Origin of the sequence: Henriciella mobilis (assembly GCF_003576285.1) — a bacterium.
GTDB classification, from domain to species: domain Bacteria; phylum Pseudomonadota; class Alphaproteobacteria; order Caulobacterales; family Hyphomonadaceae; genus Henriciella; species Henriciella mobilis.
Map to the genome: position 1 here is coordinate 787,809 of NZ_QWFX01000013.1, position 41,274 is coordinate 829,082.

At 63.4% G+C, this 41,274-nt stretch carries 49 protein-coding genes (1 of these 49 cut by a window edge); 21 read left to right on the top strand and 28 right to left on the bottom strand.

The genetic code is table 11. The features are described 5' to 3' along the window. A protein-coding gene (locus D1223_RS14285) for a long-chain-fatty-acid--CoA ligase (RefSeq protein ID WP_119377078.1) crosses the window boundary here: on the bottom strand, positions 1-190 show its 5' end (the start). 1,436 nt of this gene lie to the left of the window's left edge; only the first 190 of its 1,626 coding nucleotides appear in the window; the start codon lies at positions 188-190; its stop codon lies off the left edge, out of view. A gap of 104 nt (positions 191-294) precedes the next feature. On the opposite strand from D1223_RS14285, the gene D1223_RS14290 reads away from it, so the two are divergent. From D1223_RS14290 to D1223_RS14310, 5 genes are all read left to right on the top strand, one after another. Continuing rightward, the gene (locus D1223_RS14290; protein ID WP_233353178.1) at positions 295-1,275 is read left to right on the top strand and encodes a glycerophosphodiester phosphodiesterase family protein; all 981 of its coding nucleotides are present in this window, start codon (positions 295-297) and stop codon (positions 1,273-1,275) included. 98 nt (positions 1,276-1,373) lie between these two features. Then, entirely contained in the window at positions 1,374-2,384 is a 1,011-nt protein-coding gene (locus tag D1223_RS14295; protein ID WP_233353179.1) for a glycerophosphodiester phosphodiesterase family protein, read from the top strand. A 209-nt stretch (positions 2,385-2,593) separates the two neighbouring features. Then, a complete protein-coding gene (locus tag D1223_RS14300) occupies positions 2,594-3,043 on the top strand; it encodes a glyoxalase superfamily protein (RefSeq protein ID WP_119377080.1) in 450 nt (149 codons plus the stop codon). Positions 3,044-3,229: 186 nt separating this feature from the next. Next, positions 3,230-3,424 carry a hypothetical protein gene (locus D1223_RS14305; RefSeq protein WP_119377160.1) on the top strand — a complete coding sequence of 65 codons (195 nt, stop codon included), beginning with the start codon at positions 3,230-3,232 and terminating at the stop codon, positions 3,422-3,424. After that, a complete protein-coding gene (locus D1223_RS14310; protein WP_119377081.1) occupies positions 3,424-4,296 on the top strand; it encodes a fatty acid desaturase in 873 nt (290 codons plus the stop codon). The genes D1223_RS14305 and D1223_RS14310 overlap by 1 nt, the downstream gene beginning before the upstream one ends. 9 nt (positions 4,297-4,305) lie before the next feature. Here the strand turns inward: D1223_RS14310 and pdxH are convergent, their stop codons facing one another. Both pdxH and D1223_RS14320 read right to left on the bottom strand, forming a co-directional pair. Beyond that, positions 4,306-4,974 (bottom strand): pyridoxamine 5'-phosphate oxidase, encoded by a 669-nt coding sequence (gene pdxH / locus D1223_RS14315; protein WP_119377082.1) that lies wholly within the window; start codon positions 4,972-4,974, stop codon positions 4,306-4,308. A gap of 27 nt (positions 4,975-5,001) precedes the next feature. Beyond that, on the bottom strand, positions 5,002-5,757 hold the full coding sequence (locus D1223_RS14320) for an SDR family NAD(P)-dependent oxidoreductase (RefSeq protein WP_158588496.1): 756 nt from the start codon (positions 5,755-5,757) through the stop codon (positions 5,002-5,004). Positions 5,758-5,873: 116 nt separating this feature from the next. On the opposite strand from D1223_RS14320, the gene aroC reads away from it, so the two are divergent. Together aroC and D1223_RS14330 are read left to right on the top strand one after the other, a co-directional pair. Beyond that, positions 5,874-6,962: a chorismate synthase gene (gene aroC, locus D1223_RS14325; RefSeq protein ID WP_119377084.1), complete on the top strand. Its 1,089-nt coding sequence runs from the start codon at positions 5,874-5,876 to the stop codon at positions 6,960-6,962. Further along, on the top strand, positions 6,959-8,053 hold the full coding sequence (locus D1223_RS14330; protein WP_119377085.1) for a CaiB/BaiF CoA transferase family protein: 1,095 nt from the start codon (positions 6,959-6,961) through the stop codon (positions 8,051-8,053). Before aroC ends, D1223_RS14330 begins: the two co-directional genes overlap by 4 nt. Before the next feature lie 4 nt (positions 8,054-8,057). Here D1223_RS14330 and D1223_RS14335 read toward each other — a convergent pair whose 3' ends face one another. The 6 genes from D1223_RS14335 to D1223_RS14360 form a co-directional block, all read right to left on the bottom strand. Further along, entirely contained in the window at positions 8,058-8,543 is a 486-nt protein-coding gene (locus D1223_RS14335; RefSeq protein ID WP_119377086.1) for a GNAT family N-acetyltransferase, read from the bottom strand. A gap of 29 nt (positions 8,544-8,572) precedes the next feature. Then, positions 8,573-10,210, bottom strand: a complete 1,638-nt coding sequence (locus D1223_RS14340; RefSeq protein ID WP_119377087.1) for a carboxylesterase/lipase family protein — start codon at positions 10,208-10,210, stop codon at positions 8,573-8,575. A gap of 73 nt (positions 10,211-10,283) precedes the next feature. Next, positions 10,284-11,099, bottom strand: a complete 816-nt coding sequence (locus D1223_RS14345; RefSeq protein WP_119377088.1) for a ferredoxin--NADP reductase — start codon at positions 11,097-11,099, stop codon at positions 10,284-10,286. Positions 11,100-11,256: 157 nt separating this feature from the next. After that, positions 11,257-11,802, bottom strand: a complete 546-nt coding sequence (locus tag D1223_RS14350) for a rhodanese-like domain-containing protein (protein WP_119377089.1) — start codon at positions 11,800-11,802, stop codon at positions 11,257-11,259. Positions 11,803-11,942: 140 nt separating this feature from the next. Continuing rightward, positions 11,943-12,533 (bottom strand): thymidine kinase, encoded by a 591-nt coding sequence (locus tag D1223_RS14355; protein WP_119377090.1) that lies wholly within the window; start codon positions 12,531-12,533, stop codon positions 11,943-11,945. A 98-nt stretch (positions 12,534-12,631) separates the two neighbouring features. Further along, complete coding sequence (locus tag D1223_RS14360) at positions 12,632-12,991, bottom strand: DUF1491 family protein (protein WP_233353180.1); 360 nt, start codon at positions 12,989-12,991, stop codon at positions 12,632-12,634. A gap of 95 nt (positions 12,992-13,086) precedes the next feature. Between D1223_RS14360 and D1223_RS14365 the strand changes: the two genes are divergently transcribed. Beyond that, the gene (locus D1223_RS14365) at positions 13,087-13,326 is read left to right on the top strand and encodes a hypothetical protein (protein WP_147372841.1); all 240 of its coding nucleotides are present in this window, start codon (positions 13,087-13,089) and stop codon (positions 13,324-13,326) included. Between the two features lie 23 nt (positions 13,327-13,349). Here D1223_RS14365 and D1223_RS14370 read toward each other — a convergent pair whose 3' ends face one another. Continuing rightward, on the bottom strand, positions 13,350-15,044 hold the full coding sequence (locus tag D1223_RS14370; protein WP_119377092.1) for a sensor histidine kinase: 1,695 nt from the start codon (positions 15,042-15,044) through the stop codon (positions 13,350-13,352). A 153-nt stretch (positions 15,045-15,197) separates the two neighbouring features. On the opposite strand from D1223_RS14370, the gene D1223_RS14375 reads away from it, so the two are divergent. Together D1223_RS14375 and D1223_RS14380 are read left to right on the top strand one after the other, a co-directional pair. After that, positions 15,198-16,220: a hypothetical protein gene (locus tag D1223_RS14375; protein WP_147372843.1), complete on the top strand. Its 1,023-nt coding sequence runs from the start codon at positions 15,198-15,200 to the stop codon at positions 16,218-16,220. A gap of 87 nt (positions 16,221-16,307) precedes the next feature. After that, the gene (locus D1223_RS14380; protein ID WP_119377094.1) at positions 16,308-16,733 is read left to right on the top strand and encodes a SufE family protein; all 426 of its coding nucleotides are present in this window, start codon (positions 16,308-16,310) and stop codon (positions 16,731-16,733) included. On the opposite strand, the gene D1223_RS14385 is transcribed toward D1223_RS14380, so the two are convergent. The 15 genes from D1223_RS14385 to D1223_RS14455 form a co-directional block, all read right to left on the bottom strand. Then, complete coding sequence (locus D1223_RS14385; protein WP_119377095.1) at positions 16,696-17,073, bottom strand: helix-turn-helix domain-containing protein; 378 nt, start codon at positions 17,071-17,073, stop codon at positions 16,696-16,698. The genes D1223_RS14380 and D1223_RS14385 overlap by 38 nt on opposite strands. A gap of 95 nt (positions 17,074-17,168) precedes the next feature. Continuing rightward, entirely contained in the window at positions 17,169-17,660 is a 492-nt protein-coding gene (locus tag D1223_RS14390) for a PAS domain-containing protein (protein WP_158588497.1), read from the bottom strand. A gap of 167 nt (positions 17,661-17,827) precedes the next feature. After that, positions 17,828-18,211, bottom strand: a complete 384-nt coding sequence (locus D1223_RS14395; protein ID WP_119377162.1) for a MucR family transcriptional regulator — start codon at positions 18,209-18,211, stop codon at positions 17,828-17,830. A 227-nt stretch (positions 18,212-18,438) separates the two neighbouring features. Next, entirely contained in the window at positions 18,439-20,187 is a 1,749-nt protein-coding gene (locus tag D1223_RS14400; protein WP_119377097.1) for a Na(+)/H(+) antiporter subunit D, read from the bottom strand. Next, positions 20,184-20,570 (bottom strand): hypothetical protein, encoded by a 387-nt coding sequence (locus D1223_RS14405; RefSeq protein WP_119377098.1) that lies wholly within the window; start codon positions 20,568-20,570, stop codon positions 20,184-20,186. Before D1223_RS14405 ends, D1223_RS14400 begins: the two co-directional genes overlap by 4 nt. Then, positions 20,567-22,048, bottom strand: a complete 1,482-nt coding sequence (locus D1223_RS14410) for a proton-conducting transporter transmembrane domain-containing protein (RefSeq protein ID WP_119377099.1) — start codon at positions 22,046-22,048, stop codon at positions 20,567-20,569. The genes D1223_RS14405 and D1223_RS14410 overlap by 4 nt, the downstream gene beginning before the upstream one ends. Further along, positions 22,045-23,580 carry a monovalent cation/H+ antiporter subunit D family protein gene (locus D1223_RS14415; RefSeq protein ID WP_199288218.1) on the bottom strand — a complete coding sequence of 512 codons (1,536 nt, stop codon included), beginning with the start codon at positions 23,578-23,580 and terminating at the stop codon, positions 22,045-22,047. The genes D1223_RS14410 and D1223_RS14415 overlap by 4 nt, the downstream gene beginning before the upstream one ends. Next, complete coding sequence (locus tag D1223_RS14420) at positions 23,577-24,116, bottom strand: cation:proton antiporter subunit C (RefSeq protein ID WP_119377100.1); 540 nt, start codon at positions 24,114-24,116, stop codon at positions 23,577-23,579. Before D1223_RS14420 ends, D1223_RS14415 begins: the two co-directional genes overlap by 4 nt. Beyond that, on the bottom strand, positions 24,116-24,574 hold the full coding sequence (locus tag D1223_RS14425) for a Na(+)/H(+) antiporter subunit B (protein ID WP_119377101.1): 459 nt from the start codon (positions 24,572-24,574) through the stop codon (positions 24,116-24,118). Before D1223_RS14425 ends, D1223_RS14420 begins: the two co-directional genes overlap by 1 nt. Then, entirely contained in the window at positions 24,571-25,170 is a 600-nt protein-coding gene (locus D1223_RS14430; RefSeq protein WP_119377102.1) for a DUF4040 domain-containing protein, read from the bottom strand. The genes D1223_RS14425 and D1223_RS14430 overlap by 4 nt, the downstream gene beginning before the upstream one ends. Next, complete coding sequence (gene mnhG / locus D1223_RS14435; protein WP_119377103.1) at positions 25,167-25,535, bottom strand: monovalent cation/H(+) antiporter subunit G; 369 nt, start codon at positions 25,533-25,535, stop codon at positions 25,167-25,169. The genes D1223_RS14430 and mnhG overlap by 4 nt, the downstream gene beginning before the upstream one ends. Beyond that, positions 25,528-25,839, bottom strand: a complete 312-nt coding sequence (locus tag D1223_RS14440; RefSeq protein ID WP_119377104.1) for a monovalent cation/H+ antiporter complex subunit F — start codon at positions 25,837-25,839, stop codon at positions 25,528-25,530. Before D1223_RS14440 ends, mnhG begins: the two co-directional genes overlap by 8 nt. Beyond that, the gene (locus D1223_RS14445) at positions 25,836-26,342 is read right to left on the bottom strand and encodes a Na+/H+ antiporter subunit E (RefSeq protein ID WP_119377105.1); all 507 of its coding nucleotides are present in this window, start codon (positions 26,340-26,342) and stop codon (positions 25,836-25,838) included. Before D1223_RS14445 ends, D1223_RS14440 begins: the two co-directional genes overlap by 4 nt. Positions 26,343-26,481: 139 nt before the next feature. Then, positions 26,482-27,684: a DUF2336 domain-containing protein gene (locus D1223_RS14450; protein WP_119377106.1), complete on the bottom strand. Its 1,203-nt coding sequence runs from the start codon at positions 27,682-27,684 to the stop codon at positions 26,482-26,484. An 83-nt stretch (positions 27,685-27,767) separates the two neighbouring features. Beyond that, a complete protein-coding gene (locus tag D1223_RS14455) occupies positions 27,768-28,232 on the bottom strand; it encodes a hypothetical protein (RefSeq protein WP_233353181.1) in 465 nt (154 codons plus the stop codon). A gap of 179 nt (positions 28,233-28,411) precedes the next feature. Between D1223_RS14455 and D1223_RS14460 the strand changes: the two genes are divergently transcribed. Beyond that, a complete protein-coding gene (locus tag D1223_RS14460) occupies positions 28,412-29,875 on the top strand; it encodes an MFS transporter (RefSeq protein WP_119377107.1) in 1,464 nt (487 codons plus the stop codon). 202 nt (positions 29,876-30,077) lie between these two features. Here the strand turns inward: D1223_RS14460 and D1223_RS14465 are convergent, their stop codons facing one another. Then, positions 30,078-30,998, bottom strand: a complete 921-nt coding sequence (locus tag D1223_RS14465; protein WP_119377108.1) for a crotonase/enoyl-CoA hydratase family protein — start codon at positions 30,996-30,998, stop codon at positions 30,078-30,080. Between the two features lie 132 nt (positions 30,999-31,130). Between D1223_RS14465 and D1223_RS14470 the strand changes: the two genes are divergently transcribed. The 4 genes from D1223_RS14470 (at position 31,131) to D1223_RS14485 (ending at position 35,141) form a co-directional block, all read left to right on the top strand. Further along, positions 31,131-31,436, top strand: a complete 306-nt coding sequence (locus D1223_RS14470; protein ID WP_119377109.1) for a hypothetical protein — start codon at positions 31,131-31,133, stop codon at positions 31,434-31,436. After that, complete coding sequence (locus D1223_RS14475) at positions 31,433-32,359, top strand: sterol desaturase family protein (RefSeq protein ID WP_119377110.1); 927 nt, start codon at positions 31,433-31,435, stop codon at positions 32,357-32,359. Before D1223_RS14470 ends, D1223_RS14475 begins: the two co-directional genes overlap by 4 nt. A gap of 103 nt (positions 32,360-32,462) precedes the next feature. Continuing rightward, the gene (locus D1223_RS14480) at positions 32,463-33,431 is read left to right on the top strand and encodes a sterol desaturase family protein (protein ID WP_233353182.1); all 969 of its coding nucleotides are present in this window, start codon (positions 32,463-32,465) and stop codon (positions 33,429-33,431) included. A gap of 159 nt (positions 33,432-33,590) precedes the next feature. Further along, on the top strand, positions 33,591-35,141 hold the full coding sequence (locus D1223_RS14485) for an acyl-CoA synthetase (RefSeq protein ID WP_119377111.1): 1,551 nt from the start codon (positions 33,591-33,593) through the stop codon (positions 35,139-35,141). Positions 35,142-35,161: 20 nt separating this feature from the next. Here D1223_RS14485 and D1223_RS14490 read toward each other — a convergent pair whose 3' ends face one another. Next, positions 35,162-35,563 carry a GFA family protein gene (locus D1223_RS14490; protein WP_158588498.1) on the bottom strand — a complete coding sequence of 134 codons (402 nt, stop codon included), beginning with the start codon at positions 35,561-35,563 and terminating at the stop codon, positions 35,162-35,164. A 73-nt stretch (positions 35,564-35,636) separates the two neighbouring features. Between D1223_RS14490 and D1223_RS14495 the strand changes: the two genes are divergently transcribed. From D1223_RS14495 to D1223_RS14520, 6 genes are all read left to right on the top strand, one after another. Beyond that, positions 35,637-36,224: a TetR/AcrR family transcriptional regulator gene (locus tag D1223_RS14495; protein WP_119377112.1), complete on the top strand. Its 588-nt coding sequence runs from the start codon at positions 35,637-35,639 to the stop codon at positions 36,222-36,224. 90 nt (positions 36,225-36,314) lie between these two features. Then, a complete protein-coding gene (locus D1223_RS14500; RefSeq protein ID WP_119377113.1) occupies positions 36,315-36,770 on the top strand; it encodes a MaoC family dehydratase in 456 nt (151 codons plus the stop codon). 105 nt (positions 36,771-36,875) lie between these two features. Then, a complete protein-coding gene (gene msrB / locus D1223_RS14505) occupies positions 36,876-37,295 on the top strand; it encodes a peptide-methionine (R)-S-oxide reductase MsrB (RefSeq protein ID WP_119377114.1) in 420 nt (139 codons plus the stop codon). Further along, positions 37,292-37,690 carry a hypothetical protein gene (locus D1223_RS14510; RefSeq protein ID WP_119377115.1) on the top strand — a complete coding sequence of 133 codons (399 nt, stop codon included), beginning with the start codon at positions 37,292-37,294 and terminating at the stop codon, positions 37,688-37,690. The genes msrB and D1223_RS14510 overlap by 4 nt, the downstream gene beginning before the upstream one ends. 78 nt (positions 37,691-37,768) lie before the next feature. Then, entirely contained in the window at positions 37,769-38,146 is a 378-nt protein-coding gene (locus D1223_RS14515; protein WP_119377116.1) for a limonene-1,2-epoxide hydrolase family protein, read from the top strand. Positions 38,147-38,241: 95 nt separating this feature from the next. Further along, a complete protein-coding gene (locus D1223_RS14520; RefSeq protein ID WP_233353183.1) occupies positions 38,242-40,512 on the top strand; it encodes a S9 family peptidase in 2,271 nt (756 codons plus the stop codon). 276 nt (positions 40,513-40,788) lie between these two features. Here the strand turns inward: D1223_RS14520 and D1223_RS14525 are convergent. After that, positions 40,789-41,274, bottom strand: a 486-nt coding sequence (locus D1223_RS14525; protein ID WP_147372754.1) for an OmpA family protein, incomplete at its 5' end; no start/stop codon positions are given.

The window sequence follows — 41,274 nt, forward strand, 5'->3', positions numbered from 1 at the left end:
CCAGCTTGATGCCCTCGTCGAGCAGCGCCGTGGAGACCTGTTTGGCCCGCAGGCGAAGTTCCGCGTAAGTGGTCCGCCGGATTCCGCCTTCGACGGCGCGGGTCACGATTTCGCGGTCACCATGATTATGGGCAGCATGATCGAGAACCTTGTCCACGGTCAGTTGCCAGTTTTGCATCAATCCTTGCATAGTCTTCCTCCGGACGCTCTTGCGGCGAGTGCTAATCGCACCGTTTAAATTGGTTGTATGTCCCGTTAGGGTACGCGGCAAGCAATTGAAAGGTGTCTTGCGACATGAAACACGCAAAAACCCTCGCAATATCAATCGCTATGGGCTCTTTGACGCTGTCTGGCTGCCAGCAGGTGACCGGCTCGCAGGCGGTCGGCGCCGACATGGCGGCAGCTCAGGGCCCGGCGGACGTGACGCCGCTGGCCGGGCTGTTCGATTGCGTGCGCGAGGAAGGCGGTATCCTGCTGGCGGCCCATCGCGGCGGCCCGGCGCCCGGCTATCCCGAGAATGCGATCGAGACACTGGACCATGTGCTTTCCAATGCTGCTTTCATCACGGAAGTCGACGTGGCTGAAACCAGCGACGGCGTGCTTTTCCTGATGCATGACGATACGCTGGACCGCACGACAAGCGGCAGCGGCGCAGTCGCCGACACTGACTGGGCGGATATCTCCACGCTCGACCTGGTCGACAACGAAGGCACGGTGACGAACTTCCATCCGCCGCGGCTGACCGCAGCGCTGGACTGGGCCGTGCGCAATGGGGCGATCCTCGAACTCGACCGCAAGGACACGACAAGTTTCGCAGGCATTATCGCGGCGGTCCGCGAGGCCGGCGCCGAAGCCAATGCGGTCCTGATCACTTATGACGATGCCGAGGCCCGGGAGGTCGCCCGGCTCGCGCCCGACCTGATGATGACGGCAGATCCCGGTGACGCGGCGCAGGATTCGGGCCTGCTCGAGGGCACTCTCAATCCGCAGACGCTGATCGCCTGGACGGGAACAAGCTCGCCGGACCCGGCCGTCTGGGCGGCGCTTGCCGAAGCCGATATCGAAAGCGCTTTCGGCACACTCGGCGCAGAGGGCGAACGCCTCGACGACCAGTACTGGGCCGATGGCGACCCTTCCGAATACAGCCAGCTTGCACGCGACGGCCTGACCTTGCTGGCGACCGATGTGCCCTACAGGCTGGCGCGCGCCGATGGATGGATCGGCACCGCTCAGGACATTTCGCGCAAGGAATGCATGTACGGTTTCCGGGACTAGGAACGCCCAGCGGACTGCCGTGACGTGCAGGCTTCCGGAATGGCCGCCTTGCTTTTATGACCCGGTATGGACTGCCGCCAGCCATGGAAGGAAGGCCCATGTTCTCAAAGAGATGTCCCGGCGCATTTGCCGGTCTGGCCTTGCTCACTTTCGGGCTGCTCGCTGCCTGCGATGGATCGAAGGCCGGGTCCTCGGAAAATCCGCGCACAGCACTCGCCGGGCAAATGCAGGAGGCTGGCGAGAATGTCCGGGCCCCGTTCGACCTGCCGGCCGTCTTCGACTGTGTGCGCGAGGAAGGCGGGCTACTGATCGCGGCCCATCGCGGCGGGCCAACGAAGGGCTTCCCGGAGAACACGCTCGAAACCCTCCAGAACGGTTTCGACCATGGCATTCGAGTGTTCGAGGTGGATGTTGCCCAGACGCGCGATGGCACGCTCATCCTCATGCACGACCGCACGCTTGGACGCACGACGACTGGTTCGGGGCCCGTGTCGGACAGCGACTGGGATGAGATCGGCAAGCTCGACACGGTCGACAATGACGGCCTGGTCACGCCCTACGCCGTCCCGACCCTGCATGAGGCTCTCCTATGGGCGATGCGGACAGGCGCGATCCTCGAGCTCGACCGGAAGGAAACCACCAGCTTTCGCAACATCGTGCAGGCCGTCCAGGGCGCCGGGGCGGAAAACAATGTCATCCTGATCACCTATAATGACGTCGAAGCGCTGCACGTCTCCAACATTGCGCCGGAGATGATGATGACCGCCGGGATTGGCGGGCGCGCCCATGAGGCGGACATGCTGGCGCGAGGACTGGATGCCGACCGCCTCATTGCCTGGACCGGGACCGAACGGCCAAGCCCCGGCAAATGGCGCGGGCTTGCCTCCAAGGGGATCGAAAGCGCATTCGGCACACTCGGGCGCGCCGGGGAACGCCTCGACGACCAGTACTGGGCCGATGGCGATCCGTCGGAGTACGAAGCCTTCGTCGAGGATGGCCTCGTCCTGCTGGCAACCGACGCACCTTATCGCCTTTCCAAGGCGGGCGGCATCATTCGCCGGGCAGTAGACGCCGCACGTACGCGCTGCCTTGGTGAGCCTGGACAATAGAGGCATCTTGACCATTGGCGCGGACCGGCGTATTTGCCGCCGCCAGGTGAGAGACGCCTGCCGTTCGCCGGAGCCGATTGCTTCGATGGTGAAGATCTCCGGGGCCTGAAACCCCGACCTGACGAACCTGTCCTTTCTGTCGGACCGGTCTCGCGGCAAGGCGAACGCCCGCATGTCCTGACCGGTCACCGGCTTCGAAAGGCCAGACCATGACGAATACCATCACCACAAGGCGCCAGGCCAAGGCCCGCGCCATGGAATTGCGGGCAGAGGCCCGACAACAAGGCAAGAGCCTGAGCCATGCCCGCGCGCTCGAAGCGGTCGCCCATGAACTCGGCTATCGCGACTGGAACACCGCCTCCGCGCGGCTGTCCAACCAGCCTGAAATTCCACTTCAGGTTGGCGAACGGGTTACAGGACGTTACCTGAAGCAGCCTTTCAATGGCCGTGTCCATGCTGTGCGGGAATTGGCCGGCGGGCTCGGTTTCGAAGTCACGCTACACTTCGACGAGCCTGTCGATGTCGTTGAGTTCGAAAGCTTTTCCGGGCTGAGACAGCGCGTCAGTGCAATGGTTTCCGAGGATGGCGTGTCCTGGGACAAGACCAGCGACGGCATCCCGCACCTGATCGTCCAGCGAGAGGAAACCTTTCTCGTCTAGATCGGCAGGAAGGTCTTAGCTTAAGGCGCATTAACGTTAACCGGCCCGCGGATTTTCTCGCGGAATTTTTCGAAATGGAAACCTGCTGTTTAGGTCTTCTGGCTACACACGCCCCATACAAGACAAGCGGTTGCCGCATGGCAGCCGAAGACCGGGCCTTCAAGGCTCGTGGATGGGGAATGTTGGGTGGCCAGGGGACTTAAGCTCCTTTTCTATTTTGGTCCGCTATTGTTTGCGGCCGGTTTTCTTGCGCCTTTGACGGCACAGGTCATCGCCGCAAGCGGCTGGACGCCGCCATTCGGGCTAAGCCCGCTTGGCTGCGGGTTCATCGTCGCGGCTGCCCTCGGCATCCCCGCCCAGATAAGGGGACGCTGGATCTGATGAGCAATCGTGACCTAAGCCAGCTTAGCGACCGTGACCTCCACAAGCTGGAGACCGACATCGCCCGGCGCCATCTCGATCATTTTCCGTGGCTGGCCGTCATCTGGGCATTTACCAATCTTGCGATCTGGCTGTCACTCTGGCCGCTCGTCTTCATGGGCATCATGCCGGTCTGGCTGGGCCTGATCATCGCCACGGTCAATGCAACCGCCAGCTACCTGCCCTCGCACGAAGCCCAGCACGACATCATCGCCCGGCCCGGCTCGAAACTGCACTGGCTGAATGAACTGGTCGGCCACCTGTCGACCCTCCCGCTGGCCCTGCCCTACCGCGTCGCCAAGCTGACGCACCAGCAGCATCACAAGCATACCAACGACCCCGTCCGCGATCCCGACTATTCGGCCCATGCCAATGGTCCGTGGCATGCCATATGGCGCTCGATCCAGAACCGTCAGCCACGCGGCAAAGGGGCGTTCAATGCCTATGGACGCACGCTGCTGGCAATCAATCGGCGCGACGTGTTGCTGCAAGGTGCTCTCTACCGGGTCGGCTGGTTTACGGCACTGATTGCGCTGGCCTGGTCTGGCCATGCGATCGAGGCGGCCTGCCTGTGGTGGCTACCGCACCATCTGGGCTACACCTATCTTCAGTTCTTCCTGAGCTGGGCGCCCCACCATCCGGGCGATGACAAGAGCCGCTATGGCCGGACACGCGTGTTCCGCTCCATGCTCGGCAATATCGGCTCGCTCGGCATGCAGTATCACATCGTGCACCACCTGCACCCGCGCATCCCGCTTTACCGCACACCGAAGGCCTACTGGGAGATGCGCCCGGTCCTGGAAGCGCGCGGCGTCGACGTCCACGCGCTCTAGGGGGCCCGCTCAGGGATAGAGGCGCTCGTGCGTCCAGATACCCTCCTTGCGGGCGAATTTCAGCCGGTCATGCATGCGGAAAGCCTGGTCCTGCCAGAACTCGATCTCATCGGGCACAAGCCTGAAGCCGCCCCAGTTGGGCGGGCGCGGAATATCGTCCCGGCCCTCATACTGCGCCTGTAGCGCGGCGATGCGATCATCGAACACGGCGCGCGATGGCAGCGGGCGCGACTGGTCTGAGGCGATCGCGCTGATCCGGCTTTCACGGGCCCGCGAGGCGAAATAGATGTCGGCCTCCTCGGCAGAAACTGGCTCGATATGGCCGCGAATGCGGACCTGGCGGCGCAGCGACTTCCAGTGAAAACCGAGCGCGGCGACCGGGTTGGCTTTCAGCTGGTCGCCCTTGGCACTGCCAAAGTTCGTATAGAAGGCGAACCCCTTCTCGGAGACGTCCTTCAACAGGACGATCCGGACATCCGGGCGCCCATGCGCATCGACCGTTGCCAGCGACATGGCATTGGAATCGTTCGGCTCGGCCTCGCGCGCCGCCGCCATCCAGTCCCGGAAGAGCGGTAGCGGATCATCGGTTTCCGGGATCAGCGGCTTTCCGGCACTGTCCTTGTACTCTTCAGCACTGGGGCTTGGTGGGATGATGTCACTCGTTTCTGAATCGCTCATTTGCCTGACCTCTGACTGGCGAACCGATCATGCCATGATGCCCCCATCCACACGCAGCACCTGGCCGGTAATATAGTCTGCCTTGTCTGAGGCAAGGAAGGCGACGGCATCCGCGACATTCTGCGCACTGCCCCAGCGCCCTTCCAGCGCCACGACCTTGCCGATCCGTTCCATTGTCTTCTCGCGGTCGAGCCCGGCATCGAAGGCCGTCTTCCACATGCCATCATCGATGACGCCCGGCGCGACCGCGTTCACCCGAACGCCCGAGCGGCCAAGGTCCAGCGACAGGTTCCGCGTCATCGAGTTCACAGCCCCCTTCGAGGCCGAATAGGCGATCTGGCCGATACTGCCGGAGAAGGCCGACACCGAAGAGATGCTGACGATATTGCCCTTGCGCGACTTCAGGCTGTCGCTCAGCGCATCGGTCAGCAGGATCAGGTTGCGGACATTGACGGTCAGCGTCGTGTCCAGCCCTTCCTCGGTCACCTTGCCGGCCGGCTCCTGAACCGCGACACCGGCATTGTTGACGAGAATGTCGACCGGGCCGAGCTGTTCGAGGATCGCCTCGGCCAGCGGCTTCCAGCCTTCCGGTGAAGACAGGTCGGCATGCAGCACGACCGGATCGTTCGGCAGCTGCTTGGCCAGTTTCTCCAGCGCCTCGGTATTGCGCGCCACCAGGGCGACACGCGCACCGCCCTCGGCCAGCGTTCGTGCAATTGCCTCGCCGATACCCCGGCTCGCACCGGTCACGACGGCATTCTTGCCGGAAAAGTCGTAGGTCAATGTCAATCCTCCGCTTATGATTGGGGCCGACAGTATTGTGTTTGCAGCGCGAGGCAAACGCCTGGCGGTCATCAGGGGACTGTTCAAACCCGGAAAATTGCGCTTGAAGGCGGGCCATGTCGCATAACACGTTCGGCCATCTTTTCCGTGTCACCACCTGGGGCGAGAGCCATGGGCGCGCCCTTGGCTGTGTCGTCGATGGCTGCCCGCCCGGCCTGAAGCTCGACGAGGCCTACGTCCAGGCCTTCCTCGACAAGCGCAAGCCGGGTACCAGCCGGTTCGTCACCCAGCGCAAGGAACCCGACCAGGTGAAGATCCTGTCCGGCGTCTTCGAGGATGACCGCACGGATGGCCAGGTCACGACCGGCACGCCGATCTCGATGATGATCGAGAATGTCGACCAGCGCTCGAAGGATTATTCGGAAATCCGCGACCGCTACCGCCCCGGCCATGCCGATTATGCCTATGACCAGAAATACGGCGTACGCGACTATCGCGGCGGCGGGCGCAGCTCGGCGCGGGAAACCGCCGCGCGTGTCGCCGCTGGCGCCGTCGCGCGGCGCGTGCTTGGCGACGATATCCTGATCCGCGGCGCCGTCGTGCAGATCGGCCCGCATGCCATCGACCGCGAGGCGTGGGACTGGGACGAAACAGCGAAGAACCCGTTCTGGTGCCCGGACGCTACGGCGGCGGCCAGGTGGGAAGACTTTCTCGACGAGACCCGCAAGGCCGGCTCCAGCGCAGGCGCCGTGATCGAGGTCCAGGCCTCTGGCGTCCCGGCCGGATGGGGCGCACCGGTCTATGGCAAGCTCGACGCCGAACTCGCCGGCGCGATGATGAGCATCAATGCCGCCAAGGGCGTCGAGATCGGTGCCGGCTTCGCGGCGGCTGCCTTCTCCGGTGAGCAGAATGCCGACGAGATGCGTATGGGCAATGAAGGCGTTCGCTTCCTGTCGAACAATAATGGCGGCGTGGCCGGCGGCATCTCAACTGGCCAGGATGTGGTCGTCCGCATCGCCATCAAGCCGACCTCCTCGATCCTGACGGCGACCCAGTCGGTCACGCGCACCGGCGAAGAGGTCGATGTGCGCACCAAGGGGCGCCATGACCCCTGCGTCGGCATCCGCGGCGTGCCGGTCGCCGAAGCGATGCTGGCCTGCGTCCTCGCCGATGCGAAGCTCAGGCACCGGGGCCAGGTCGGATGAGCGGACCACTTTCCGGCGTCCGTGTCGTCGAGTTCGCCAGCATCGGCCCCGGGCCGTTCTGCACCATGCTGCTGTCTGACATGGGCGCTGACATCATCCGCATCGACCGGCCGAGCGGCGTGGGCGGCACCGGCCCGAACCCGGTCCTGCAACGCGGACGGCCCTCCATCACGCTCGACCTGAAGGCCGAGGCCGACGTCGCCCTCGCCAAACGCATGGCCGCGGCAGCCGATGTCGTGATCGAGGGCAATCGTCCCGGCGTCATGGAACGGCTCGGCCTCGGCCCCGACGACCTGATGGCTGCCAATCCGCGCCTCATCTATGCCCGCATGACAGGCTATGGCCAGGACGGCCCGATGGCGAAAACGGCCGGGCATGACATCAACTATCTCGCCCAGGCCGGGGCGCTCGATGCCATTGCAAAGCCCGGCGAGGAACCGCGTGCCCCGCTCAACCTGCTCGGTGATTTCGGCGGCGGCGCGCTCTATCTTGCTTTCGGGATCGCCGCGGCGCTGCATGAGCGCAACACCTCCGGCAAGGGGCAGGTCGTCGATGCCGCCATTGTCGAGGGGACGGCCTCGCTGATGGGCATGGTGGCCGGCGCCTACCAGTCCGGCTCGCTGAAACGCGGCTATGAAAACAATGTCCTGTCGGGCGCTGCGCCCTTCTACCGGACCTATGAATGCGCCGATGGCCGCCATATCGCGATCGGTTCGCTGGAGCCGCAATTCTATGCCCGCTTCATCGAGGCGATGGACATGCAGCATTATGCCGACCGCGAGCAGCGTGACCCGGCGCACTGGCCCGCCATGTCGGCTGAGCTTGAGGATAAATTCCGGACCCGCCCACTGGCCGACTGGCTCGCCCTGCTGGAGCCGCTCGATGCCTGCATCAATGCGGTCCTGACGCTCGAAGAGGCGACCGGCGATGCACACAATGCTTCGCGCGGGGTTTATGTCGAGGCTGACGGCTTCTTCCAGCCCGCGCCCGCGCCGCGTTTCTCGCGTACGCCTGGTGCGTTGCAGGGCAAGGCCGCAGCCCCCGGCGAGGGCGGACAAGAGGCCCTGATACGCTGGGGCATCGACAGCTAGCGGCTTATAGCGTCAGCACCATCTGGATGTCGCAACGGCTATACGGGCTGGACGCCATCTCATCGCAGGTCAGTTCGCGAAAGCCCGAAGCCCGGTAAAGGCCGAGCGCCGCATCCAGCTTGCGGTTGGATTCGAGCCAGATCCTCGCAGCCCCCATCTCACGCGCCGCTTGAATGCAGCCAGCGATCAGGGCTTTTCCGATTCCCAGACCGCGAAGGTCTTCGCGGGCGCTCATCTTCACAAGCTCGAGCGTAGCCGGCTCATGCCCGACGAGGAGCCCGGCCGTGCCGACCGGAACGCCGTCCAGATCGGCAATCAGGACACGTCCGCCCCGGTCGATAATCTGTCCCTGAGGATTCTCAAGCTGGGCAAGGTCCGATGGCTCGATTTCAAAGAGTTGCTCAATCCAGGCCAGGTTCAATGCCTTGAAGGCCGGGCCGTCATCCGGCTGGAAATCGCGCACACGAACGCTTGAGGATGCACCACTCATGAAGCCGTCTTAAGCCGCGCCCCGCCCGCTCAGTCAAGCGCTGACAGGACCGCTTTCTCGCCCTCGAAATAGCCGGTTTCCACCGCGGGCTCGAGCGTGAACCGCATGAAGGCGCGCGCCTCGTCGTCAAAGGCCGGCCAGTCCGGCAGGCTGCCGGTGTTCGGATCGCCATCGCGGGCGAAGCTGATCCAGGCATCGGCCATCGTGTCGGCGAGCGGCTGGGCCGCTTCGACATCACCGACCATCGAGCTGGAATTGGCGAGCTGGTCGAAAGCGAACCCGACTTCCAGCGCATGCATCGCACCCGGCCAGCCATCCATTTTCGGCGTGTCCCAGTCGAACAGGTAGACATAGGCTGGTGCACCGCCCTGCGCGGCCTTGCGCTCGGCCTGCTCCACGGCATTGGCCGTGAACAACTGGTCGGAGAAGATGGTGATGTAGATCTCCTTGGGCGACTGATCGGGATAGAGCGCGCGATAGCCATCGACCAGCGCCTGCGCCCCGTCCTGCGGCATCGTCGCGGCCATGCGGGCGACGACATCCTCATAGCTCATCGCATCAATGGCCTCGCGGTCATACATCACGAAGATCGAGGCTTCATCATCCACCGTGCCGATCAGCATCGGGATATCCCTGGCTGTCTCCGGCGCGTCCGGGCTGAACGGATCACGCGGCAGCGAGCGGCCATCGACGACCGGCATGAACCCCAGCCCTCCGGCCGGGCTCCACTTGCCAACGGCGGCCCTGATCTCACTGGCTGGCAGCGCCTTCAACGCGGCGATCGGATCGGCGTCATCAATACCGATGGCGGCGAGGAAGTCATTCGTGTTCTGCGCCGCCGCATCGGGGGTGAGGCCGCTAATCATCGAACCGCTCTGCACGATCGCCTTGTCGAACAGCCCCTCGGCCATGGGCATGGCGAGCAGTGCGGAGACTTTCATGCCCCCGCCGGACTCCCCAAAGATGGTGACATTGTCGGGGTCGCCGCCAAAACTTGCGATATTGTCGCGCACCCATTCGAGCGCCATGACCATGTCGAGCGTACCGACATTGCCGCTATCGGGATAGGCGTCACCGCCCGGCAAGCCGCCGAGATAGAGATAGCCCAGCATGTTGAGGCGGTGATTTATCGTCACGACAACGACATCCCCGCGTTTCGCAAGGCGGGTGCCCTGATAGACTTTCGAAGAGCCTGAGCCATTGGTGAAACCGCCGCCATGCAGCCACACCATGACCGGGCGCTTTGCGTCGTCGGTGCCGGGCGTCCAGACATTCAGACCCAGCATGTCCTCGCTCTCGGGCAGCGGCGGATCATGGTCCCAGCTGGCAAACAATTCTCCGTCCATCACCGTCTGCGGGGAGGAATGAGGCCAGTCCGTCGTCTCGCGCACGCCATCCCAGCTTGCGGGCGGTTCGGCCGGGAGGAAACGGCGGTCTGCCGTGTCTCCGCCATAGGGGATGCCGAGGAAGACGGAAATGCCGTCCTCGACCGTTCCCATGACGTCACCGTATTGCGTCCCGGCAATCGGTCGCACCACTACGGCGCCGGTATCGGCTTCAATGATGGTGTCATTCGCAGCCGCACCGGCATCCGGCGCAGGCGAGCAGGCGGCAAGCGCCATCCCAAACATCGCAACCAGTGCGGCAATCCGGCATTTGCGGCTCATGAGCTCCCCCGTTCAAGACAGGAGGGGACCCTAGAAGCGCCTTCGGCGTGCGGCCAAGCATATTCTGCGGTGGCTAGCCGACAAATGCCTTTTCGATTACGAATTCAGCAGGCGCTGCATTGGACCCTTCCGTCAGGCCGGCCTCCAGCATCAGCTGCTTCAGTTCGAGCGTCATCGGCATCGAGCCGCAGATCATCGCCCGGTCGACAGCCGGGTCGAGCGGCGGCACGCCGAGATCCTCGAACAGCTTGCCCGAACGGATGAGGTCCGTCGGCCGGCCGGAAAACTCGTACGCCTCACGCGTGCAGGTCGCATAGCGGCGCAGCTTGCCCTGAGCCAGTTCGCCAAGGAATTCGTGATTGAGCGTCTCGTCCACCACCTCGCGCGAATAGGCGAGTTCCGCCACATCCCGGCAGGTATGGGTGACGATCACTTCCTCGAATTTCTCATAGGTCTCCGGATCGCGCACAATGCTGGCAAAAGGCGCAAAGCCCGTCCCGGTCGAGAAACACCAGAGCCGCTTGCCTGGCACCAGCGCGTCATGCACCAGCGTGCCGGTCGGCTTCTTGCCGAGCAGCACCTTGTCGCCCGGCTGGATCTTCTGCAGGCGCGAGGTCAGCGGGCCGTCCTGCACCTTGATCGAGTAGAACTCCAGTTCCTCGTCCCAGCTGGGCGAGGCGACGGAATAGGCACGAAGGATCGGTTTTCCGTCATCGCGCGGCAGGCCGATCATGATGAACTCGCCCGAGCGGAAGCGGAAGCTCGCCGGACGGGTCAGGCGGAACTTGAACAGCCGGTCGGTATAGTGGTGCACCGACAGGACGGTTTCCTCTGTCGGGGCATTCGGATTGACGCGCGGCGCCGTTGTCTCTGTGCTGGCAGATGTCATGCTCTGATCTCGAAACAGTTAAGTCGCGACCGTCAGATGACGGCGCCCACACGATTGTGCAAGGCAACAAATGATCGCATTAGCAGAACTAAATGCGAGAAACGGGCGCGAGGTTCAACCTCACGCCCGTTCCCAGGGTAGACGCTGCAAGGGGGGGTCAGGGCGTCTGCAGCGTGCTTACCCAGTTCACATCCTCATCGGTCGTGGTGACGAGTTCGCCCAGTTCGTAGACGTTCTCATAGCCGTAGCCATAGAGGTTGATGAAGGTCGGGATGTTGAGGGCCAGCGGCGCGCGTTTCAGCACGATCGGCTCGACATCATCCTCGAAATTGTTGTTGCAGTAGATCAGGATACGCGTGTCCTTCGACGGGATCACATCGGCCAGCTTCTCGTCTGTGAAGTCCGAGAAGTTGAGGTGGATCGCGCCATCGATATGGCCCATCTCGAACGCCATGGCGCTGCGCGTGTCGAGGATGATCGTGTCCGGCTCATCCTTCATGGCGTTGAAATCATCGAGGCTGACCAGGCGGGTGTCGCGATACGCCATGACGTCATCCGTCATCGCGGCGAATCCCGGATAGTCGATCTCTGCTGATCCAGGCGCGCCACCGCGCTCCTGTGCACCGGCATTGGCAAGCAGGCCTGTCGCGACGAAAGCGGCGATCGTGGCCAGTCCAAGTATCGTGTTACGGCGGGCACCCATGGGTCAATCTCCTCTTTCCCATGAGGCGACTGTCCGGGGCAATTGGGGCAAAAAGCGGACCGCGCAGAGGCAATGACGAGAAAATATTGCGCGCAGGCGGGCCTCAATTTGTCAGCGCAGAATCATTTTGCGCTGCAGCATCATTCCGGATGAATGTGCGTTGCCTCTTCCCAATGCTGGCGGCACAGCGACACATAGTGGGATTTCTCGACCTCGACTTGCCGGCCCTCCGTGATCGCCCTGCCCTCTGCATCCACGCGCGCCGTCATCGTCGCCTTGCTCCCGCAATGGCAAATGGTACGCACTTCGCGCAGCTGGTCGGATATGGCGAGAAGCTCCGCCGAGCCGGGAAACAGCTTGCCCTGGAAATCGGTGCGTAGCCCATAACACATGACAGGGACATGCAGCCGGTCGGCGGCGCGCGCCAGCTGCCAGACCTGCTCGGCTTCGAGGAATTGCGCCTCATCCACGAAAACCGCATCCAGCGGGCCCTGATTCTTGCGCGCGGCGATAGCCTCGAAGAGGTCGATGTCCGGACGGTAGAGCCGGGCTTCGGCATTGAGGCCGATCCGCGAGGTAATCTCGACCGTGTCCGTCTCACCATCGCGATAGTGGCCGGAGGTCCACAGCATGACCTGCATGCCCCGCTCGCGATAGTTGTAGGCCGACTGGAGCAGGATGGTCGACTTGCCGGCATTCATGGCCGAGTAGATGAAGTAGAGCTTTGCCATGAGCGCGCCTCTTTATCCCTGACGGGCCTCAACAGCCCGCCACCGGTCTTCCTATGCGAAGACGAAGCGCCGGTGCCAAGCCCGTTTCTGCGGATCGGTCATTCGCCGTCCGGGCTTTCCACGGGTTCTGTCAGGAAATGACGGCCTTCGCGATCCTCGATCTCCAGCACCCAGAGGTCGCTGTCGCGTGAGCGGGCCCGCCGGATGTAGTCCTCGACATCGCTGTCGCTCTCGCCAACACCCTGCAGGCGGACATCGGAAAAGACGCGCTCATTCTCCATGCTGGTTCGCGGGACATAGGCGCGCGCGCCGCCATGCAGGTCGGACACCTTGATCAGGACATCGCCCCGCTCCCGGTCGCCTTTCTGCACCACAAAGCAGGCCGCACCGGCCACTTGCGCGCGCCGGATCAGCGCGTCCACCCAGAGCCATGTCGGAAGCTGTTCTTCATGCATCATGATCGGGATTTTTCCCCTCAGCGGGGCATCCGGCACGGGGATTGCACCGCCTGTTTCAGATTAAATTCTCGGTAACCAAAGGCGAGGCTCGCACCATGACCCCGTTCCTTATGCTTCTCAACTCCATGGCCGCTGCAACGGCAAGCGCAGCGCCGCAGGAACCTGCGAGTGTCCCATCGGCCAGTACCGAAGCCCTCGCCGCCCGCGCCCATGAAACCGCCATGTCCGGTCTCTTCCCGCTGGAAGTCGCCTTCGTGGTGCTGGGCTGCCTGATGGTGACCGGCTTCGTACTGATGGCGCGGGAATCGCGCATCGAGAACAACACCTCCCTTTAGGCAGCGGGCTCTCGGCCTCGCGCTTACTCGGCAGCGTCGTTAATCGCCGAGACATCATCCGCATTGGCCTTTGGCAGGACCACCCGCACGCGCGTGCCCTGACCCGGTGCGGTATCGATCACGACGCGCCCCTTCATGGCATCGGCAAAGGATTTCACAACGGCCAGGCCGAGGCCTGTGCCCGCCCGCCCGCGTGAATTACTGCCCTGCTGGAACGGCCGGGCAATGCGGTCGAGGTCTTCCTTGTCCATACCGGCACCCTCGTCACGCACAGATAGCGCGACAGCGGTCTTGCCGGTCTTCGCATCGAGCGTCACCGTCCCGCCCTTGTCGGAATACTTGATCGCGTTGGACAGCAGGTTCTGCCAGATCTGGCGCACGGCGCGCGGATCGGCCTGCGCCCACACCTCGCCCTTCGCCAGCAGTTTGACCTCCACATCGGCCCGCTGCGCCTGGCCGGACAGCTGCGCGATGACGGACTCGCCGCTCGCGACAAGGTCGACCGGCTCGCTGTCGAAGCGGCTGTGGCCGGCTTCGGTCTTGGCATAGTCGAGAATGTCCTCGACCATGAGCAGCAGGTCCTGGCCGCTATCGTGGATCAACGATGAATAGTCCTTGTAAGCCTCCGGCATCGGGCCGCGCAGCTCCGACTGCATGATGTCGGCAAAGCCGAGGATCGCATTGAGCGGGGTTTTCAGCTCATGGCTGAGCCCGGCGAAGAAGGCCGTCCGTTCGGCCAGTTCGGCCCGGGCGCCAGCGGCATCCGCGCTTTCCTGCGCGCCCGACGGCCCGGCCTCATTGTCATTATTGGCTTCCGCCTCAGCCATGAAGACCCGCACGCCGAGATCGTGCCGGTCGACGGTGAAGGATATGGCCCGCCCGTCGCCGAGCGCCTGCACGAAGCTTCCGCCCTGATTGAGGCCGGTCGCGACGGGCTGCTGCATGGCGGGCGGAAAGCTGTCGACGAACACACGCCCGACCCGGAACTGAAGCCCGCGCGGCACCGCGCCTGATACCGACCGGATACGCCCTTCCCGCGTGACGTCGATGATTGCCTCGCCATCCGGCTCGCCAGCGCCCGGCCCGTCGATCGGATCAAGTCCGGCCGCTGGGCCTTCCGAAGGTACGTTCTCGACCACCGGCCTAGCGGATGACGGGTTTGCGCGCGGCATGGTCAGGTGCGAAACGGGTGATGCTGCGGGATCAGGCCCGGCCTTCAATTCCTCCTGGCGGACAAAGCCCGCGACAAGGAAGGGCAGCAGGCAGAGCCCCGCCAGGGCATACATCTCACTCGCCTTGGCCAGCGAGGCCGCGCCCGGCATGCTCGACACGTCATTCGACACCAGGACCGCCATCAGGGTGGCGATCAGGGCAAAGACGGACGTCTCGACGGCGAGCTTCTTCCACCCGAAGGCCAGCGCGAACAGCGATGGAAAGACAACAAAGACCAGCGCCGGTGACGCCATGCCCCCGGAGGCGGCGACAAAGACGCTGCTCATCAGGATCCAGGGCAGGCAGACCAGCATCGCCCGTCGCCCGCGCGGCCAGTGCCGCCCGCCATGCGCGACCGGCAGGGTGGTGATGACCGGGAAGATGCAAAGGCCGGCCGCAATGGCCACAATCGGCCATTCAATGCCCCGCACGGCGACGAACGCCGTCGCGATTCCGGCCAGGACCAGCCAGAAAAGAAAAATGCCTGTTAAAAAGGTTTCACGCATTACATTAACAGACCGGTCAGATTTGTTAGTCACTCTTGAGGCTCGGCTGAAAGATTACAGTTTCAGTTGAACCGTCTTCCGGGGCTAGGATACGCTTTGAAAATCCGGAAAGATAGGTCAGTGTATAGTCAGCTAATGCGAGGGAGCCTGACGATGAGACTAACCCGTATTCACGCGGTGGCGCTGGGGGCAGTCGCTCTGGCCTTTACGGCCACGGCCCAGACGCAACCCGAACCCCAGGTGCAGAATGCATCCGCTCCGGAAGCAAGCCTCGCGCCTGATCCACTCTCTTCGGCGGCGGCCGTCTATGCCACGTTCCATGGCGACGTCACCGACATCAAGCAGAACAGTTTCAAAAGCTCCGGCGACATCCAGTCGGCACTGACCAATCTCGGCGGACAGAATTCCGAACAGCTGACCCGCGGCTGGATGGCCTACTCTGCCCTCGTCGCATCGCAGAACCCGGAATTCCGCGCTGCCGTGCGTGACATCGAAGGCTTCTACGGCAAGGACACGCTGGTTCGCGGCCTGCAGAACGATGTGCGCTATGCCCGTTCGCTGAACGGCGGCAAGTCGGCCGTCTTCGCCGCTCTCGGCGCGGTCGATGCCGACTCCGAGCGTCTCGAGACCACAGCCGCCTTCGTGAAGGAGCAGGCCTATTCGCTGCAAGGCCAAGGCTGGGCGAAGGGCAAGATCGGCGATTCGTCGGCCCTCGCGAACAAGCTCCACTCGGCAGCCCTCACCGGCCGCCCGGCCAATGAGGACATGGTGAAAGCCTTCTCCGCGCCGGGCATCGATACGGTCCTGGTGACCGCCGGCAAGAATGGCGCGCCGTCGATCTGGGAAAATGTTTCCAGCGCCGCATCCGCCATTCGCGTGCCTGACGTCGCTGGCGCCCTCGGCATCTCCAACCGCCGCATCGCGACCGGCAAGGAGCCGATCGCCGACCAGATCGCGACGCTTGCCGCCTATCGCATCATTGGCGGCGAGGGCTCTGCCGCCGCTCCGATGCAGCGCGCGATGACCGAGAAGCAAACCGCAGGCTGCCTGAACATGGCCCAGCTCAACCTTCAGCAATGTGTGGCCGCCGCGCACCAGCACTTCGAAGTGCCTTTTTGCATCGGTGAGCATGCCCTTGCTGATGTTGGCCGTTGCATAAGCAAGGTTAGCCAGTAAGCATTACAGTTCTTTCAATCTCTTGCCCCGGGCCGTTCCTGACGGACCGGGGTTTTCTTTTGCAGCCAGCCGGACCAAATAAGGGCTATGACCATACAGGACCGCGCCGACGAGATTGCTGCAGACTTCGAGTTTCTCGATGACTGGGAAACCCGCTACGCCCACATCATCGACCTGGGCAAGGCCAATCCCCATCTTGAGCCTGAAGAGCGTACTGAAGATACGAAAGTCCGGGGCTGCGCCTCGCAGGTCTGGATGGTGCTGGACGAAGCCCCTGACGGAACACTGAGCATCCGCGCCGAATCCGACGCGATGATCGTGTCCGGGCTGATCGCCCTGCTGATCCGGCTGTATTCGGGTGCGCCCCGTGAAGAAATCCAGGCCTTCGACGCCCCGGCCTTCCTAGAGAAGATCGGTGTCACCGGCGCCCTGTCGGCCCAGCGCTCCAACGGGCTGAGAGCCATGCTGGACCGGATCAGGTCAGCGGCAGATGCTCAGCCGGTGGCGGACTAGGCGGCCGCATTCCAGCGTCCAGGCCTGCCGCGCTGCGAAGACGAATCTCCAGATCATCCAGCCAGTCATCCATGCGCGGGTCATCGCGGAAATCCTCGATCTTGTGACAGCCATAGGCCACGGTAGACCGGTCCCGCCCCGTAGCGGCGGCGATGCGGGCGAGACTCATCCCGAGCACAACATGGCTGAGATACATGGCGACCTGCCGGGCGCGCGCAATCCGGTGTTCGCGCTGCTCGCCATTGAGAATCGCCTCTGACGGAATCCCCAGCGAAAACCCCGTAATCCCGGCGGCCAGCCGTACGTTCAGCTCGTCTTTCTGCCTGGCTGCGCGTTCCATATCCTGCTCCTGTTCTGTATCGATGCGCCAAGCCTAGGGCACCGGGAACAGGTGTAGGATATTTTTCCTATTTCAGGAAATCAATCCGAAAAGAATCAGGCAGCCAATCCGGACGGCGCCGCGGAAAACAGGCCGAAGCCCTTCGGTTCCTCAGGCACCTCATGCGCCAGCAGCACGTCATGACAAAGCACGAAGCTCGATGTGCCGGCGCTGCCGAGCGGCAGGCGTAGCCAGGCATGGCGGTCCTTGGCACGGTCGATGATTCCACCGACCGGTTCGACCCGGTCGATCGCCGCCATCAGGCCAAGCGACCACATGTCGGCCTTGTCGCGCTCAAGCTCATTAATAAGCCTGCCCCGCATCTCACCGCCGAGAATCCGGCGCAGGCCCGATCCCGCTATCCGGAAACGCGCCTGTCCGCGAAGATCGACTTCGACAATGGATATGGAAGCAAGATGCGCCCTCAAGGCGCCAGGGTCGATATCGGCCTTGCCCGGAACGAGCCGGCCGCCTTTGACCTCATACCAGTGGGAAATGATTTCCCTCTGTGCGGCATTCAGTCCGCGAAAACCTGCTTTAGCAGTCATCTCAGCCACCCCCGTGACGTTGTGATACGTCATGTGTGGCTGAATTCGACTCCCTCGACAAGAGTTCTGTATGTAAAAAATTAACTATGACTGAATGAATACTTTATTTCGGTTTCGTAACTTTTCCGTTTCGGATGCGAAACAAAGTATTATGGCATTCTAGTCTATCACTTTTTACCGGTACCAAGCCCCATCTGCTTCGCCAGCTTCGAGCGCTTGCGGGCATAGCTGGGCGCGACCATCGGGTAATCATAAGGCAGGCCCCACTTCTCCCGATACTCCTCCGGCGTCATGTCATACTTGGCACGCAGGTGCCGCTTCAGGGATTTGAACTTCTTCCCGTCTTCCAGGCAGATGATGTAGTCGTCGGTAACAGACTTCTTCACCGGAATGGCGGGCTTGGCTTCCGTGACCTCTACAGCCGGCCCGGTCAGCCCCTGCAAGGTCTCATGAACGCTACGAATGAGATTGGAGAGCTCGCTGCTCTGCACAGGATTGTTGCTGACATAGGCCGCGACGATCTCCGTCGTCAGTTCAAGCGCGTCGGTCATCGGCGATGCGCCATTATCTACGGTTGCGTCCACTTTTTACTCCAACAGAATTATCTTGATCTTGTCTTCTACTTACAAACGGATTGACGTGTAAATAGTTGCTTCCATTGCAGATCCTAGTGCCCTGCAGTGTCTTTCGCCAGAACTTCTGCCCCAGCCAGCAATCAAAATCTATCTATTATTTGCCGCAGATCGCGCAAGCCAGGCCCGGCAATGCCGGGACCTGTTCAGCGGATGAAGAAGGCAACGAGCAGTGACAGGCCAAGCAGGACGGCCGTCCAGATCGCCATGCTGTTGTTCAGCCCGCCCCGCGCCATTGTGCCGCGCGGGCTGAACGCCGCCTCGAGCCGGTTGAAAGCCCGCCCGGTCAGGCCGCCGACCACGCCGGTCATCGCCGGCCCGACCTTCGTCCAGACCGTGCCCGACCAGCGCGCAAGGCCATAACCGATCTTGCGCCATAGGATGTCGGTGTCGAGGATGATCCCGCGTTTCTCCGGCGGGTAGGCCCCGATACGCTGCAGGACAGCGAAGGCGAAGATCGCCAGCACCAGCAGCTGCATCTGCGTCAGGATGTGGTCGGCCGTATAGGGCTCGTACCGCGCCGTATACGGGTCGTCCGCGAAGGGCAGGATCGAGTACAGCCAGTCGAAGCCGAAGCCCGGCATGATGGCTGGCAGGCCGACGCCCACGCAGATGAAAGCCGCCGCGCCCATGGCAAGCAGCATGTTGAACGGCGCCTCGCGCGGGCGCTTGCCGCTGTCATGTCCGAAGAAGGCGAAATACGGGATCTTGATGCCCGAATGCTCAAGCACACCAGCAGAGGCAAACAGCAGCATCAGCCACGGGATCAGGAATCCGCCGCCGGCCACCGCGCTCATCGTCAGCGATTTCGACACGAAGCCGGAGAACAGCGGGAAGGCCGAGATCGAGGCCGCGCCGATCAGGCAGAATAGCGTCGTCCACGGCATGGTGCGGTAAAGCCCGCCAAGCTCCGTCGCCTTGGTTGTGCCGGTGCGGTAGAGGACCGCGCCCATGCTCATGAACAGGAGCGACTTGTACATGATGTGACAGAAGGCGTGCGCGGCCGCACCATTCAGCGCCAGCGGCGTGCCAACGCCGATCGCACAGACCATGAAGCCCAGCTGGTTGTTCAGCGAGAAGGACAGCACCTTGCGCAGGTCGTTTTCAATGACCGCGAAGAAGACCGGGTAGACGGTCATGATCGCGCCGATCCAGATCAGGCTCTGCTCGCCGGGGAAGATGCGGGCCAGCGCATAGATGGCGAGCTTTGTGGTGAAGGCCGAAAGGACAACCGTGCCCGTCACCGTAGCCTTCGGATAGGCGTCCGCCAGCCAGGTATGCAGGAAGGGGAAACCGGCCTTGATGCCGAGCGCCAGGAAGATGAGCAGCACGCCCGGATTGCCGAGCTCGAGCTGGCGCACGCTGATATCGCCCGTGTCGAAATAGAGCTGCATCGCCCCGAACAGCAGCATCACGCCCGACAGGACGTGCAGGCCGAGATAGCGCATCCCCGCCTTGTAGGCCGCGCGCGTGCCCGACAGGAAGATCAGGAAGACGGATGTTACCGCCGTCAACTCCCAGAACACGAACAGGCTGATGAAGTCGCCGCAGAAACAGGCCGCCACAGCCGCGCCCATATAGGACATCGCCATGGAGTCCTCGAGCTGGTTGTCATTATGCAGCGCATAGACGGCGTTGATGAAGGCCGCGATCAGGAAGGCGAGCGCAAAGATGAAGGAAAGCGAGTCGACGCGGTAGAGCACCATGTCGAAGTCCATCAGGCTCATCGTGGCGAGGTCGGTCTCACGCGGTGCGGCCAGCAGCATCACAAGTGCCAAGACCGGTGCAACCAGCGCAAGCCCCTGGCGGACACGCTGGATCGGTGTCAGCCCGGCAATCACGCCGGCCAGGATCAGGACAAGCCCCGGATTGATGGTGGAGAGAAGTCCGCTCATTCGTGGGGCTCCTCACCGGCCGGTTCGGCCTCATCCTTGTAATAGTCCTCGTCGCGGCGCATCAGCCGGCCGAGCGGCCAGCCGGCCAGCACGACCAGCGCAAAGGCGCCGAAGCCCCACCAGGCATGGAAGGCGGTGATGCCGTCGATGTTGAAATAGGTGTGGCGGAAGTGATGCCCCTCCCCGGCCATGACTTCGAGCAGCGGCTCAACCAGGACCAGGCCCAGCGAAACAACACCCAGAAGGATGAACAGGACACGTCCCGTCCACGGTTTCGACGTCCAGCCGAACAGGACTTTGGCAACCGGCGAGGTCTGGCTGTCATCAGGCAGCGCATGCTCGCCATGATCGCTCAGATGGGGCGGCTTGGTGGAGTCGCTCATGGCTGGCCTCCGATGGCTGGCAGGAGAAAGTCGTAGAGCTCGCCCATGAAGAAGAACAGGACAAGCGTGCCGACGGCGGTGAAAACCGGCGCCGCGACCGTGAAGATCGGTGCACCCTCAGGCCGCTTGTAGGGCGCCGGTTCCGGCGTGCCCTTGGGCGGCATCAGGCCGAGAATGGCGATCGGCAGGAGATAGGCAATATTGAGAAGCGAGGAGATGATCAGCACCCAGGCGACATAGCTGTCGCCGGAATCGGAAGAGCCGAGCATCAGCAGCACTTTCGGCCAGGCCCCGGCGAAAGGCGGAATGCCGATGATCGAGAGCGAGCCGACAAGGAAAGCCCCGAATACCCAGGGCATACGCCGCCCGAGGCCGCGCATCTCCGAAATCGCCTTCTTGCCCGTCGCGACATAGATCGCGCCTGCACACATGAAGAGCGTCATCTTGCCGAAGGCGTGGGCCGGAATCTGCAGCGCTCCGCCCATCATGCCGGCCTGTGTGGCCAGCATCACACCGGCCGTCACATAGGCGAGCTGGCCGACGGTCGAATAGGCAAGCCGGGCCTTCAGGTCATCCTTGGTGAGCGCAATCAGCGAGGCGACCACGATGGTGAAGCAGGCGACGCCGAGAACGAAGTCCCGCGCCGGGGTCTCCTTAAGGAGGTCATAGCCAAACACATAGAGGCCGACCTTCGCCATCGTGAACACGCCCGCCTTCACAACGGCGACAGCGTGCAGCAGGGCTGAGACGGGCGTTGGGGCCACCATCGCATTGGGTAGCCAGAAATGGACCGGCATCAGCGCCGCCTTGCCGATCCCGAAGGCAAACAGGATCAGGAGTGCGCTGGCGACCACCGGCGTCACGCCTTCGGCGCTGGCCAGCAGGCCACCCGGGACGAAATCCATTCCGCCGGCAAGGGTGGCCGTCCAGATGATGGCGACAAGGAACAGGCCGATCGAGGTCGCCAGCAGCGTCATCAGATAGATGCGCCCGCCGCGCAGGGCGTTGGAATCTTCCTTGTGCGCGACCAGCGGGAAAGTCGACAGGGTCAGCACTTCATAGAAGACGAACAGGGTGAACAGGTTGGCCGCCATCGCGACGCCGACCGCGCCCAGCAGCGCAATGGCGAAGCAGATATAGAAGCGCGTCTGGTTCCGCTCCCGGTTCCCGCGCATATAGCCGATGGAATAGAAGCTATTGACGATCCACAGGCCACTCGCGATCAGCGCGAACATCGCGCCCAGCGGCTCCATCTTGAAGGCAAAGTCCAGCCCCGGCACCGACGTTCCGAGCAGGAGTTCGGCTGGTGCGTCGCTGGTGACCGTGCCAGCCAGCCATACAGACACCACGAACAGCGCGCCCGCACCGAGCAAGGTCACCCCTTCGCGGACATCCGGCAGCTTGCCAGCGAAGAAGATACCGGCAGCCGTGGCCAGCGGGATCAGCAGCGCCGCAATAATCAGGGTTTCACCGGTCATTGGGCGCCTCCCACGAAGAGTGCGGCGGCGGCATTGTCAGCCAGGCCCGAGACGAAGTTGCCATTGATACCGACCCAGATATTGGCCAGCGCCAGGATCCAGAGCGGCACGAGCAGCAGCATCGGCGCCTCCTTGTGGCGCTTCTGCGGATTGTTCGGCGGGCGGAAGAAGACCGCCTCCAGGATGCGCCCCATATAGATGACCGCCAGGACCGAGGAGAAGACGACAATCAGCGCCGCCCACCACCAGCCGCTCGACAACAGCGCGGAGACCAGGGCGAATTTCGACTGGAAGCCGGCCGTCAGCGGAACGCCGATCAGCGACAGGGCACCAATCGCAAAGGCGGTCATCGTCCACGGGGCCGAGCGGCCGAGGCCTGCGAAATCATGGATGCGCGTCCCCTTATAGGTCAGCACGACGCCGGCCACCGCCATGAACAGCGCGCCCTTCATCAGCGCGTGGTTGACGAGGTGGAACATGCCCGCCGAAACGCCGGCTGCGGTGCCAAGCGAAATGCCGAGCAGCATGTAGCCAACCTGGGCGACCGATGAGTAGGCCAGTGTTCGCCGGACATCGCTCTGGAAGATCGCCTGGAACGAACAGGCGAGCATCGCCGCGATCCCCATCGGCGCGAGGATCAACGCCAGGCTGGCCCCCTCGAAGATGTATTCCAGCGAGAAGACCGAGAACAGGAACCGCACCAGCGCATAGATCGCCACCTTGGTCGCCGTCGCGGCGAGGAAAGCCGTCACAAAGCTCGGGCTGTAGGAATAGGCGTTCGGCAGCCACTGGTGCAGCGGGAACATCGCGGCCTTCAGGCCAAGCCCGACCAGGATGAAGGCAAAGCCGACCTGCACCGCCCGGTTGCCGCCGACATCCTGCAGGCGCACGGCGAGATCGGCCATGTTGAGCGTGCCCGTCGAGGCGTAAAGGAAGCCGACGCCGACGACATAGAAGCTCGCGCCGATTGTCCCCATGAGAAGGTAATTGATCGCTGCGGGCAGCGCGCGCCGGTCACGGCCGGAGCCGAGCGCGACGAGCACATAGGTCGCGATGGAGGACAGCTCGAGGAAGACGAAGAAGTTGAACGCGTCGCCCGTCGCCGTCACGCCCAGGAGGCCCATGAAGCAGACCTGGAAGGCGCCGAAGAACATGGCGCGCTTTTCCTCGTTGATCTCAGCCTGGATCGATGGCCAGCCGAAGATGCTGGTGAGGAAGGCGATCACGCTGACGAGCAGCAGGACCAGCACGTTCAGCGCGTCGATGCGGAACTCGATGCCGAAGGGCGGCTCCCAGCCGCCCATGGCATAGGAGATAATCGCCCCGCCCTCGACCGACTGGACCTGCGCAAGCAGGACAAGCGCGAGCAGCGTGCAAAGGCCCGTCACAAGGACCGTGAACAGCCAGGCCGTGCGGCCCTGCCCGGGCAGGAAGGCACAGATCGGGCCAGCCAGCAGCGGCAGGACGACGATCAGAGCCGGGGCATGCGCTTCGGCCCATGCCGGCGCCAGTTCAAGAATCCACTCGATCATGCCGGATTCGCCTCGCCTGGATGGTCCTCAGCGTATTGTGCCAGCGCCACGTCGAGATCCATGTCGCGGATCTCGTCGGCCTCGATGGTCCCGTAGGCTTCACGGATGCGCACGACAATGGCGAGTCCGACCGCAAGGGTGGCGACGCCCACGACAATCGCAGTCAGCATCAGAACGTGTGGCAGCGGGTTGGAATAGACGTGTTCAAAGCCGTGGCTGGCCGCGCCATGGGCCGCATCGGCAGCGCCATGCGCCGCATCGCTGGCCGCGCTTGCCGCATCGGCGCCATAGCCGGCGGCTGCCTCCTCGCCATGTCCGCCGCCATGGCCCTTGGCATCCTTGCCGTAGAGGATCGGCGCGGTGCCGCCATCGATACGGCTCAGCGAGATGTAGAACAGGATGATCGAGGTCTGGAAGATCGACAGGCCGACCAGCCGCTTGATCAGATTGGTGGCGGCAAACAGCGTATAGAGGCCGATCATCATCAGGCCGATGATCGCCCAGTAATTGCCGCGCTCCAGGATGAATTCCAGCATTACCAGTCCTCATCCTTGATTTCGGTGACCCGGCCGGCAAAGGCGTAGAAGATCGACAGCATCGACCCGGCCACGGCGAGCAGCACGCCAAGCTCGATCAGCAGGATGCCGTAGTGCTGGCCGTCATGGCCGCCCGGCGGCTCGTTGAACAGCGCGTCATAGTCGAGGAAATTCCCGCCCATGATCAGCGCCCAGACGCCGACACCGGCATAAAGCAGGAAGCCGAAGGCGGCGAGCGACCGGGTAAAGACCGGCGGCACCGCCCGCATGGCCGGCGCTATGCCGAAGATCAGCGCATAGAGAATCACGGCCACGGCAAAGATGACGCCCGCCTGGAATCCGCCGCCCGGACTGTAGTCGCCGTGGAACTGAACATAGAAGGCAAACAATGAAATGATCGGGATCAGCGGCTTGGCGACAACCCGCAGGATCACGTGATGATCGGTCTTCTGGCTCATCCGCGTCCTCCCTTGTCCTTGCGGCCGATCGCAGCCGAAAGTGAGCGCTCGCCGAAGCCGAGCAGCAGGATCACCGCCAGCGCCGCCGCGAAGACAACCCCGACCTCGCCGAGCGTATCGAAGCCCCGATAGGAGGCGAGCACGGCGGTCACGATGTTCGGAACGCCGATATCCTGCGGCGTGCGCTCAATATAGGCGGTGCCGACATAGGTATTGGCCGGGCTGTCCGGGTCGCCGAAGGCTGGAAGGTCGATCGTCGCATAGACCAGCATGCAGCCCACAGCGATCACGACGAGGAGCGGCACGATGGCCGTCGAGCGCTTCTCCGGCTTGGCGGTGCGCGAGGTCAGCAGCATCGCGCCGAGCAGCAGCGCCGTGGAGATGCCCGCACCCACGGCAGCTTCGGTAAATGCCACGTCGACCGCATCCAGCGCCACGAACCAGGACGCGGAGATCAGCGAATAGATGCCCGACAGCATGACGATGGCAAACAGGCTGCGCATGCGGGCAATCGCAATCGCCACGACAAAAAGCAGGCCGAGCAGGATGACATTGATCAGCGCAATGGCGAGGTCGGCGCCTTCGTATCCGGTCATGATGCCTCCTCAGAGTCAGACTCCCCGGCCCGGTCGCGCTGGCGGCCGATGACCGGCTGCAGGCCAGCCGTGTGCGCGGCATTGGCGAGGGCATGCGACCCTGTCGGGCCGGTCAGGAACAGGAACAGCCAGATCGCGGCGAGCTTGAACACGATGAGCCAGCTCGGCGCCAGAAGCGCCATGCCGACAATCGCAATGGTCGCCGCGCCGGTATCGGTCACACTGGCGGCGTGCAGGCGGGTGTAGAAATCGGGAAAGCGCAGGACGCCAACCGTGCCGATCACCGCCAGGCTAGCCCCGATCAGGCAGAGCAGCGCGCCCAGGATAGGCTTGATCGTCATGATCACGTTCAGGATCTCAGACATCGTCGCCCTCCGGCTGTGTCTGGCGCGGCACCGTCCGGCGCATCAGCGGCACCTGGAAGGAGCGATAGCGGAAGAATTTCAGGATCGCGATCGTCGAAACGAAGTTGATCAGCGCATAAAGCACAGCAATATCAAGGAAGTCCGGTCGCCCCAGCACAAAGCCGAGAATACCGATGAACAGCACGATCTTGGTGCCGAGCGAGTTCACCGCGAGCACGCGATCATAGAGGGTCGGCCCGCGCAGCGCCCGGATCAGCATCAGGGCAATCGCGACGATCAGGGCGATGGCGGCAGCACCGATCATGCTTTCACCTGTGTTGTCTTGCCCGCCTGGCGGCCATCGGCGGCCCGCCACGAGCGTTCATCCATTTCCGTGAAGGCGTCCGGAGTCGCCGATTCCTCGAACAGGGCATGGACAAGGAGTTTGTCGCCCTCGACCTCGACCGTCACCGTGCCCGGCGTCAGCGTGATGGAGTTCGCGAAGATGGTCTTGGCGAGGTCGCTTTCGCAGCGTGTCTTCACCTTCACCAGCGCCGGATTGATGTCGAGATCGGCGCTGACACAGGCACGAATCACGGGCCAGTTTGCCTTGAAGATTTCGATGACCAGCCAGCCCCAGTAGAGAAACAGGTTTGGTGCGCGCGCATAGGGCACACCTTCCCGGTCGACGGTATTAAGCCGTGCGGCCAGAAGAATCGAAATCACAATCGATATGACGGACAGTGTCAGGAGCAGCGGCTTGAACATGCCCGATAGACCGAGCCACAGCGCGCCCAAGACAACGATCAGCCCCAGAAAGTAGCCCACGCGAAACCCGCTCCGACAATTGCTGCTGCACGTTTATCGTCGCTGTTAATTGCTCGGGCAAGGTTTGACCAGACCCAAGCAGCTGTCGGCGGCCAAATTGACGCAATGGCTGTTTTTGCGGCAACGGAGATCTAGTTCCCTATCGGCCAAACACCAGTCGGGCCGTGCGTTCGGAGGCGGAATACTGCTCCTGGGCCGGCGCCAGTTCCTCTTCGCTGGATACATCCGCAGCCGGTCGCGGCGCGTAGGAGGCAGACAGCGACCAGTTCCAGTACCGCAGGGTTGTCTGCGCCTTGGCGACCGACAGGAGCTCATAGGTTTCCCGGACATAGGCAAACTGCGGATGCGGCTCGTCTGTGTCGAGTTCCATCGGCCGGCGCAGCGCCTTCCAGAGCAGCGGCAGGTAGGCCCGCTTCAGGCCGGTTGCCTTGCAGAGCACCGCCAGTCCTTCACCGCCCGCGTCCGACAGGATCTTTGCGATCGTGACGGGTTTGACCCCGGCCAGGAAACCGATCTCCTGGGCAATTTCGGGGTTCAGCCCCTTTTCCGCAGCCACTTCGACAGCATGCTCAAGGCTGTCGAACTCGCTCTGGCCAATGGCCCGCCGGTTGCGCTGGCGCCGCTCGATCAGTTGCAGCGTCTTGATGGCAATCGGATCGTTCCAGGATTCTTCGGCAGCAATGGCGAAGACGTCGGAGCACAGGTCGACGAGCTCCAGACGGTCAGCTGCCTGGCGCTGCAGGATCGCGCGGCGCGTCGCCCCGTCGGACCACCAGAACATCGCCATGGCCTGGCTCGGGATCAGCTCAAGCCGCTTGATGATGAGGGCTGTGAGGGATTCATGCTTGCGCGAGTGCTCAACCAGCTGGTCCATGCCGGCTTCGGGAATGACCGCTCCATTATTCTGCAGCAGCGCCTTCAGAACGGCAGGCTCGTCGCGCTTGCACAAGCGCTCGGCGACAGCCGGGTCGAGACGCTTGCGGCGGGCAATCAGCAGCCGGTGCTCGAGCGTGGTGTTGTCGATGAACTCGCAAAGGTCCGAGCCATCATAGACCTCGTTGTCTTCAAGGACATAGCGCGCCACTTCGACCTTGCACTGGGCAAGGTAGCGCATCAGGCGGCGCGGCGCTTCCTTCGTGATCTTCAGGCGCTGGGCACAGAAAATCCGTTCTTCCTCGGTCGCGTGAAACAGCATGTCGAGCAGGATGTCACCGGCCATGGACCGGTCCTGCGGCGCGGCCGCCGTGGCAGGCAGCGCGACGAAGTCGATCAGCCGGCGCAGGAGTACGCGGCGGGCGCGGCCGATCTTCGGGGAGTCGGGAAGCTCTACAATGTCTGCCATGACTGGACCGGGTTCAGCTTACGAGGCGACGACCCTCGCAGGGAGTCGTTAACATTGAGTTTGGTTGCCGTCCGCTTCAGCCGCTAGCGGAACGGGTTCCGGCGCTTGCCGGGGTGGACGAAGATCAACAGCATCGACACCGCCAGCATCGCGATCGCGAGTGCGAAAAGCCGCCCGCCATCAGTCTCGCTGGAGCCTATGGCCAACGGCACTTCACGGCCAAGCACATCAGGCATCAGGTGCGCCGTCAGCGCGCCGGCCAGGATGAAGAAGGACAGCACCGCGCCGAACCGGCGTGAGTACGGGATAAGCAGGAAAAGACAGGCCAGAAGCTCGGCAATCGCAATCAGGACGCGGCCCGTCGGTTCGAGCCAGTCCATGCCCGTCTTCGTTGCCATGGTCTGGAAGACGATGTTCTCGCCCGGCCGGTCGAACAGCTTCACCATCCCCTCGGGGGGATTGGGCAGCGGGTGGACCGTTGCCTGCAGGAACATGAAGATCAGGAACAGCGCGAGCACCCAGCTCGCCAGAAGGCGCAGTCCACGCATAGCCGGTTCGTCCCTCTCAACTCGACAGATTCCGGAGGATAACGACATGCTCGCAGAAAACAATGACACGTTAACCACACTGCGCTGCGAAGCTTACGCAAGGCGAGACTGCGCCTTTTTGCTTTTCTATCGGAACGCGGCCTATAAGTTGCCCCAATACAGAGGTGAGAGCGTACCGAATGACGGATGACAACCGCGACGCGGAACCCGGCGAGGAAGACATCGACCTCGACGGCCTCGAGGACGACCGCACCGTCCAGATCAAGTCCCCGGTCAGCGGCATCGACAGCGCGACCGGCGCCGGCACCTCGCTGGAATTCACCGCCCGCTCGCTATTTGCCCGGCGCACGCATCGCTGGGTGAAATCCGAACTGCCCGCCTACCTCCTGATCCAGTGCAGCTGGTACATGGCCTTCGGGCTGCAGATGGTGCTGTTCCCCTACCTCATCACCAACCGGCTCGGCCTGGACGGGACCGAGCTTGGCCTTGCCAACATGGCGCTGTCCGGCCCGTCCGTGATCTTCCTGCTGCTGGGCGGGGTGATCGCGGAACGCTCGCGCAGCAAGCCGCTCCTGATGATCCTGCACTTTGCCGCCGCCCTGCCTGCGGCCGGCCTCGCCTTTGTGCTGGCCACCGGCAATCTCGCCTATGGCTTCATGATCATCTACGGCATTGCGATGGGCACGGTCGGCGCCTTCATGATGCCGGCGCGCGATTCGGTGCTCAATGAAGTGGTCGACCGGCGTTCGCGGGTCGGATCGGGCGTGACCCTGCAGCAGGGCGTGGCCTTCGCGACCATCGCGCAGTTTGCTGCGCAGATCGCGGGCCTCATCATTGGCGGCTATGCCGACAAGCTGACCCGGATGCCGGACTTCCTCGGCGGCTTCTCTGTTGGCCCGATCCCGAGCTGGGAACTGCTGACCTTCCAGGCCATCATCGTCGCGATGGGCACCGGCTTTGCGATCTTCCTGGCCCGCGGGCGCAGCGTGCGCACGGGCCGCTCGGGCCTCGGCGCCGCCTTCGGGGACATCAACGAAGGCTTCCAGGTGGTGCTGGCCAATCCCAAACTCTGGGCGATGACGGCGCTGATGTTCGGCGTCGGCATCTTCGTGATCGGCTCCTTCCTCGTCGTCCTGCCAATTATCAACCGGGACATTTACGGCCTCGCTTCGGACGGCATCCGCGACATGTTCGTGACCTTCTGGCTCGGCGCCTTCGTGTCATCTGTGGCGCTGTCGGTGTTTCGCCATATCAAGCGCCAGGGCCGGCTGCTGCTGACCGCGCAGCTGCTCGGCTCGCTCGCCATCCTGATCATGCTGGCCAAGCCGCCGCACTGGGTGTTCCTCTCCATCGTTTTCGCCTGGGGCCTTGCTGCCGGGGTTTCGATCGCGATGAGCCGCTCCATCGTTCAGGATGCCGCCCCGAAGGACCAGCTGGCGCGCGTGCTGTCGATCTACCAGCTCGGCTTCATGGCCGGGGCGCCCTTCGGCGCTGCGCTGATGGGCTGGCTGGTCGACTTCTTCCCCGACCAGCCGCAGCGCGTGGCCGTGGTCCCGGCGCTCGGCATGACCATCCTGATCATCTGGATGGTGATCCGCACGCCGATCTGGAACATGAAGAATGTGAGCCCAGGCCGCGCCTGACCGGGCCGGCTCTCGGCGCAGTCTCTTGAATGAACGACATTTAATGCAGCCGGGAGCGACGGAATCCCTTGTGCCGGGCGTCTGATTTTCCACATGCGGAAAACAGGAGCCGGCGTTTCCTCCCCTCGACGCCCGAGCCGGCCTCCTGGAGCGGGTAGCCTGGCCATTGCGGCCGGCTACCCGTTCAAGCCGCCAAGGCGCCTCAGCCGCCTTTCTTCGAAATCCACTTGAAGGACGGATCCTCCCACCACGGGAAGAAGGTCGGCATGCCGCTCGACACCGGCACGGTGTATTCGGCGGCCCGCTTTTCGAGGAAGCTCATCACGCCCTCTTTCGCATCCGGCGACTGGCCGCGCTCATAGATGGCCGCCGAATCGACGATGTGCGCTTCCATCGGGTGCGACGCGCCCAGCATGCGCCACATCATGTGACGGGTGAGCGCATTGGAGACCGGCGCGGTCTTGGTGGCGATCTCGGTGGCCAGTTCCTTGGCCCGCTTCATCAGGTCGGCCTGCGGCACGACTTCGGAAACAAGCCCGCCGGCCAGCGCTTCGGAGGCCGGGAAGACGCGGCCCGTATAGCACCATTCCAGCGCTTTGGAGATGCCGACCAGGCGGGGCAGGAACCAGCTCGAGGCGGCTTCCGGATTGATACCGCGGCTGTTGAAGACAAAGCCGAAGCGGGCATTGTCCGAGGCGATGCGGATATCCATCGGCAGCTGCATGGTGACGCCGATGCCGACGGCCGCGCCATTGATCGCGCCGATGACAGGCTTCAGGCTTTCGAAGATACGCAGCGTCACGCGGCCACCGCCATCGCGCTGGATGTCGGTCTTCTCCGTCCGGCCCGCTTCGCCCGAGGAGGCGCGGGCGTCATAGTCGAACGTCTTCGCGCCTTCCGATAGGTCGGCCCCGGCACAGAAAGCCCGCTCGCCCGAGCCGGTAACGATGACGACCTTCACATCGTCATCCTTGTCGGTCTCGTCGAAGGCGGCGATCATTTCCTGCATCATCTTGCCGGTGAACGCGTTCATCTTGTCCGGCCGGTAGAGCGTCAGCACGGCAATGCCGTTCTCCTTCTCCAGCTTGATCTGCTCGAATTCCTTGATGACAGTTGCGCTCATCGGCGGCTCTCCCAATTGGTGTTGATCTTCTCGATGGCGCCAGAGAGGCGGATTTCCCCCACGTCCGTCAAGCACCAATCGGACGGCTTTTCGCCCTTCAAAAAATCTGACGCCCGTGTCAGATTTAAAGGCATGAGAGCCCTGCTGCGTAAAACCTGGCGGCCAGCCCTGGCCCTGTCGCTTGCCCTGGCGGCCACCGCGTGCGCGCGCCAGCCCGAGATTGTCGTGACACCCGGCGACCCGCCCGGCTTCTTCCTCGGCCTTGTCCAGGGCTTCTTCATCATTTTCGCCTTCATCGGCACCTTCTTCGATAGCGACATCGCCATTTACGCCGTGCCGAATTCGGGCTGGACCTACAATCTCGGCTTCATCATCGGAGCGGCCCTGTTCTTCGGCATGGGCGGCGCAGGCGGCGCCTCGGGACCGCGCAAGTCATGATCGATTGGCCATCACCGACCACGCTGGCGGCGCCGGCTTTCGTCCTGTCCGTCATCTGGGAATGGTGGGCGGTGAAGACCGGGCGTGCCGGCGGGCGCTATGAGACCAAGGACGCCCTCACCTCCATGGCGATGGGGATCGGCAACCTCGTCGTGAACACGCTGACCGGCACGATTGCCCTGTGGATGATGATGCTGGTCTGGCCGTTCCGCCTGGCCGAGGTCCCGGTGACGTGGTGGAGCCTGATCGTCCTCTTCGTCGCCTATGACCTTGTCTATTACTGGAAGCACCGCCTTGCCCACCGCATGCGCTGGTTCTGGATGGAACATGTCACCCACCATTCCTCGACGCATTACAACCTCACCACCGCGCTTCGCCAGCCATGGTTCGGGCCGTTCACCGGGCTGATCTGGATCGGCCTGCCGCTGGTCTTCCTGGGCTTCCATCCGCTTTTCATCTTCTTCGTCGGCGGGCTGAACCTCGTCTACCAGTTCTGGATCCACACCGAGGCCATCGGGAAAATGCCGGCCTGGTTCGAAGCGGTGATGAACACGCCCTCCCATCACCGCGTCCACCACGCCATCAATCCGCGCTATCTCGACAGCAATTATGCCGGCGTCTTCATCGTCTGGGACAAGATGTTCGGCAGCTTCGTGCCGGAGCTTGAAAGCGACCCGCCCACCTACGGGATCGTCAAGCCGCTCGCCAGCTACAACCCGCTGACCGTCGCCTTCCATGAAGCGTTCGGCCTGGTGCGCGACTGCTGGCGCGACGGTCTGCGGCCGGATCGCTGGCTGCGCCGCTGCATCAACGGACCCGGCTGGAGCCCGGACGGCCAGCATAACCGGTCGGCCGAACTGAAAGCCGCCTGGGTCGCCGCCCACCCCGAAGATGCGGGAACGCCCGGCCTGCCAAAAACCTGACCAGACGGCCTGCCCGACAGCTTGTCGCACAGCGCGCCCCTTGAGCCGCGAAGCGAGTTCACGTTTACGTGATCCGAGTTTGAGTAGACGAGGATCGCAGCTGATGCCGCAATTGCCAGTACTGGGTTTGATCGCCACACCTGTTGTACTGGCTGCGATTGCAATCGAATGGTGGGCGGTCCGCAAGGGCCGGATCAACGGGCGCTACTGCGCCAGGGACGCGGCGACCTCGATCTCCATGTGTGCCGGCAATATCATGATCAACTCCGCGCTGGCTTTCCTGTCGCTGGGCGGCCTGGCGCTGGCGGCGCACTGGCGCGTGATCGATCTGGGCGTAAGCCTGACCACATGCGTGACCGGCTATATCCTGCATGACTTCCTCTATTACTGGAAACACCGCGCCGGCCACCGCATGCGCTGGTTCTGGGCCGAGCATGTGACCCACCATTCCAGCCAGCACTACAACCTGACAACGGCGCTGCGCCAGCCATGGACCGGGCCGCTGACCGGTCTCCTGTTCACCGGCATCCCGATGGTCCTGCTGGGCTTTCCGGTCGTCATTGTCCTCGGCGCCTCCAGCGTTCACCTGGCCTACCAGCTCTGGATCCATACCGAAGCCATCGGCAAGCTGCCCGCCTGGGTCGAGGCGATCTTCGTCACACCGTCGCATCACCGCGTGCACCATGCGACAAATCCGGAGTACCTCGACTCAAATTACGGCGGCACGCTGATCATCTGGGACCGGCTGTTCGGCAGCTTCGTGCCGGAGGCAGCCGATGAGGCAACCCGCTATGGTATCGTCAGGCCGTTGCGCACGCACAATCCGCTCGTCGTCGCCTATCACGGGTTTGGCGGCCTGTTTGCGGATTTCTGGCGCGACGGCCTGAAGCCGCACCATTGGGCCCGGCGCGCCGTCAATCCGCCCGGCTGGTCACCCGATGGCGATCACCAGCGCAGCGACGAGCTGAAGGCCGAATGGCGGGCGCGCATGGCGGCTGGCCTGGCCGCGGATGAAGACGAACTCATCCAGGAGGACTCCGCGCCTGAAGCGATGAAGGTCGCCGCCGAATAGGCCTGGTCCTCCGCCTTGCCACCGGCGCTACAGCCAGACACAACATCCTTCCCCAGCGTCGGGCATGGACGAGCCCCCCGGTCTTGCTAAAAACGCAGCAGATCACAAGCGCGACCTGCGCCACCAGAGCGCACGCCGACCGGAGGAGACCTAAAGCCAATGCATCCCAGTCATTTCGCCAAGTCCAAACCGGACGCCCCCGCCTACATCATGGCCAATTCGGGCGAGACGGTTACGTTCAAGCAGCTCGACCAGCGCTCGAACCAGATCGCCCGCCTGTTCCGCGCGCATGGCGTCAATCCCGGCGACACGATTGCCATCTTTGCCGAGAACAGCCCGCGCTATTTCGAGATCGCCTGGGCCGCGCAGCGCTCGGGCCTTTATTATGTCTGCATCTCGTCCCGCCTGACGGCGCCCGAGGTGCAGTACATTGTCGAGGATTCAGGCGCAAAGGTGCTGATCGCGTCGGCAGGGCTCAGTGGTGTCGCCACCGAGGTGCGCCAGATCACGAACCTCGACGCCTACTGGTCCATCGATGGCGACATCGTCGAGTATCAGCCGCTTGAAGAGCTCCGCGCGCAGCAGCCGGACACGCCAATTGCCGACGAGATGGCCGGCACCGACATGCTCTATTCCTCGGGGACGACCGGCCGGCCGAAGGGCATCCGCCCGCAGCTGGAACTTGGCCAGAAGATCGACGAGCCGAACGTGCTGCTCGCCCTCGCCAAGGCGCTGGCCAAGGCCGACGGACCGGACATGGTCTACCTGTCGCCCGCCCCGCTCTACCACGCTGCCCCGCTTCGCTGGTGCATGACCTTCACCCGTTTCGGGGCAACGCTGGTCATCATGGAGAAGTTCGACCCGGAGAAATTCCTGGAGCTGGTGGAGAAGTACAAGGTCACCCACACCCAGCTCGTGCCGACCATGTTCGTGAAGATGCTGAAGCTGCCGGAAGAGGTGCGTGAGAAGTATGATGTCTCCTCGCTCGTCTCTGCCATCCACGCGGCTGCGCCCTGCCCGATCCCGGTCAAGGAGCAGATGATCAAATGGTGGGGCCCGGTGATCGAGGAGTATTATGCCGGCTCCGAAGGCAATGGCATGACCTGGATCAACTCCAGCGACTGGCTGAACCACAAGGGCTCGGTCGGACGGCCGGTGCATGGCGAGCTTCACATCTGCGACGAGGAAGGCAACGAACTCCCCGTCGGCGAGCCGGGCACGATCTATTACAGCGGCACGACGCCGCCGAACTATCACAACGACCCGGAGAAGACGAAGGGCGCCCTCAATCCCAAGCATCCGGAATGGTCGACGCTCGGCGATGTCGGCAAGCTCGACGAGGACGGCTTCCTCTACCTCACCGACCGCAAGGCTTTCATGATCATTTCCGGCGGCGTGAACATCTATCCGCAGGAAGCCGAGAACGTGCTCATCACCCACCCGAAAGTGGCCGATGTCGCGGTGATCGGCGTCCCGAACGAGGAGTTCGGCGAAGAGGTGAAAGCCGTCGTCCAGCTGGCGGAGGGCATTGCCGAGAGCGAGGAAGTGGCCGAAGAGCTGCTCGAGTTCTGCCGCTCCAAGCTTGCCAAGATCAAATGCCCGAAATCGGTCGATTTCGATCCGGCCCTGCCGCGCCACCCGACCGGCAAGCTGTACAAGCGCCTCGTGCGCGACCGCTACTGGGGCAAGGAAGACTCGACGATCGTCTGATCCCGGATACCGCCCGGCGGTCAGGCCTGTGGCGGCAGGCTCTCATGTCGCGGCATGCCGGCGAGCGCCCTGACACAGGCTGTCTCATGCCGGGTCCAGATCTGGTCGGTCGGACGCACATCATCGGGATTGTCAAAGCTCTCCGTCGTGATGTCGACCAGGCCGGGCATGTAGTCCGCCTCGAAGAACAGCGTTGTCCCGCAGGTCCCGCAGAAGGAGCGGCGCACCCCCGGCGAGGAAGCGTGGACGCTGACGGCCGGCCGGTCCACCGTCAGCGCCGCCGTGTCGAACATTGCCCAGCCCACCAGCGGCGCGCCGGCTGATTTACGACAGGACGGGCAATGGCAGACCGCCGAGAAATGCACCGGCCCATCGACGCTGAACCGGACCGCGCCGCACTGGCACCCACCTTGCGCTTGCATATCTCCACATCCTCCCATAAAACAAACAGACTGTTTGTTTGTGTATCGCTTTACCGGAAGGCAGGCAAGCCTCATGGCAAGAAATCCGGATCGGACCGCGCGCACCCGCACCCTGATCATTTCGGCGGCCCGGACCCTGTTCGGCAAGCATGGCTATGGCGAGGTCTCGACGCCGCAGATCGCGGACGCGGCCAGTGTCTCGCGCGGCGCCATGTATCATCACTTCAAGGACAAGGCCGCCATACTCGAAGCCGTGATCGAGGCCGAATATGCCCGGATCGCCCGCTTCATCGACAAGGCCGCTCGCGGCACCGGCGACCCGGTGGACGACCTGGTCGAAGGCGGCGACGCGTTCCTGTCGGCCATGAGCGACCCGGTCTCGCGCCAGCTCCTGCTGATCGACGGACCCGCCGTGCTCGGCATGGTGCGCATGAACCAGATCGACACAGCCACGACGACCCGGGAACTGGCACTCGGCATCAAGGCCGCCCAGGCGGCCGGCCGACTGCCCGGCGATATCGATGCGGCCGCACTGACCAGCCTGATGACCGGCGCCTATGACCGGGGCGCCATAGACGGTTTCGCGGCGGCAGAGGAGCGCAGGCTTGCCGTGCGCCATGCAATCCGCGCGATCTGGTTCGGCCTGTCGAAGCTCGCCTGAGCCCTGCTCCCACGTCAGCCCTTGGCAAAGCCGGGCCGAATGCGCATTAGGAATGGCAACGCCACGAAATCAACAGGAAGAGGAGACTCCATGGCTGACCCGAAGAAAGTCCATTACAACGACCTTGAATCCATCTCTGGCCAGGAAGTCGGCGTGTCCGACTGGGTCACGATCGACCAGGACCGCGTCAACATGTTCGCCGACGCCACCGGCGACCATCAGTGGATCCACGTCGATGTCGAGCGCGCGACCAAGGAAATGGGCGGCCCGATCGCGCACGGCTTCCTGACCCTGTCGCTGCTGCCCATGCTCGGCGCGCAGGTCCTGCGCATCGAAGGCACGACACGCGGCATCAATTACGGCTCCGACAAGGTGCGCTTCACCAACATGGTCCCGGTCGGCTCCAAGGTCCGCCTGCGCCAGAAATGCCTCGCGGTCGAGCCAAAGGCCGGCGGCAAGCAGACGCGCATGGAAGCGACGATCGAGATCGAAGGCCAGGATCGCCCGGCCCTCGTCGCCGAGACGCTGACCGTGGTGTACGGCTAGGGCGTGGATGCCTGACGAACCGACAGGAAGCCGGGCCACCATGCCCGGCTTTTTTGTTGGCCGCGCCAGCCCTATATTCAGCCCAGCAGACAAAGGAGCCTCCCCATGCTTCCACCGAAACCGGCTGACAACTTCAAGCGCGTCTCGAAATCCGAGAAGGAATGGCGCGAACAGTTGACGGAAGAACAGTTCCGCGTCGGCGTGAAGGACGGCACCGAGCGCGCCTTCACATCGACGCTGAATGACGAGAAACGCGACGGCGTCTATCACTGCGTCGGCTGCGGGACGCCGCTCTGGTCGTCGGAGCACAAATTCGACTCCGGCACCGGCTGGCCGAGCTTTTACAAGCCGATCCGCGAAACCGCCGTCGACACCAAGCGCGACTTCAAGATGATCATGCCGCGCACCGAATGCCATTGCGCGACCTGCGGGCTGCACATGGGCCACGTCTTCAAGGACGGCCCGCCGCCAACCGGCGAGCGGTGGTGCATCAACGGCGTCGTGCTGGACTTCCGGCCTGCATGAACCGGCGCACGCTCGCCATCATTGCGGGCTTTATCGGCTTTTCGGCACTGGCCTGGATCGGGACGCGCCTCGCCTATCCCGAGCGCACCGCCTATGCAGGCCACTGTGTGGACCGCATCGATGGCGCCCTCGCCAATAGGTGCGATGTACCGGTTGTCGCCGCCCTCTGCCGGGAGGCCGACGGCACAAGGCGCCCGGATGACGATTGCGCTTTCCAGACGCTGGCGCCGGGCGAGGCTTTCACCGCGACGCTCGACACCGCGCTGACGGGCAGGCCGTATACCATGGCCTGCAACGCGCCCTTCGTGCCGCGATGGAAAGTCAGCAACAGCAATTCCAATCTCTTCCAGAAGGGCTGCCGCAAGCCGGACAAGTCGTCCGGGCAGCCCGCCTGATCTGGCAAGCCCCTCTGGCCGGGCGGCCTGTCTGCCCATAGGATCAGCGCAAAAGCTGTATCTGGAGGGACCGGCACGATGAGCGAAGCCAACAACATCGAGACCATCAAGGCATTCATTGAAGCCTGGACGCGGCTGGACGCCGACGAGATCGTCTCTTTCTTCACCGATGACGGCGTCTATCACAACATGCCGATAGAGCCCGTGCAGGGAAAGGATGCGCTGAAGGTGTTCATCCAGCGCTTCATTGCGGACTGGACCAGTACCGAATGGGACCTTCTCAACATCGCAGCCAGCGGCAACATCGTGATGGCCGAACGGCTCGACCGTACAATGGTCGGCGAGACGAAGGTCGACCTTCCCTGCTGCGGTGTTTTCGAGATGTCGAACGGCAAGATCGCCGTGTGGCGAGACTATTTCGACATGGCCACCTACACCCGCCCGCTGACCGGCTGACCATAAATTCGCCCGCCCCAGCGCAGGGATCATCTGGACAGCCCCCTCAAAGCCCTTAGGTTTTCGTTTCTCGATAAGAAGGGGAAGCCTGATCCATGCGTCTGAAATTTCTGCTGGCAACTGCCGCCGGTGCAGCCCTACTTGCAGGGTGCACCACGCAAACCGGAGCAACCGAGCTGAGCGACAATATGACAGAATCCGCAGCATCCACGCCGCAGGCAGTCGACGCCGAAGAAACGGTGAGCACCGCCCTCACCCCACCCACGGCAAAACGCGAGCCCGTCACCATCGAACAGGTCGGGCGCACGCGCACCGATCCCTATCAGTGGATGAAGGATGAAAACTGGCAGCAGGTGATGCGCGACCCGTCCGTGCTGCGCGCCGACATCCGCGAATATCTCGAAGCCGAGAACGCCTACACCAAGGCCGCCCTCGAAGACCCGACAGAAGGCCTCCGCGAGACGCTGCTGAAGGAAATGCGCGGCCGCATCAAGGAAGATGACAGCTCGGTGCCGGCCAAGGATGGCCCCTATGCTTATTATGTGCGCTATCGCGAGGGGGGCGAGTATCCGATCTATGCCCGCCGTCCGGCCGATCAGGCCTTTGACGACTCAGCGCCCGAAACCCTGCTCTTCGACGGCGACAAGGAAGCCGAAGGCAAGAGCTACTTCTCGATCCGCGGCATGGACAACTCGCCCGATCACAAGCGGCTGGCCTATGCCATCGATACCCAGGGCAGCGAATATTACACGATCAGCGTGCGCGACATAGAAACCGGCGAGCCGGTCGGCACACCGATCGAGGGCACCTATGGCAGCTTTGAATGGGGCGCTGATTCCGACCTTCTCTACTGGGTCGAGCGAGACGATATGGGCCGCCCGACGGCTGTCTTCCAGCGCGACCTGAACACTGGTGAGGATGTCGAGATCTATCGCGAAGAGGATCCAGGCTTCTTCGTCGGCGTCGGCAAGACAGAGTCCGAAGACTACATCATGATCGAGACCGGCGGGCACACGTCCGGCGAAGTCTGGTTCTTCCCCGCCGATGCGCGCACGCCTGAGCCGAAGCTTGTCGCGCCGCGCAAGGAAGATGAGGAATACGACGTCACCCACTGGAACGGCGCGTTCTATATCCTGACCAATGCCGATGGCGCGGTCGACTTCAAGGTCATGAAGGCCCCGATCGACCAGCCGGGCCGCGAGAACTGGGAAGAAGTCATTCCGCACCGGCCGGGCACGCTGGTCCTCGGTCTTGATGCCTACAAGGATCACCTCGTCCGGCTGGAGCGCGAGAACGCCCTGCCCCGCATCGTGATCCGCGAACGCGAATCCGGCGACGAGCACACGATCGAGATGGACGAAGCCGCCTACCAGCTGGGCCTCGGCTCGGGCGAATACGACTCGACGGTGATGCGTTACAATTACGAATCCCCGGCCGTGCCCGACCAGACCTATGATTATGACATGGCGACGCGCGAGCGGGTGCTGCGCAAGACGCGCGAGATCCCGTCCGGCCACAATCCGGAGGACTATGTCGTCGAACGCCTGCAGGCACCGGCCTGGGACGGCGAGACGGTGCCGGTCACGATCCTGCGCCGCGCCGATACGCCGGTCGACGGCTCGGCGCCGCTGCTGCTTTACGGCTATGGCTCCTACGGGATCACCATCCCGGCGAGCTTCTCCTCCTCACGGCTGTCGCTGGTCGACCGGGGCTTCATCTATGCCATCGCCCATGTGCGCGGGTCGCAGGCGAAGGGCTATCAGTGGTATCTCGATGGAAAGCTCGACAAGAAAGAGAACACTTTCAAGGACTACGTCTCCTCTGGCCGCTATCTGGTCGAGAATGGCTACGGATCTGAAGGCCGCGTGGTCGGCATGGGCGGCTCGGCCGGCGGCCTGCTGATGGGCGCGGTCTCGAACATGGACCCTGCCCTGTTCGGCGGCATCGTCGCGGCGGTGCCGTTCGTCGATGTGGTCAACACCATGTCGGATGAGAGCCTGCCGCTGACCCCGCCAGAATGGCCCGAATGGGGCAACCCGATCACCGACGCAGAGGCCTATGACACGATCATGGCCTACAGCCCCTATGACCAGGTCTCCGATCAGGACTATCCGGCCATGCTCATCACGGGCGGCCTGTCGGACCCGCGCGTCACCTATTGGGAGCCCTCGAAATGGGCCGCGAAGCTGCGCCATGAAGCCCCCGAAGGCGGGCCCTACTTCCTGCGCATCAACATGGATGCCGGCCATGGCGGCTCGACCGGCCGCTTCGAAGGCCTGAAGGAAACGGCGGTCGAATATGCCTTCGCGCTCGCTGCCGTCGGCAAGGCCGAGGGGCTCGACGTCTCGCGCGCAGCAGAAGACTGACCGGCCCGCGAACGTCCTCGAAGAAAATGAGGAAAGCCCGCGCCGGCAAGATCGGCGCGGGCTTTTTTTATCGCCGGCGGCGCGTCGGTCTCCGGACCAGACCGGAATCAGACTGAAATTGTACTGGAATCATACGGAAATAAGACCGTTCAAACACCTTCGGACGGGTCGCCCTCGGGCCCCATCCATCCCCGGACTTTCCAACAGTCTGCGCCATAAAAAAATGGCCCGGCGCATTGCCGGGCCATTCCTGTTTCTGGTTGTCGGATCGGCGTCCTAGCGGACGATGATCGTGACTTCCGAACGACGGTTCAGCGGCTCGCGAACACCGTCGCGCGTCGCCTTGGCGAGATCGTTCTCACCGCGGCCTTCGGTCGAGATCATGTCAGACCCGATGCCACGCGACGTCAGCGCTGTGGCAACAGAAGCCGCACGGCGCTGCGACAGGCGAGCGTTGTAGGTCGCCGCACCCGACGTATCGGTGTGACCAACAATCGTCACCGAGCCCGGGGCACAGTCTTCACGCGCCCGGATGTTGGCAACGGCCTGGTCGATCACCGCAGCGGCCTGGCTCGTCAGGTCGGAGCTGTCCCACTCGAAGTAGACCACGAAGGCCTGGTTCAGCGTCGAGCAGGCTGCGACCGGCGCTTCCTCAACCTCTTCCGGCGGCGGCGGTGGCGGCGGCGGAGGCGGTGGAGGCGGCGGCGGTGGCGGCGGCGGCGGTGGCGGAGGCGGCGGCGGTGGTGGCGGCGGCGGGGCGCC

What these genes read in the sequence shown, in the direction of transcription:
- D1223_RS14440 (WP_119377104.1), bottom strand. Translation starts at nt 25,839, where the DNA reads ATGATCGGTGCTGCCGCCATCGCCCTGATCGTCGCGATTGCCCTGATG.
- D1223_RS14400 (WP_119377097.1), bottom strand. Translation starts at nt 20,187, where the DNA reads ATGAGCGGACTTCTCTCCACCATCAATCCGGGGCTTGTCCTGATCCTG.
- D1223_RS14295 (WP_233353179.1), top strand. Translation starts at nt 1,374, where the DNA reads ATGTTCTCAAAGAGATGTCCCGGCGCATTTGCCGGTCTGGCCTTGCTC.
- D1223_RS14370 (WP_119377092.1), bottom strand. Translation starts at nt 15,044, where the DNA reads ATGCGTGAAACCTTTTTAACAGGCATTTTTCTTTTCTGGCTGGTCCTG.
- D1223_RS14365 (WP_147372841.1), top strand. Translation starts at nt 13,087, where the DNA reads ATGACCCCGTTCCTTATGCTTCTCAACTCCATGGCCGCTGCAACGGCA.
- D1223_RS14520 (WP_233353183.1), top strand. Translation starts at nt 38,242, where the DNA reads ATGCGTCTGAAATTTCTGCTGGCAACTGCCGCCGGTGCAGCCCTACTT.
- D1223_RS14345 (WP_119377088.1), bottom strand. Translation starts at nt 11,099, where the DNA reads ATGACATCTGCCAGCACAGAGACAACGGCGCCGCGCGTCAATCCGAAT.
- D1223_RS14390 (WP_158588497.1), bottom strand. Translation starts at nt 17,660, where the DNA reads ATGACTGCTAAAGCAGGTTTTCGCGGACTGAATGCCGCACAGAGGGAA.
- D1223_RS14335 (WP_119377086.1), bottom strand. Translation starts at nt 8,543, where the DNA reads ATGAGTGGTGCATCCTCAAGCGTTCGTGTGCGCGATTTCCAGCCGGAT.
- D1223_RS14385 (WP_119377095.1), bottom strand. Translation starts at nt 17,073, where the DNA reads ATGGAACGCGCAGCCAGGCAGAAAGACGAGCTGAACGTACGGCTGGCC.
- D1223_RS14425 (WP_119377101.1), bottom strand. Translation starts at nt 24,574, where the DNA reads ATGAGCCAGAAGACCGATCATCACGTGATCCTGCGGGTTGTCGCCAAG.
- D1223_RS14470 (WP_119377109.1), top strand. Translation starts at nt 31,131, where the DNA reads ATGAGAGCCCTGCTGCGTAAAACCTGGCGGCCAGCCCTGGCCCTGTCG.
- D1223_RS14290 (WP_233353178.1), top strand. Translation starts at nt 295, where the DNA reads ATGAAACACGCAAAAACCCTCGCAATATCAATCGCTATGGGCTCTTTG.
- aroC (WP_119377084.1), top strand. Translation starts at nt 5,874, where the DNA reads ATGTCGCATAACACGTTCGGCCATCTTTTCCGTGTCACCACCTGGGGC.
- D1223_RS14495 (WP_119377112.1), top strand. Translation starts at nt 35,637, where the DNA reads ATGGCAAGAAATCCGGATCGGACCGCGCGCACCCGCACCCTGATCATT.
- D1223_RS14510 (WP_119377115.1), top strand. Translation starts at nt 37,292, where the DNA reads ATGAACCGGCGCACGCTCGCCATCATTGCGGGCTTTATCGGCTTTTCG.
- D1223_RS14515 (WP_119377116.1), top strand. Translation starts at nt 37,769, where the DNA reads ATGAGCGAAGCCAACAACATCGAGACCATCAAGGCATTCATTGAAGCC.
- D1223_RS14455 (WP_233353181.1), bottom strand. Translation starts at nt 28,232, where the DNA reads ATGCGTGGACTGCGCCTTCTGGCGAGCTGGGTGCTCGCGCTGTTCCTG.
- msrB (WP_119377114.1), top strand. Translation starts at nt 36,876, where the DNA reads ATGCTTCCACCGAAACCGGCTGACAACTTCAAGCGCGTCTCGAAATCC.
- D1223_RS14375 (WP_147372843.1), top strand. Translation starts at nt 15,198, where the DNA reads ATGAGACTAACCCGTATTCACGCGGTGGCGCTGGGGGCAGTCGCTCTG.
- D1223_RS14430 (WP_119377102.1), bottom strand. Translation starts at nt 25,170, where the DNA reads ATGACCGGATACGAAGGCGCCGACCTCGCCATTGCGCTGATCAATGTC.
- D1223_RS14355 (WP_119377090.1), bottom strand. Translation starts at nt 12,533, where the DNA reads ATGGCAAAGCTCTACTTCATCTACTCGGCCATGAATGCCGGCAAGTCG.
- D1223_RS14490 (WP_158588498.1), bottom strand. Translation starts at nt 35,563, where the DNA reads ATGCAAGCGCAAGGTGGGTGCCAGTGCGGCGCGGTCCGGTTCAGCGTC.
- D1223_RS14360 (WP_233353180.1), bottom strand. Translation starts at nt 12,991, where the DNA reads ATGATGCATGAAGAACAGCTTCCGACATGGCTCTGGGTGGACGCGCTG.
- D1223_RS14475 (WP_119377110.1), top strand. Translation starts at nt 31,433, where the DNA reads ATGATCGATTGGCCATCACCGACCACGCTGGCGGCGCCGGCTTTCGTC.
- D1223_RS14415 (WP_199288218.1), bottom strand. Translation starts at nt 23,580, where the DNA reads ATGATCGAGTGGATTCTTGAACTGGCGCCGGCATGGGCCGAAGCGCAT.
- D1223_RS14395 (WP_119377162.1), bottom strand. Translation starts at nt 18,211, where the DNA reads ATGACCGACGCGCTTGAACTGACGACGGAGATCGTCGCGGCCTATGTC.
- D1223_RS14380 (WP_119377094.1), top strand. Translation starts at nt 16,308, where the DNA reads ATGACCATACAGGACCGCGCCGACGAGATTGCTGCAGACTTCGAGTTT.
- D1223_RS14300 (WP_119377080.1), top strand. Translation starts at nt 2,594, where the DNA reads ATGACGAATACCATCACCACAAGGCGCCAGGCCAAGGCCCGCGCCATG.
- D1223_RS14350 (WP_119377089.1), bottom strand. Translation starts at nt 11,802, where the DNA reads ATGGGTGCCCGCCGTAACACGATACTTGGACTGGCCACGATCGCCGCT.
- D1223_RS14460 (WP_119377107.1), top strand. Translation starts at nt 28,412, where the DNA reads ATGACGGATGACAACCGCGACGCGGAACCCGGCGAGGAAGACATCGAC.
- D1223_RS14480 (WP_233353182.1), top strand. Translation starts at nt 32,463, where the DNA reads ATGCCGCAATTGCCAGTACTGGGTTTGATCGCCACACCTGTTGTACTG.
- D1223_RS14330 (WP_119377085.1), top strand. Translation starts at nt 6,959, where the DNA reads ATGAGCGGACCACTTTCCGGCGTCCGTGTCGTCGAGTTCGCCAGCATC.
- D1223_RS14450 (WP_119377106.1), bottom strand. Translation starts at nt 27,684, where the DNA reads ATGGCAGACATTGTAGAGCTTCCCGACTCCCCGAAGATCGGCCGCGCC.
- pdxH (WP_119377082.1), bottom strand. Translation starts at nt 4,974, where the DNA reads ATGAGCGATTCAGAAACGAGTGACATCATCCCACCAAGCCCCAGTGCT.
- D1223_RS14420 (WP_119377100.1), bottom strand. Translation starts at nt 24,116, where the DNA reads ATGCTGGAATTCATCCTGGAGCGCGGCAATTACTGGGCGATCATCGGC.
- mnhG (WP_119377103.1), bottom strand. Translation starts at nt 25,535, where the DNA reads ATGTCTGAGATCCTGAACGTGATCATGACGATCAAGCCTATCCTGGGC.
- D1223_RS14340 (WP_119377087.1), bottom strand. Translation starts at nt 10,210, where the DNA reads ATGAGCCGCAAATGCCGGATTGCCGCACTGGTTGCGATGTTTGGGATG.
- D1223_RS14485 (WP_119377111.1), top strand. Translation starts at nt 33,591, where the DNA reads ATGCATCCCAGTCATTTCGCCAAGTCCAAACCGGACGCCCCCGCCTAC.
- D1223_RS14310 (WP_119377081.1), top strand. Translation starts at nt 3,424, where the DNA reads ATGAGCAATCGTGACCTAAGCCAGCTTAGCGACCGTGACCTCCACAAG.
- D1223_RS14500 (WP_119377113.1), top strand. Translation starts at nt 36,315, where the DNA reads ATGGCTGACCCGAAGAAAGTCCATTACAACGACCTTGAATCCATCTCT.
- D1223_RS14465 (WP_119377108.1), bottom strand. Translation starts at nt 30,998, where the DNA reads ATGAGCGCAACTGTCATCAAGGAATTCGAGCAGATCAAGCTGGAGAAG.
- D1223_RS14405 (WP_119377098.1), bottom strand. Translation starts at nt 20,570, where the DNA reads ATGAGCGACTCCACCAAGCCGCCCCATCTGAGCGATCATGGCGAGCAT.
- D1223_RS14410 (WP_119377099.1), bottom strand. Translation starts at nt 22,048, where the DNA reads ATGACCGGTGAAACCCTGATTATTGCGGCGCTGCTGATCCCGCTGGCC.